This is a genomic window from Pseudomonas sp. Irchel 3E13 (assembly GCF_900187455.1).
Taxonomy (GTDB): Bacteria; Pseudomonadota; Gammaproteobacteria; order Pseudomonadales; family Pseudomonadaceae; genus Aquipseudomonas.
In genome coordinates, this window is record NZ_FYDX01000001.1 from 1 (window position 1) to 57,671 (window position 57,671).

49 protein-coding genes and 3 pseudogenes (1 of these 52 running past the window's edge) are annotated in these 57,671 nt (G+C 62.7%); 24 read left to right on the plus strand and 28 right to left on the minus strand.

Annotation, left to right across the window (positions count from 1 at the left end):
- Together CKW37_RS00005 and CKW37_RS00010 are read left to right on the plus strand one after the other, a co-directional pair.
- A pseudogene (locus CKW37_RS00005) lies at positions 1 to 128 on the plus strand (IS5/IS1182 family transposase); the annotation flags it as partial.
- 77 nt (positions 129 to 205) lie between these two features.
- Positions 206 to 790 (plus strand): hypothetical protein, encoded by a 585-nt coding sequence (locus tag CKW37_RS00010; RefSeq protein WP_256587651.1) that lies wholly within the window; start codon positions 206 to 208, stop codon positions 788 to 790.
- A gap of 832 nt (positions 791 to 1,622) precedes the next feature.
- On the opposite strand, the pseudogene CKW37_RS33460 reads toward CKW37_RS00010, so the two are convergent.
- The 5 genes and pseudogenes from CKW37_RS33460 to CKW37_RS00030 form a co-directional block, all read right to left on the minus strand.
- A pseudogene (locus tag CKW37_RS33460) lies at positions 1,623 to 2,138 on the minus strand (methyl-accepting chemotaxis protein); the annotation flags it as partial.
- Positions 2,139 to 2,483: 345 nt separating this feature from the next.
- Positions 2,484 to 3,566: pseudogene (locus tag CKW37_RS33465) on the minus strand (cache domain-containing protein); the annotation flags it as partial.
- Positions 3,567 to 3,753: 187 nt separating this feature from the next.
- Positions 3,754 to 6,153 (minus strand): TonB-dependent siderophore receptor, encoded by a 2,400-nt coding sequence (locus CKW37_RS00020; RefSeq protein WP_095153824.1) that lies wholly within the window; start codon positions 6,151 to 6,153, stop codon positions 3,754 to 3,756.
- A gap of 78 nt (positions 6,154 to 6,231) precedes the next feature.
- Positions 6,232 to 7,170, minus strand: coding sequence for a FecR domain-containing protein (locus CKW37_RS00025; RefSeq protein WP_095153385.1), 939 nt, complete (start codon positions 7,168 to 7,170; stop codon positions 6,232 to 6,234).
- Positions 7,171 to 7,172: 2 nt separating this feature from the next.
- Positions 7,173 to 7,697: a sigma-70 family RNA polymerase sigma factor gene (locus tag CKW37_RS00030; protein WP_095153386.1), complete on the minus strand. Its 525-nt coding sequence runs from the start codon at positions 7,695 to 7,697 to the stop codon at positions 7,173 to 7,175.
- Positions 7,698 to 7,979: 282 nt separating this feature from the next.
- Between CKW37_RS00030 and CKW37_RS00035 the strand changes: the two genes are divergently transcribed.
- The 3 genes from CKW37_RS00035 to CKW37_RS00045 all read left to right on the plus strand — a co-directional run bounded on the left by CKW37_RS00035 (position 7,980) and on the right by CKW37_RS00045 (position 9,785).
- Positions 7,980 to 8,915 (plus strand): hypothetical protein, encoded by a 936-nt coding sequence (locus CKW37_RS00035; protein WP_095153387.1) that lies wholly within the window; start codon positions 7,980 to 7,982, stop codon positions 8,913 to 8,915.
- Positions 8,916 to 8,937: 22 nt separating this feature from the next.
- Complete coding sequence (locus CKW37_RS00040; protein WP_095153388.1) at positions 8,938 to 9,249, plus strand: hypothetical protein; 312 nt, start codon at positions 8,938 to 8,940, stop codon at positions 9,247 to 9,249.
- A 92-nt stretch (positions 9,250 to 9,341) separates the two neighbouring features.
- Entirely contained in the window at positions 9,342 to 9,785 is a 444-nt protein-coding gene (locus CKW37_RS00045; protein ID WP_095153389.1) for a hypothetical protein, read from the plus strand.
- A 114-nt stretch (positions 9,786 to 9,899) separates the two neighbouring features.
- Here the strand turns inward: CKW37_RS00045 and CKW37_RS00050 are convergent, their stop codons facing one another.
- Entirely contained in the window at positions 9,900 to 11,270 is a 1,371-nt protein-coding gene (locus CKW37_RS00050) for a heavy metal sensor histidine kinase (protein WP_095153390.1), read from the minus strand.
- The gene (locus CKW37_RS00055) at positions 11,267 to 11,938 is read right to left on the minus strand and encodes a heavy metal response regulator transcription factor (RefSeq protein ID WP_095153391.1); all 672 of its coding nucleotides are present in this window, start codon (positions 11,936 to 11,938) and stop codon (positions 11,267 to 11,269) included. Before CKW37_RS00055 ends, CKW37_RS00050 begins: the two co-directional genes overlap by 4 nt.
- A gap of 146 nt (positions 11,939 to 12,084) precedes the next feature.
- Here CKW37_RS00055 and CKW37_RS00060 point away from each other — a divergent pair, with 146 nt between their 5' ends.
- Together CKW37_RS00060 and uraH are read left to right on the plus strand one after the other, a co-directional pair.
- The gene (locus tag CKW37_RS00060; protein ID WP_095153392.1) at positions 12,085 to 12,588 is read left to right on the plus strand and encodes a heme-binding protein; all 504 of its coding nucleotides are present in this window, start codon (positions 12,085 to 12,087) and stop codon (positions 12,586 to 12,588) included.
- A 10-nt stretch (positions 12,589 to 12,598) separates the two neighbouring features.
- Positions 12,599 to 13,009, plus strand: coding sequence for a hydroxyisourate hydrolase (uraH, locus tag CKW37_RS00065; RefSeq protein ID WP_095153393.1), 411 nt, complete (start codon positions 12,599 to 12,601; stop codon positions 13,007 to 13,009).
- Between the two features lie 24 nt (positions 13,010 to 13,033).
- Here uraH and CKW37_RS00070 read toward each other — a convergent pair whose 3' ends face one another.
- Entirely contained in the window at positions 13,034 to 13,915 is an 882-nt protein-coding gene (locus CKW37_RS00070) for a LysR substrate-binding domain-containing protein (protein ID WP_095153394.1), read from the minus strand.
- 111 nt (positions 13,916 to 14,026) lie between these two features.
- On the opposite strand from CKW37_RS00070, the gene phnD reads away from it, so the two are divergent.
- The 6 genes from phnD to CKW37_RS00100 all read left to right on the plus strand — a co-directional run bounded on the left by phnD (position 14,027) and on the right by CKW37_RS00100 (position 20,328).
- Positions 14,027 to 14,896, plus strand: coding sequence for a phosphonate ABC transporter substrate-binding protein (phnD, locus tag CKW37_RS00075; RefSeq protein WP_095153395.1), 870 nt, complete (start codon positions 14,027 to 14,029; stop codon positions 14,894 to 14,896).
- Positions 14,893 to 15,687 (plus strand): phosphonate ABC transporter ATP-binding protein, encoded by a 795-nt coding sequence (phnC, locus tag CKW37_RS00080; RefSeq protein WP_095153396.1) that lies wholly within the window; start codon positions 14,893 to 14,895, stop codon positions 15,685 to 15,687. Before phnD ends, phnC begins: the two co-directional genes overlap by 4 nt.
- A 2-nt stretch (positions 15,688 to 15,689) precedes the next feature.
- Positions 15,690 to 16,508, plus strand: coding sequence for a phosphonate ABC transporter, permease protein PhnE (phnE, locus tag CKW37_RS00085; protein ID WP_095153397.1), 819 nt, complete (start codon positions 15,690 to 15,692; stop codon positions 16,506 to 16,508).
- A gap of 79 nt (positions 16,509 to 16,587) precedes the next feature.
- Positions 16,588 to 17,676, plus strand: a complete 1,089-nt coding sequence (gene psrA, locus CKW37_RS00090; protein ID WP_095153398.1) for an iron-containing alcohol dehydrogenase PsrA — start codon at positions 16,588 to 16,590, stop codon at positions 17,674 to 17,676.
- 35 nt (positions 17,677 to 17,711) lie between these two features.
- Positions 17,712 to 18,539: a phosphonoacetaldehyde hydrolase gene (gene phnX, locus CKW37_RS00095; RefSeq protein ID WP_095153399.1), complete on the plus strand. Its 828-nt coding sequence runs from the start codon at positions 17,712 to 17,714 to the stop codon at positions 18,537 to 18,539.
- A gap of 304 nt (positions 18,540 to 18,843) precedes the next feature.
- Complete coding sequence (locus tag CKW37_RS00100; RefSeq protein WP_256587652.1) at positions 18,844 to 20,328, plus strand: EAL domain-containing protein; 1,485 nt, start codon at positions 18,844 to 18,846, stop codon at positions 20,326 to 20,328.
- Here the strand turns inward: CKW37_RS00100 and CKW37_RS00105 are convergent.
- The 5 genes from CKW37_RS00105 to CKW37_RS00125 form a co-directional block, all read right to left on the minus strand.
- Positions 20,312 to 20,935 (minus strand): dTMP kinase, encoded by a 624-nt coding sequence (locus tag CKW37_RS00105; protein WP_095153401.1) that lies wholly within the window; start codon positions 20,933 to 20,935, stop codon positions 20,312 to 20,314. The genes CKW37_RS00100 and CKW37_RS00105 overlap by 17 nt on opposite strands.
- A gap of 102 nt (positions 20,936 to 21,037) precedes the next feature.
- A complete protein-coding gene (locus tag CKW37_RS00110) occupies positions 21,038 to 22,240 on the minus strand; it encodes an acyl-CoA dehydrogenase family protein (RefSeq protein ID WP_095153402.1) in 1,203 nt (400 codons plus the stop codon).
- 46 nt (positions 22,241 to 22,286) lie between these two features.
- On the minus strand, positions 22,287 to 23,339 hold the full coding sequence (locus CKW37_RS00115) for an NADP(H)-dependent aldo-keto reductase (RefSeq protein ID WP_095153403.1): 1,053 nt from the start codon (positions 23,337 to 23,339) through the stop codon (positions 22,287 to 22,289).
- Positions 23,340 to 23,361: 22 nt separating this feature from the next.
- Complete coding sequence (locus CKW37_RS00120; RefSeq protein WP_095153404.1) at positions 23,362 to 24,714, minus strand: LLM class flavin-dependent oxidoreductase; 1,353 nt, start codon at positions 24,712 to 24,714, stop codon at positions 23,362 to 23,364.
- Entirely contained in the window at positions 24,711 to 25,973 is a 1,263-nt protein-coding gene (locus CKW37_RS00125) for an acyl-CoA dehydrogenase (protein ID WP_095153405.1), read from the minus strand. The genes CKW37_RS00120 and CKW37_RS00125 overlap by 4 nt, the downstream gene beginning before the upstream one ends.
- Positions 25,974 to 26,512: 539 nt before the next feature.
- Between CKW37_RS00125 and CKW37_RS00130 the strand changes: the two genes are divergently transcribed.
- From CKW37_RS00130 to CKW37_RS00145, 4 genes are all read left to right on the plus strand, one after another.
- Positions 26,513 to 28,078 (plus strand): sugar ABC transporter ATP-binding protein, encoded by a 1,566-nt coding sequence (locus CKW37_RS00130; protein WP_095153406.1) that lies wholly within the window; start codon positions 26,513 to 26,515, stop codon positions 28,076 to 28,078.
- Positions 28,071 to 29,096: an ABC transporter permease gene (locus CKW37_RS00135; RefSeq protein ID WP_095153407.1), complete on the plus strand. Its 1,026-nt coding sequence runs from the start codon at positions 28,071 to 28,073 to the stop codon at positions 29,094 to 29,096. Before CKW37_RS00130 ends, CKW37_RS00135 begins: the two co-directional genes overlap by 8 nt.
- 32 nt (positions 29,097 to 29,128) lie before the next feature.
- The gene (locus CKW37_RS00140; protein ID WP_095153408.1) at positions 29,129 to 30,178 is read left to right on the plus strand and encodes a substrate-binding domain-containing protein; all 1,050 of its coding nucleotides are present in this window, start codon (positions 29,129 to 29,131) and stop codon (positions 30,176 to 30,178) included.
- 375 nt (positions 30,179 to 30,553) lie between these two features.
- Positions 30,554 to 32,938 carry a TonB-dependent siderophore receptor gene (locus CKW37_RS00145; RefSeq protein ID WP_095153409.1) on the plus strand — a complete coding sequence of 795 codons (2,385 nt, stop codon included), beginning with the start codon at positions 30,554 to 30,556 and terminating at the stop codon, positions 32,936 to 32,938.
- Between the two features lie 148 nt (positions 32,939 to 33,086).
- Here the strand turns inward: CKW37_RS00145 and CKW37_RS00150 are convergent, their stop codons facing one another.
- From CKW37_RS00150 to CKW37_RS00220, 15 genes are all read right to left on the minus strand, one after another.
- Entirely contained in the window at positions 33,087 to 33,551 is a 465-nt protein-coding gene (locus CKW37_RS00150) for a DUF3574 domain-containing protein (RefSeq protein ID WP_095153410.1), read from the minus strand.
- Between the two features lie 263 nt (positions 33,552 to 33,814).
- Positions 33,815 to 35,242 (minus strand): aldehyde dehydrogenase family protein, encoded by a 1,428-nt coding sequence (locus tag CKW37_RS00155; protein ID WP_095153411.1) that lies wholly within the window; start codon positions 35,240 to 35,242, stop codon positions 33,815 to 33,817.
- 69 nt (positions 35,243 to 35,311) lie between these two features.
- The gene (locus CKW37_RS00160) at positions 35,312 to 36,811 is read right to left on the minus strand and encodes a CoA-acylating methylmalonate-semialdehyde dehydrogenase (RefSeq protein WP_095153412.1); all 1,500 of its coding nucleotides are present in this window, start codon (positions 36,809 to 36,811) and stop codon (positions 35,312 to 35,314) included.
- A 56-nt stretch (positions 36,812 to 36,867) separates the two neighbouring features.
- Positions 36,868 to 37,227: a RidA family protein gene (locus CKW37_RS00165; protein WP_095153413.1), complete on the minus strand. Its 360-nt coding sequence runs from the start codon at positions 37,225 to 37,227 to the stop codon at positions 36,868 to 36,870.
- A 34-nt stretch (positions 37,228 to 37,261) separates the two neighbouring features.
- Positions 37,262 to 38,296: a zinc-dependent alcohol dehydrogenase gene (locus tag CKW37_RS00170; RefSeq protein WP_095153414.1), complete on the minus strand. Its 1,035-nt coding sequence runs from the start codon at positions 38,294 to 38,296 to the stop codon at positions 37,262 to 37,264.
- 106 nt (positions 38,297 to 38,402) lie between these two features.
- The gene (locus CKW37_RS00175; protein WP_095153415.1) at positions 38,403 to 39,194 is read right to left on the minus strand and encodes an IclR family transcriptional regulator; all 792 of its coding nucleotides are present in this window, start codon (positions 39,192 to 39,194) and stop codon (positions 38,403 to 38,405) included.
- Between the two features lie 61 nt (positions 39,195 to 39,255).
- Positions 39,256 to 40,425, minus strand: a complete 1,170-nt coding sequence (locus CKW37_RS00180; RefSeq protein ID WP_095153416.1) for an FAD-binding oxidoreductase — start codon at positions 40,423 to 40,425, stop codon at positions 39,256 to 39,258.
- Positions 40,422 to 41,906 (minus strand): 2Fe-2S iron-sulfur cluster-binding protein, encoded by a 1,485-nt coding sequence (locus tag CKW37_RS00185; RefSeq protein ID WP_095153417.1) that lies wholly within the window; start codon positions 41,904 to 41,906, stop codon positions 40,422 to 40,424. Before CKW37_RS00185 ends, CKW37_RS00180 begins: the two co-directional genes overlap by 4 nt.
- A complete protein-coding gene (locus tag CKW37_RS00190) occupies positions 41,903 to 42,718 on the minus strand; it encodes an ABC transporter permease (protein WP_095153825.1) in 816 nt (271 codons plus the stop codon). Before CKW37_RS00190 ends, CKW37_RS00185 begins: the two co-directional genes overlap by 4 nt.
- Positions 42,719 to 42,722: 4 nt before the next feature.
- Positions 42,723 to 43,604, minus strand: a complete 882-nt coding sequence (locus tag CKW37_RS00195; protein ID WP_095153418.1) for an ABC transporter permease — start codon at positions 43,602 to 43,604, stop codon at positions 42,723 to 42,725.
- Entirely contained in the window at positions 43,601 to 44,683 is a 1,083-nt protein-coding gene (locus tag CKW37_RS00200; RefSeq protein ID WP_177454381.1) for an ABC transporter ATP-binding protein, read from the minus strand. Before CKW37_RS00200 ends, CKW37_RS00195 begins: the two co-directional genes overlap by 4 nt.
- 97 nt (positions 44,684 to 44,780) lie before the next feature.
- The gene (locus CKW37_RS00205) at positions 44,781 to 45,815 is read right to left on the minus strand and encodes an ABC transporter substrate-binding protein (RefSeq protein ID WP_095153419.1); all 1,035 of its coding nucleotides are present in this window, start codon (positions 45,813 to 45,815) and stop codon (positions 44,781 to 44,783) included.
- A 13-nt stretch (positions 45,816 to 45,828) separates the two neighbouring features.
- A complete protein-coding gene (locus CKW37_RS00210) occupies positions 45,829 to 46,860 on the minus strand; it encodes an ABC transporter substrate-binding protein (RefSeq protein WP_095153420.1) in 1,032 nt (343 codons plus the stop codon).
- Positions 46,861 to 46,990: 130 nt separating this feature from the next.
- A complete protein-coding gene (locus tag CKW37_RS00215) occupies positions 46,991 to 48,328 on the minus strand; it encodes an FAD-binding oxidoreductase (protein WP_256587653.1) in 1,338 nt (445 codons plus the stop codon).
- A 188-nt stretch (positions 48,329 to 48,516) separates the two neighbouring features.
- A complete protein-coding gene (locus tag CKW37_RS00220; RefSeq protein ID WP_095153421.1) occupies positions 48,517 to 49,419 on the minus strand; it encodes a LysR family transcriptional regulator in 903 nt (300 codons plus the stop codon).
- A gap of 206 nt (positions 49,420 to 49,625) precedes the next feature.
- Here CKW37_RS00220 and CKW37_RS00225 point away from each other — a divergent pair, with 206 nt between their 5' ends.
- The 7 genes from CKW37_RS00225 to cprA form a co-directional block, all read left to right on the plus strand.
- A complete protein-coding gene (locus CKW37_RS00225; RefSeq protein WP_095153422.1) occupies positions 49,626 to 50,873 on the plus strand; it encodes an MFS transporter in 1,248 nt (415 codons plus the stop codon).
- Between the two features lie 31 nt (positions 50,874 to 50,904).
- Positions 50,905 to 52,128 (plus strand): MFS transporter, encoded by a 1,224-nt coding sequence (locus CKW37_RS00230; protein ID WP_095153423.1) that lies wholly within the window; start codon positions 50,905 to 50,907, stop codon positions 52,126 to 52,128.
- 69 nt (positions 52,129 to 52,197) lie between these two features.
- Complete coding sequence (locus CKW37_RS00235; RefSeq protein ID WP_095153424.1) at positions 52,198 to 54,006, plus strand: ABC transporter ATP-binding protein/permease; 1,809 nt, start codon at positions 52,198 to 52,200, stop codon at positions 54,004 to 54,006.
- Between the two features lie 189 nt (positions 54,007 to 54,195).
- Positions 54,196 to 55,446, plus strand: coding sequence for a capsule biosynthesis protein (locus tag CKW37_RS00240; RefSeq protein ID WP_095153425.1), 1,251 nt, complete (start codon positions 54,196 to 54,198; stop codon positions 55,444 to 55,446).
- The gene (locus CKW37_RS00245; protein WP_095153426.1) at positions 55,443 to 56,180 is read left to right on the plus strand and encodes a glycosyltransferase family 32 protein; all 738 of its coding nucleotides are present in this window, start codon (positions 55,443 to 55,445) and stop codon (positions 56,178 to 56,180) included. Before CKW37_RS00240 ends, CKW37_RS00245 begins: the two co-directional genes overlap by 4 nt.
- A gap of 4 nt (positions 56,181 to 56,184) precedes the next feature.
- Positions 56,185 to 57,150, plus strand: coding sequence for a polysaccharide pyruvyl transferase family protein (locus CKW37_RS00250; RefSeq protein WP_095153427.1), 966 nt, complete (start codon positions 56,185 to 56,187; stop codon positions 57,148 to 57,150).
- A gap of 390 nt (positions 57,151 to 57,540) precedes the next feature.
- Positions 57,541 to 57,671 carry the beginning of a cationic peptide resistance protein CprA gene (gene cprA, locus CKW37_RS00255; RefSeq protein ID WP_095153428.1) on the plus strand. It continues 1,000 nt past the right edge of the window, so 131 of the gene's 1,131 nt are visible here — the first part of the coding sequence; its start codon is at positions 57,541 to 57,543; its stop codon lies beyond the right edge, outside the window.

The following is a 57,671-nucleotide window of genomic DNA, read 5'->3' on the forward strand; positions in this document are numbered from 1 at the left end:
TTGGCTGGCTGAAAGAGAACCGCCGCATCGTGACACGCTTCGACAAGCTCGCAAAAAGTTATGCCGCCATGGTCTCACTGGCTTGTTCTATGCGGTGTTTGCGACATCTCTTTTCGTACAGAGCCTAGGCTATCGAAAAGGCGGGAGGCCATCACTATGATGGGCATTAGGCTTTTGAGCTCAACAGCACGTATGGGGGCATGGTATGGAAGACTTCATCAAGCAACACCAGGACGTTTGGGGTGACGATCCCAGCGTGCTCTTGGATCAGTATGATTACCAGCCTGAGCTCACCAAAAAGCTCGATGGCCTTGACGCGAGGCAGTTGACCGAGCAGACACTGCTGGAAATCGTGTTATGGAAACTGGATCGCTATCCGCAACTCGATACTTCACTGCTGAAAGAGCTCAAGGCTGTAGGCCACCTTAAAGCGAAGCAGCACAGAGAAGCCAAGGATGTGCTCGGCAAGCTACTCGTATCCTCAGGGGTCCGCCTGCCCATGGCTTCCACTATCCTTCGATTCGTGAACCCAGATGTGTTCCAGATCATTGACGAGCGAGCCTTTCGGATGCTCCGTCCTACTCACAAAAGCTACCCAGATAAGCCCGTCGTAAAGACAAGGCTCAGCGCCTACGTTGAAAAATCGTCAGCGATCTATTTCGACTACTTGGACGCCATGCATGAGGTCGTTTCCGAAAAGCTGCCATTTCGCCTGGCTGACCGAATCTTGTACCAACTGGATATTGAGCGCGACAACAAGATCCGTCAGAAGAAGTCGCCTGTGAAGTGACAGGATTGCCACTTCGCACATTGGTCGCACTAGAAGCTGAATCCGTGACCGGTCAGCTGCCCATGTAGGTGGCTACCCTTCAAGACCTTCAGGAAACACACCACCAATCATGTGTTATGTCAGATATCTTCTTGAGCAGCTTAAAGGGGGGATTCGACTGCGACGTTTTTTTCGATGTTTCCTCGCATAAACTCTTGCCGATTAACCCGTCTAATCCCCTCTCTTGCGTTCGCTTACTGTCCTCCCAACGCCAAACAACGGGAGATCAGAATGCATGAGCGAACACTCGGAAACAGCTCGCTCACAGTGTCGGTCCAACAATCATGAACACACATCGATGAACACATCTTTCTACTCATCGACCGCTTAGCTAGCTCTGACAGCCTTTTGTGGACTCAGGAACATCTGACATCGCCCATAAGTGAAATGATATGCCATGTTAAATTTGTTCCTGAGTATCTGTCTGTTTCCACTAACCTACGCAGCCGATTCCACAAACCCCCGTACTCTTTGCAAATCAGCATCCATGTCACCCAAAGCAAGCATTTTGTCATCTCCGGTTTCTCAAACCTGCGAAGCCCTATCAGTATTCACCGCCCGCCCAATTCATTCCTAAACCTAAACATCTTCACCAAAACAGTGACCATCACTAACTTAGCTACTACTACACGTCCCTAATCAGGTCACGCACTGCCGAACTAAATAAATGGGGCGTGAAAACCTTTCGAGAAATTTCAAACCAAGAACCCGCGGCGTCACTTGCAACGCCGCAGCAACTGGTCTGCCCGAATAAAAGCGGTTATCGCCCAACACTTTCACCCGGCCAGAAACACTAATATTTGAACCGCCCCACCAACCCCTTGAGCTGACCAGAAATCTCTATCAATCGACCCGACCCCATCTGCGAGGACTGGGCAAAGCCTTCGACCAGTTGCGCATCGGCATGGATCTGCGCGATGTGCCGATTGATCTCTTCGGCCACCTGGTGCTGCTCCTCGGCAGCTGTGGCGATCTGGGTGTTCTGGTCGCGGATCGAGTCCACCGAGCCACGGATCTTGTCGAAGCTGTCACGTGCCTGCTGAATGCGTTCCACACTGGCGTGGGACACCTGCAGGCTGCCTTGCATCTGCTGCGTGACTTCCTGGGTGCGGCGAGCAAGATTGCCCAGCAAGCTGTCGATCTCGCCGGTGGAGTCGGCTGTGCGACGGGCCAGGGCGCGGACTTCGTCGGCGACCACGGCGAAGCCACGGCCTTGATCACCGGCACGCGCCGCTTCAATCGCCGCGTTGAGCGCCAGCAGGTTGGTCTGCTCGGCAATCGAGCGGATGGTGTCGAGAATGGTGTTGATGTTCTGGCTGTCCTGCTCCAGCAACTGCATGGTCTGAGTCGATTTTTGCAGGTCTTCGCTGAGCTTGAGCACGCTGCCGGTGGCTTCGCCGATGTGCTGCTGGCCGTCATTTACGTCGCGGTAGCCTTCATCGGCACTCGACGCGGCGGCACTGCACGAACGCGCAACTTCGTTGGCGGTAGCAACCATTTCGTTGAACGCGGTGCTCACCAGTTCCACGGCTTCACGCTGGCGACCAGCGGCCTGGTTCATGTTGTTGGCCACTTCGCGGGTATCGACGGCGGCGGTCTGCAGGTCCGATGAGGCGTTGCCGATGCGCTGCACCAGTTGTGCAATCATGCCCAGGAACTGGTTGAACCAGCCCGCCAGACTGGCGGTTTCGTCCTTGCCCTGCACCTTGAGTTGGCGCGTCAGGTCGCCCTCCCCCTCGGCCATTTCTTGCAGGCCGTCGGCCACGCCGCGAATCGGGCGCACGATGACACTGGCAAAGCTTGCGCCTACGACCGCGAACACCAACGCCAACGCCGCTGCTATGGCCGCAATCAACCAGGTCAGGCGGGTGGCTTCGGCCATCACTTCATCACGCTTGATCAGGCCGATAAAGCGCCAGCCCAGACCGTTGGAACTGACCACGTTGGCCATGTAGGGCACACCATCAATCTCGATCTGGGTCACTCCGTCGCCTCGCTTGGCGAGTTCGGCGTAGTTGGGGCCCAGGTCGGCCAGGGGTTTGAAGTTGTGCTTGGCGTCGCTGGGGTCGACCAGTACGTTGCCGTTGGCTTCCACCAGCATCAGGTAGCCGCTGTCACCCAGCTTGATGTTGCGCACCAGTTCGGTGAGCTGTTTGAGCGACACGTCCAGGCCAACCACGCCGAGGATATTTCCCGCAGCGTCGGCGACAGTGTGCACCGTGCCGATCAACGTCACATCGTCCGGCGCCCAATAGTAGGCACCGGTGCGCACGGTGGTGCCTGGCGCGGCGATGGCCGCTTTGTACCAGGGACGTACCCGCGGGTCGTAGTTGCTCAGCTTGGTGTCGTCCGGCCAACTGGCGTAGCCGCCGTCTTTCAGCCCCAGGGACAGGTAAGCGGTACTCGGATGGCTTTTGGCGAACTGCTCGAATATCGCCAGCAGCTCTTTGTTGGTCTGGGTGAGGGGAATTTGCGCTGCATCGGCGCCAGCGTAGCTCTTGAGGTCTTTGGCGGCGACAACGCGCGGGTCCTTCGCTACGTAGTCGACGTTTTGGCTGATACCGTCGAAAAACTGCTTCATGCCATTGTCGATCTGGCGGATCTCGCGACCGCTGCTGTCGAGGAAATTGACCAGGGCCCCCTCTCGCAGATTCAGCACCACCAAAACGGCGACCAGGATGACCGGGACGCACGCGATAGCCGCGAACGCCCAGGTCAGCTTCTGCTTGATATTCATGACTTCACCTGCGGGTATTTATAGTTTTGGCAAGGAAAACGTAGTACTGAACGTCGCATGTGTTGTTATGAGGAAATAGCGCCCATGCGTACCCTGATTTATCGACCGCGATGGTGCGCACTTTAGAACGATGCGGGGTGCCTTTGCGTGGAAGCCAGGTAACAGCCACGGACGACCGGCAACACCGCTACCAGTTGTAACTGACCGCCCCTACCACACTGCGCTCGTCGCCATAGCGGCACGAGTTTGCGCAATACAGATAGCGCTCATTGGCCAGGTTCTGGGCGCGAGCACTCACCTGCCATTGGTCATTCAACCGGTAGGTGACGCGTGCATCGAACAAGGTATAGGCCGGGATCTTGCGGTCGCTCACGCTCGGCACGGTGTGGGTAGTGCCGTTGTATCGGGCACCGGCGCCAACAGTGACGTCGGGCAATCCTAACAAGCCCAACCCGTAGTCCAGCCACAAGGCGGCACTGTGATACGGCGTGCCTTCGATCCGCGATCCTTCGAGCGTCTTGTCGTTGTCGGACAGGATGTGCGCATCGGTGTAGGCGTAGGTGGCGTTCATCGCCAGGTTGGTCGTCAGTTGTGCCTTGGCCTCAAGTTCGACGCCGGTGCTGCGTTCCTTGCCGGTCTGCTCGTCGAAGTCGGAGCCGGCGATCGAGGTCAACACATTGCGCTGGGTCAGCTGGTACACCGCGGCGCTGATCAGCAGCTCGCGATCGGCTGGCTGGTAGCGCACACCGACCTCGTACTGTTCGCCTTCGGTAGGCTCGAAGGTGTCGCCATTGCTGTCGGTGCCGGCAGACGGCAGGAACGACTGGCTGTAGCTGACATAGGGCGCCCAGTCGTTCTCGGCGAGGTACACCAGCCCCACCCGGCCGGTGGTCTTGCGGTCAGTGACGGTGCTGCGCGAGCCGTCGCGGTAGTTGCGGGTGTTGTTTTCGGCCCAGTCCTGGCGCATTCCCAGCACCACCACCCAGCGCTTGTCGAATGTGGCCTGCTCTTGCAGGTAGATCCCCATCTGCGTGCTGTGCAGGTCCGACCCGCTGTCGACGGCGGTATTCACCTTCGGCAGGTTGCCATGGACCGGATTGGCCAGGTCCAGGGTCGGCGCGCTGCCACTGTGCCGATGGCTGTCGTAGGTCTTGCGGTAGTAGTCGATGCCGCCGAGCAGGGTGTGGCGCCAGTTGCCATGCGCGAGGTCGAGGGTCAGGTTGCTGTCGCTGGTCCAGCCGGTGGAAACGTCCTCGCGGGCATTGTAGCTGCGGGTCAGGTTGTTCAGGTTCGCCCCGGTGACGCGGCTGCTGTTGAGGGTGATGTAGTCGTAGTCGCTGCGCGATTCGAAGTAACGGACAGCATGGCGCACTTGCAACTGATCGCTCAGGCGGCTTTCCAGCAGGTAACCGAAGGTCTCCAGGGTGCCGTCGTAGTCGTCGAAGTCCGGTTCGCCGGGGAACAGGTCATACGGCACCTTGTAGCCTGGCGTCTTGCTGAAGGTGGTCAGGTCGTAGCGGATCGGTGGGGTCAGTGTGGTCTGGGTGCGCTGGTGGCTGGCCAACAGCGTCAGGCGGGTGTCGTCGTCCATTTGCCAGGTCAGGGCCGGCGCGATGTACTGCTTGTCGTCATCGATCTCGTCGTATTGCGTGCCACTGTCGCGAACCAGGGCAGTCAGGCGGTAGCTGAAGCGCCCCTGGTCATCCAGCGCGCCACTATGGTCGGTGGAAATCTGCCGGCGCTGATGATTTCCGTATTCCAGGTTGAGCTCGTGCAGCGGGGCCAGGGTCGGCCGCTTGCTAGTGGTGTTGATCAAGCCACCCGGTGCCAGTTGTCCATAAAGCACCGAGGACGCGCCCTTGAGCACCTCGACACGCTCCAGGCCATAGGGCTCCTGCCCTCCTTCGAACTGAGTGCTCTGCATCTTCATGCCATCGCGCAGCACGCTCCCAGTACGTGGGCCGATGTCGAAACCGCGCAAGCGGTAGTCATCGGCCACCCGGCTGTAGCCGTTGGGCTGCGTGACCACGCCGGCGGTATAACCAAGCACGTCGGCCAGGCTGTCGTGCTGGCGCGAAACCATCTCCTCGCGGGTGATGACCGACACTGACTGGGGTGTCTCCAACAGCGGCGTGTCGGTCTTGCTCATCGTTGCGCTGCGCCGGGCGACCTTGCTGTACGCCGGCCCCCAGGCATCCTGCTCGAACGCCAGCCCGGACACGTCGATGTCGGAGAGGTGCAACACATCGTCCGCACGCGGCCCGATACTCAGGGCTCCGCCGGGTGTGACGGCCAGTTGCAGCGAGGTGCCTTGCAGCGCCTGATTCAACGCCTGCTCGGTGCTGAACCGGCCACGCAGCGCTGGCGCCGTCAGGCCACGGGTCAGCGACGCGTCATAGGAAATGCCGCGCCCGCTTTGCCGGGCGATGGCGGTCAGGGTTGCATCCAGCGCGCCGGCCGGCAGGTCGAAACCATGCACTTGCTGCTGAGCGTCGGGTTCGATCGCCGCAACGACAGGCGCGTGCAGTGCGCTCAAGGTCAGGGCAAGGGCCAGTGGTGTCAGGCTGAAACGGTATGTCCGGTACATGGGCAGCGGTCCCGATAGGTAGTCGATGCCACCCATGTGACGCGAGGGGCTCCGTTATTAAGGGGACGATGAAAAAATTCAGCGCCGGCTCACCTGGGTCCACCAGGCGAAACGCTGGTCGACCCGAACCGGCAAGGTTTCTTGCAGCGTATGCAGGACCTGCGTGCTGTCGTCCAGCGCAAATACTCCCGAGACCCGCAACGCGGCGGCGTCGGGGCTGATACGCAGCACGCCGCGTCGATAGGGCCGCAGGGCATCGATCACCGCGCCCAGGGGCTGATCGTGAACTTCCAGATAACCGTCTTCCCAACGGCCCTCGCCGGCACGGTTGGGATCGAGCGCATGGATCCCGCTGCCGGACAGCACTGCGCCCTCACCGCTGCCCAACTCCAGGCGGGCACCGTTGGGTGCTTGCGCTTGCACCCGTGACTCCTGCACCCAGAGGTTGGCAGCCCGCTCCTGCAGGGTGACGGTAAAGCGCGTGCCCAGGGCGCGCACCTCGCCAAAGGCAGTGACAACGATCAGCGGCCGTTGCGGGTCAGCGGCTACCTGAATGCTCAGCGCCCCTTCACGCAGGATGAGCGTGCGCGACCGGCCGGCGAAGGCAAGGTCCACACGGCTCTGGGCGTTGAGCACCACACGGCTGCCGTCCTCCAGGGTGAATGCCCGGCGCTCGGCGAAGCCGGTGTGCAGGTCGCCCCCCGCAAAGGGCAGCAGACCCAGGCGCTGCAACCACCAGCCACCGGCACCAATGCCGGCGACCGCCAGCGCTCCGCGCAACAACCGCCGACGGCTAGCGGCCTCGGTGCTGAGCACCTGACGGGCCATCGGTGGCATATCGGCGAAGACCTGGCCAAGGCGTTGCTCGAGGCGCTGCCAGGCCTGCGGGTGATCAGGGCTGAGGCTCAACCAGTGCTGAAAACGCTGGCGATCGGCGTCGCTCATGCTTCCTGAGCGGTGAAGCGCCAGCCATTCGATCGCTTCGGCCACCGCTGTTGGCAGTCGTGTCTGCGGCATGCTCACTCCAGCGCCAGGTAGCACAGGGCCAAGGCCTTGGCCACGTACTGATGCACGCGGGGCGCGGAAATACCCAGGCGTGAGCCGATTTCGGCGTAAGTGAGGTTTTCCAGCTGGCTGTAAAGAAAGGCACTGCGTCCCAGCGGCGACAAGCCATCGAGCATGCGGTCGAGGTTGCTCAAGGTTTCCAGCGCCTGCACTTGCTCTTCCGCCGACGGTTCGTAACCCGGAACTTGCTGAGCCAGCGCTTCCAGGTAGGCACGCTCCAGATCGCGTCGCCGCCAGGTGGCGAACACCAGGCGCTTGGCGATGGTGGTGAGCAGGGCTCGCGGTTCATGTATGCCTTGCGGGTCGGGCAACTTCACCACCTGGGCGAAAGTCTCGGAAGCCATGTCGGCAGCGTCATGACTGCAGCCCAGGCGTGCGCGCAGGCGCTGCAACAGCCAGTCATGGTGATCGCCGAACATCTGCTGCAGAACGCGGTTACGTAAGGCGAGACGCTGATTATCGAGAGGGACGGAGGACATGGAATATTTTGCTAATGGGAATTATTAGCAAATGATGCCTTTAGATTGGTGTTACCGCAACTGAACGGCTGGGTGCCAAGGGTCTTGGATAGCGTCCCCCGACCCTGCAGGTCATTGCGGAAATGCTGACCCAAGCCACAGATGGTTAGCTGCAAGCGGCGGCCGGCTTCTTTAGCGTTCATGGCGAACCACGAACTAGCCTTGGAGATCCATTCCGGTGATTCAAGCATGATGGTAGATTGCCATCCTCGCCGTTGTGGTCAATGACCAAAGGAGTGCACCTTGAGGAAGGATTCACTAGTCGCCTGCCTGGCTCTCTCACTTGCGGGGTGTGGAGATGGCGGCGAGGTGTACAAGAAGCAGGCCGAAAACCTTCGCTCGGACGTCAAATCCCTCCAGGCGCAAATTGCCGCTGCCAAAGACAGGATTGCGCAGCTTGAGCAGGAAAATACGACGCTCAAAGAGACCCCACCCGTATTACTGGCTCAGGTAAGAAAGGGGTTCGACAGTGGAGACGAAGCGGCCGCTAGAGCAGCCTTGGCATCGCTGGCATCCCGCTACCCTGACTCCGCTGAGGCCGCAACCGGAAACAGCTTTCTGCAGAAAATGATCAAAGATCGTGAGGCCAAGGAACAAGAGACTCGCCGGCTGGCAGCGCTTGGGATGAAAGCGATTCCGGTCAAAGGCTCATTCTCAGCGGACGATAGCTCTTTATCACTCCAATCTGCCCAGATAACCGGCCAATGGAGCTTCAACGATTACGGGGATCAGTATGAGTACCGATCTGCCGAGCGTGGTTCAAAGTACATCACGGCGAAAGTCACATACTCATCCAAGAGCAAAGACCCTCGGCTGGCGCCTCTCGTTGTCTACGCATCAAACGGCGGCGAGCTCAAACGACTGGGGGTCATGGGTTTCGAATTCGTCAGCTGGAGTAGCTATGCGACGTTCCTTGGTAATTACCACGACGACGCGAACGATTTTGCTCACAAGGCAAGTATCAGGTTCTCCATGGGCCTCCAAGTCCCCAATGAGGCCATAACCAAGCCGCTGTACATCGTTGCCTCTTCGTCAGGTTGCGCGGAGCGTAGCTCGGATCGATTTGGTAATCCCCCTGTGAGCTACTCGACCTACAGCTGCGACCAAGCTGCCCCCGATATACTCCGTGCCAGCGACTTTAAGGAAGGCCGGTTCGGAATCGTTAAGCGGATAGACTGAACCCGAGACAGGACTCTCACTCATGAAGAAGGCTCTAATCGCAGCAGGCATCGCCCTGCTCTGTTTGATCGTATACACCCAGATTACGATATTCGCTGTACCGCCAATCGGAGCGGTACCCGAGGGCAGGACAGTCATCATGCTCCGCCTCAACAAGACGAACTTTATTGATAGCGCTGATGCCATGTGCGTTCGAATCCAAGGCTATGTCAGCCTGCTGTGCAGAGGGATGACCATGGCGGCAGTAGTGAACGCTACTACCATCATTGCGCGCTTGCCTTATTCGGAAACCCTATACAAGATCAGCACGGGTGGTGAGACCTACGATCGATAATTCAGGGAGACCAGGTGTTCAGGCAACGCCAGCCACGATTCCGGCGCAGCTGAAGCGAGCGCCATGGGGGCGACCCACGATCGAGAGAATCTATGGACGACAGAATTAAGAAAATCGACTCACCTGAGAAATGCGAGATTTTTGCAAAGAACGCGATTCAAAAGGGACGCCAGGATTTGGCTAATGAGGCGCTCCTTCGTGCAACTGAGCTACGGGCAGAATCATATGGGGCCTCTACTCAAGCGGAGAAGGAGGCGCTGCAAGCGATTTACGCATATGAGGAAACTCTACGTGTCAAGAATGGGAAGAAAACTCGCGCTTCTCGCACATGGCAAATGATTGAGAGACACGGGATTATAGAGTCTGTAAATCGGGCTGTGTGTCGTCCAACAGAAACCCCGGGGTACAGAGCGCTGCTAAATATGGGCCTCGGAGAGTTCGCGTTTGAAGCGGTCATTCTCAGATACCCGGAGGTATTTTCTACAGAGGCGGTTGAGGTTTCCAAAGAGCGACTTTCAAGTTGGGAAGGCATATAACAATCGACTCAAATCGTTTGCTGCGCTGGCAAATCGGTTTCTGACGTCCACTCTCTCAACGGGCCATGCCGTTGCCCATATTCGTTCCTTTCATTTCTATTTAAGCCACACAACTCAAGCCTTCCGTACAGCAAACTCCAAGCAAAAGCTCGTCCCTGATTGACCGCTATCCACAGTCACCCTGCCGCCATGCAACTGCATGATCGAACGCACGATTGCCAACCCCAAACCGCCAGAATCATCCGGCTGATTGCGTGAAGGATCACACCTATAAAAACGCTCAAACAGTCGAGGCAGATGCTCTGCTGAAATCGGCTGGCCGAGGTTGTGCACCGTAACTACAACCCTGCCCTCCCACACCACGCTGCTGATAGTCACTGCCGCAGCGGGAGCCCCATAACGCAGTGCGTTGGCGAGCAGGTTAGCCAATGCTCGACGTATCAACGCCGGATCAGCCCGTAACTGACCATGGGCGTGATTAACCAGCGTGACATCACGCTCTTGCGCCACGCCTTCGAAGTACTCACACAGTTGCTCAGCCAGATCGTGCAGGTCGATAAGTTCTTCATTTACCGATGCCTGCGACTGCTCGGTACGCGCGAGAAACAGCATGCTGTCGATCATCCGCGCCAGGCGCTCATATTCTTCCTGATTGGAAACCAGCAGGTTCTGGTAGTCCTCGATGGAGCGGCAGTGCCTCAAGGTTTGTTGGGTATGCCCCATCAGGTTGCTGAGTGGAGTTCGCATCTCATGGGCGAGGTCTTCCGAGAACCGTGAGAGCTGGGCGAACCCTTCTTCAAGGCGAGCAAGCATTTGATTGAGTGAACGACTGAGCGCCTGTAGTTCACTCAGTTCGTTGAACTCGTCCAGCCGCAGATGCAGATGCTGTACATCAATGCCGGCCGCATGCTGCGCCAGCACGCGTACGGGTTGTAAGCCTCGTCGACTGACCCACCCGCCGAGCACAAACGCCAAAAGGGCGCCGACTGACATGGCGAGCCAGAGTTTGAGTCGGTAAGCCGCCAGCATCTGCTCACGCTCACCTAATAACTTGCCCGCAATCAGGGTCAAGCCGCGTTGTCCCTGCATGACATTCTTCCATGCAAGCCGCACGCCCTGCGCAGCATGGCCGTCACCGAGCCGGGCCTGGGCTGCGGCAGGTAACCTGGGCAAGCTCATGTTTACCGGGTTTATCTGGATCAACACCTGGCCAGTGTCATCGACAATCCACAGCAGGTTGTCGCGATTGCCCAGCATATTTTCGTAGAGCTTGGGCCGATCTCTTAGTTGCTCGACGCTGACACTGTCGTTGATCAACGCCTGCATGCGCTCCAGCCGCCCGAGCAGGGCCTGGTCGTCGCGCCACGCGATTTCTCGCTGTAACGACTGATAAAGATAAAAGCCAATGGCGCCCAGCAGCAGCGCACTGACCAACGCGAACATCACCGCCAGGCGCAAGCTCAGGGAGCGCGGAAAGAGTTTCAGGATTGCACCTCAAGCATGTAGCCGATGCCACGCACGGTGTGGATCAACTTGAGCGGGTAAGGATCGTCAACCTTGGCCCGTAGTCGACGGATGGCGACATCGACCACATTGGTATCGCTATCAAAGTTCATCTGCCAGATCTGCGAAGCAATCAACGAGCGCGACAGCACCTCCCCCTCACGACTGACGAGCAGGTGCAACAGAGCAAACTCCTTGTTGGTCAAGGTCAGGCGCTCCCCGCTGCGCGTAACTTTGCGCCGCAACAGATCAAGGCTCAGGTCTGCAACCAGGAATTGCTCGACCTCGCGGGGCGGTCCCCGGCGTAGCAGGGTGCGGACGCGTGCCAACAACTCGGCATAGGAAAATGGTTTGACCAGGTAATCATCGGCCCCTGACTCAAGCCCTTTGACCCGATCCTCCACAGAGTCTCTGGCGGTCAGAAAAAGCACCGGGGTTTGCCACTTGCGCCGAATGATCTGAAGCAATTGCCAACCGTCCAGCCCCGGCAGCATGACGTCCAGAATGATCAAGTCGAACTCGCTTTCCTGCGCCAGATACTGGCCCTCCACGCCATCCAGGGCGACCTCGACCATATAGCCCGATTCAGTCAGGGCTTTATGGAGGTAATCAGCTGTTTTCGCTTCATCTTCAACAATCAGGATACGCATCTTTTTCTCCGGGACCGGACCATAGGCTAACGCGCCCGCCCGTGTTGGCACATTACATCTTGGTAATCATTGGGCAATCATTCTGACGGAGCGCACGGGTCATCCTCTCTGGCTCTGAATCAGCCAGAAATAACAAAGGAAAAAACATGCGTATACGCCTATCGAGCTCATTGCTGATATCACTCGCAATGAGCTCTGCGCTCGCCGTTGCAGCCCCGAATCAAGTTGTGCAGCGCAGCGACGTATCACTGGCAATGGCCAATGACTTGCTTGATGCCGCACTGGCAGCGTGTCATGCCGACGGCCGCACAGGTGTTGCTGCAATTGTCGACCGCGGCGGAAATCTGGTAGCCCTGCAGCGCGACGATAACGTTGGCCCGCACAACACATTAGCCGCCCAACGCAAGGCCTATACCGCCCTGTCGACCAAGACGCCAACACGGCTATTGGCAGAGCGTGCACGCAGTACACCCGATGCTGAAAACCTCAACACTCTGGATGAACTATTGCTGCTGGGCGGCGGCGTACCGTTGTTGTTTGAGGGGCAAGTCATTGGCGCTATCGGAGTGGCCGGTGCTGGTGGAGCAGCATTCGATGAGGGTTGCGCATTAACCGCTATCAACAAAATTTTACCTGCCGTTAAAAACTAAGGACTTCATCATGACTTTATTGAAAGCGTTCTTCGCGGGCCTTGTATTGAGTGTCGTATCGACACTGGCATTAGCGGCAGGAAACCCGCTCAGCGTGCATGTACTCAACTTGCAGGATGGTTTGCCGTCTCCGAGGGTAAATGTCACGTTGGAAAAACAGGACGGCAAGAACTGGAACATGCTCAACAGCGCAGCGACCAACGAGCAAGGTCGTATTCCCGGGCTCTATCCCGAGGGTCAGGCTCTGGAGAAAGGCACCTACCGTGTCACCTTCAAAACCGGTGAATGGTTCAAGGCTCACAACGTCTCAAGTTTCTTTCCAGAGGTACCGGTCATTTTCGAGGTAGACGGTACCCTTGCGCACTATCACATCCCATTACTGCTCAGCCCGTACGGTTTCTCTACCTACCGAGGGAATTGAGCGTCCACCCCGCTGAGAGGCTCGCTAGCCCGCGCCTCTCTTGCCCCCCGCAGCCTTCAAGCACTGCTGAAACGAAGCAATAACCTGGCTACTGCGCCGCTCCGCCAGGTAATACAGAAACGTCTCCGTATACACCGGATCGCCGATAATCCTGATCGCTTTCAACTGCGGGTCGGCGATGTACTCCGCCTCCGACACGGCCCCAATCCCGATCCCGCGAATAACCGCCTCGCGCAACGCCTCACGGCTGCCAATCTCCATGGCGATCCGCGGGGTTACTTCCGCTGCATCCAATCCTCGCTCCAATGCAAGCCGCGTCGTGGAGCCCTGTTCGCGCCGTAATAGCGGCTGTCCCTGCAGGGCCTGCAAAGGCACTTCGTCATGCCGCGCCAGGGGGTGATCGACATGGGCGAACAGGATCACCGAATGCCGCGCATAGCGCTCGACGACAAAGGCTGGATCATCCTGCAACCCCGCCAGCACACCGATATCGGTCACGTAGTTTTCCAGGTCTGCCAGCACCGACGCCGAGTTGCCGACCCGAATCGATACATCGATCTGCGGATACTCCTGCCGGTAACGGTCGACCATTTCGATCACATGAAACGGCCCCACCGCGCCGATCTTCAACTGACCCCGGTTGAGCTTGCCGGAATCACGCAGAAGGTTGAATGCCTCGGATTCGAGCATCGACATCTGCTGGGCGATGGGCAGCAAGGCACGGCCCACCGCCGTCACTTCGATACGCCGTCCTCGGCGATGAAACAGTTCGACGTTGAATTCCCGCTCCAAACCCTGGATCTGGTTGGTGGCGGTCGGCTGGCTCAGGCCGAGGGCTCTGGCGCCGGCGCTGAAGCTGGCATGGCGGGCGACGGCAAGGAAGGTGCGCAGGCGGGCGGTGGACATCCATAGATCCTTTGAATGGTTTGGCGTTAAAACCCATATTGAATTGATGGGGTGACTGTCACATGACAGCCCTACTTTGGCGTTACCGACAACAACCACTCCGGTACTGCCATGATCACCCTCACCCGCCTGTTCCGCTCTGCCCGCCTCGCCCTGCTGCCGCTGCTGCTGGCGCCCGCCGTGCAAGCCCAGCAAACCCTCACCATCGGCCTGATTCCGTCCGAGGACTCGCAGGCCATGATCAAGAGCAGCCAGTTGGTCATCGACCAGCTTCAGGAGCGCCTGGGCATTCCGGTCAAGCCGTTCGTGGCCACCGACTACAACGGCGTGATCGAAGCACTGCGCGCCGGCAAGCTCGATGTCGCCTACCTCGGGCCCTTCTCTTATGTCCTGGCTAACAAGGTGGCCGGCGCCGAGGCGTTCGCCGTGGCGGTGACCAAGAAGACCGGTACCAGCGCCTACCACAGCCTGATCGTCGCCCGGCAGGACAGCGGCATTCGCAGCCTCGACGACCTCAAGGGCCGCACCTTCGCCTTTGTCGATCCAAGCTCGGCCTCCGGCCACCTGTTCCCCAAGGCGGGCCTGGAACAATCCGGCCACGACCCGAAAGCGCTGTTCTCCCGGGTGATTTTCTCCGGCTCCCATGACGCCAGCATCCTCGCCGTGGAAAACCGCAAGGTGGATGCCGCTGCCGTCGCCGACCGCATCCTCGCGGGCGCAGTGAACAGCGGCCAGGTGAAAAAGGAAGACTTCCAGGTGGTCTGGACTTCCCAGGACATCCCCGAGTCGCCGATGGTCTGGCGCAAGAACCTCGACCCCGAGCTGCAAGGCAAGCTGCGCACCGCCTTTGCCGCCATCAAGGATGTGCCATGGGGTGATCAGGGCATGCTCAACGGCTTCCAGCCCACCTCCGACGCCGCCTATGACGTGGTGCGCGACACCGCCAAGGTGCTCGACCTCGACCTGAAGGGCCTGAAATGATTCGCGTCGAACACCTGACCAAGGACTACGCCGACAACCCGGTACTGCGGGGCATCGACCTGGAGGTTCGGGCCGGCGAGTTCGTGGTGATCCTCGGTCAGTCCGGCGCCGGCAAGTCGACCTTGCTGCGCTGCATGAACCGTCTGGCCAAGGCCGACAGCGGCCAGTTGGAAGTGGCCGGGGTGAACGCCATGCGTGCCCGCGACCAGCGCGAGCTGCGTCGGCGGGTAGCGATGATCTTTCAGCATCACAACGTGGTGCCGCGCCTCTCGGTGCTGAAAAACGTGCTCACCGGCCGCCTCGGCTACACCGGCACCCTCACCTCGCTGCTGCAACTGTTTCGCCGCGAGGATGTAGAGCTGGCCCGGGACTGCCTGCGCCGGGTGGAACTGGAGCACAAGGCCGGCGCCCGCACCGACTCGCTGTCCGGCGGGCAGATGCAGCGGGTCGGTATTGCCCGGGCGCTGGCCCAACGGCCCAAGGTGATACTCGCCGATGAGCCGGTGGCCAGCCTCGATCCGAAAACCGCCCACCTGGTGATGCATTACCTGCGTGATGCGACCCGCAGCCTCGGCATCACCGTGGTGTGCAACCTGCATCAGGTGGACCTGGCCCGTGAGTTCGGCGACCGCATCGTCGGCCTGGCCAGCGGCCGGATGGTGTTCGACGGACGCCCCGACGAACTGGACGATGCCGCCCTCCAGCGCATCTACCACAACCCCGCGGCCAGCGAGCCGCATGCGCCGCTGGCCACCGCCCGCACCGCGTTTTCCAGCGGCACAGGAGCCTGAGCATGAACCCGCAAAGTCACCAATGGCTGGTCAATACCCCCACCAGCACCCGTGGCTGGCTGAGCAGCGGCGCCCTGTTGCTGGCGGCGCTCTGCGTGCTGCACTGGAGCGCCGAGGGCGCGCAACTGAGCTGGAGCGAACTGGCCAACGGTCTGCCGCAGATCGGTGATTTCATCGGTCGTTCGGTTCCGCCTGATATGAGCATCCTGCCCAGCCTCTGGCGTCCGGCGATGGAAACCCTGCAGATCGCCTTGTGGGGCACCCTGCTGGGCATCATCGGCGCCGTGCCGCTGGGCTTTCTTGCCGCGCGCAATCTGCACAGCAACCGCTGGCTGTACCAAGGCACCCGGCAACTGCTCAACGTGATCCGCAGCATCAACGAACTGATCCTGGCGTTGGTGTTCGTCTCGGCGGTCGGCCTGGGGCCCTTCCCTGGCGTGCTGGCCCTGGCGCTGCATGGCGTGGGCATGCTCGGCAAATTCTTCGCCGAGAGCATCGAGGAAATCGACCAAGGCCCGATCGAAGCCTTGCAGGCCACCGGAGCGCGGCCGTTGCAGGTGATCGCCTTCGGCGTGTTGCCGCAAGTGATCACCGCCTGGATCGCCGTCGTGCTTTACCGCTTCGAGGTCAACCTGCGTGCGGCCACGGTGCTGGGCATGGTCGGCGCCGGTGGCCTGGGCTTCGAACTGGTGAGCAGCCTGAAGCTGTTCAAGTACCAGGAAACCGCCACCTGCATCCTCGTCATCACGCTGATGGTGGTGCTCGCCGACCTGGTGTCCACCCGCCTGCGCAAAGCCATTCAGGGCAACGGCCGCCACTGATTCCACCCTGTTCATCATTCCCTGCCACGTGCGTCCCCTCGGGCGCGCGACGGGCAGACTCATGCCTGGAGCCACTGCAATGCCCGCCTGTTACTACAACCCTGTCACCACCGTCTTCGGCGCTGGCAGCCTCGAGCGGATCGCCGATCTGTGCCAGGGCAAGGTCGCCCTGGTGACCTTCCCTGAAGCTGCGCAACTGGGGCTGGTGGAGCGGGTCCGCGATCTGCTCGGCGAGCGCCTGGCCTGCGTGATCGACAACGTACAACCCAATCCCGACGTGGCCTGGCTGCGCGACGTGCATGAAGGCTTCTGGGCCGAACACGCCGACTGCGACACGGTGCTGGCCCTGGGTGGCGGCAGCGCCATCGATACCGCCAAGGCGCTGATCGTCGGCACCGCTTCCGGCCGTTTCGACGAACTGCTGGACCTGCTGGCCAGCGGCAAACCGTTTGTCCCGGCCCGGCACATGACCCTAGTCGCCGCCCCGACCACGGCCGGCACCGGCAGTGAAGTCACGCCTTGGGCGACGCTATGGGACACCGGTCAGCAGAAGAAATACTCCCTGCACCTGGACTGCACCTGGCCCAAGGCCGCGATCATCGACCCCGACTTGATGCTCACCGTGCCTGCCGGCGTGACGGTCTCCACCGGCCTGGATGCGTTGTCCCACGCGCTGGAATCGATCTGGAACGTCAACGCCAACCCGCTCTCGGACAGCTTCGCGGTGTCGGCCATCGAAGACATCCTCGACTGCCTGCCGCGCCTGCACCACGACCTCGGCAACCGCGAACTGCGCGCCCGCATGGCCTTGGCCGCACTCAAGGCCGGGATGGCCTTCTCCAACACCAAGACCGCCCTGGCCCACTCCATTTCCTATGAAATGACCCTGCGCCACGGCCTGCCCCACGGCATCGCCTGCTCCTTCACCCTGCCGCGCGTGCTGGGCCTGGCCTGGGGCCGCGACGCCGGGCGCGACCGGACCCTGCAAAAAGTCTTCGGCTGCGACCTGCCCGACGCCCAGCGCCGCTTGCGCGATTTCCTCCAGCGCCTCGGCGTCAAGACCGAATTCGAAGACTACGGCTTATCTGCCACCGAAGCCGACGCGATCATCGACTTCGCCATGCAGGGTGCCCGCGGCCGCAATTTCATTGGTTCACCCAGCGCCTGACACGCCATTCCCCTTTCACTCTCTGGAACAACGCCATGAACTACCAACCGCCAAAGCAACTGCAAGCCGCCATCCTCGACTGGGCAGGCACCGTCGTGGATTTCGGCTCCTTCGCGCCGACCCAGATCTTCGTCGAAGCCTTCGCCGAATTCGGCATCCAGGTCAGCCTGGAAGAAGCCCGCGGCCCGATGGGCATGGGCAAGTGGGACCATATCCGCACCTTGTGCGATAACCCGGCCATCGCTGAGCGCTACGAGGCCGCTTTCGGCCATCGGCCGACCGACGAGGACGTAACCGCCATTTACGAGCGCTTCATGCCGTTGCAGATTGAGAAAATCGCCGACCACTCGGCACTGATTCCGGGCGCGCTGGAAGCCATCGACCAGCTGCGCCGGCAAGGGCTGAAAATCGGCTCCTGCTCGGGTTACCCGGCGGTGGTGATGGAAAAAGTGGTGGCCCTGGCGCTGGGCAACGGCTATGTCGCCGACCATGTAGTGGCCACCGATGAAGTCCCCAACGGCCGCCCCTGGCCCGGGCAGGCTTTGGCCAACGTCATCGCCCTGGGCATCAGCGACGTGGCGGCCTGCGTCAAGGTGGACGACACCTGGCCCGGTATCCTCGAAGGTCGCAGCGCCGGGATGTGGACCGTCGCCCTGAGTTGCTCGGGCAATGCCCTTGGCCTCACCTATGAGCAGTACAAGGCGCTGCCCGAAGCGCAACTGCAACAGGAGCGCCAGCGCATCGCCCAGTTGTTCGAAGGTTCACGGCCCCATTACCTGATCGACACCCTCGTTGAACTGCCCGCGGTGATCGCCGACATCAACGTACGCCTGGCACGCGGCGAGATGCCGCAGAATGGCTGACCCGCGTGGCCCGCTCCTTATTGTTCTGAATCAAGCCCGCCGCTGATTTTTAACCTGTGACCCGGCAATAGTCGCGTTCAGTACCATAATGCCATTAGCTTGTAGCCATCGCGCCGACACGGACGGTCGACACCCGTGTCGGCGCGATGGTCAATCGAATGCAAAAGGTATTGGGCCTGGGTGTCCAGGTCAGCTCCCCAAGGCGGGTGAAATGAAACGCTCCACAATCATGCGACGTGGTCTGTTCCTGAGTTTTCTGGCAGTCGTTGTTCCCTTTGCGCTCAGCGGAGCCGTCGGTTGGTTCTTGACCATTCATTCGGCCCAGACCCGGCTCACCACCCTCGCCCAGATCGCCTCGGAACGGGCGAACACCACCTTCGAGCAGGCCTCGCAAGCCCTCAAGAGCATCGCCCTCACCGACCTGCCGCCGTGCTCCCCCGAGGGCATCGACCAGATGCGCATGGTGGCGATGAACACCTTTTCCGTGGAGTCCGTGGGCTACGAGGAAGATGTCTTCGCGTGTACGTCATGGGGCGCGACACGGCCCAAATCGAAAGCCTGGCCCGAAGATTTCACCACCGATGACGGGGTGAAGGTTTCCATCGATGTGCAGTCCGACAGCGACCTGGTCAAGCCGATGCTGGCCTTGCAGTACGCCGCGTTCAATGTGCTGGTCGACCCCGAGCAATTCCGCGAAGTGGCGCTCGACGAAGGGATCCGGGTGGCCGTAGGCACCAAACAAGGCCGCGTGCTGGGGCCGACCCATCCCAATACCGCGCATTTTCTGGCGCTGGTCCACGCGGGGCCGACCCACGGGCTCAAGGATGGTTTTCTCTACACCCTCGTGCCCCAGCGCAACTTTACCGTTGTCGCCGCGATTCCCCGCCAGCACCTGCTGGCCAGCCTGTGGGAACACCAGTTGTATCTTCTGCCGCTCGGGGCCATCGTTGCGGCCTGGCTGCTGACGCTGGTCCTGCGCGCCTGGCGGCGCACGCTGTCTCCCCTTGCTGCGCTGGAGCGCGCGGTGCGCCGGCGTGAATTCATCGTTTACTACCAACCCATCATCGAACTCGACAGCCAACGCTGTATCGGCGCCGAAGCGTTGATCCGGTGGCGCAAGCCCAACGGCGATATGGTCCCGCCGGACCTGTTCATTCCCCTTGCCGAAAGCAGCGGGCTCATCCTGCCCATCACCGACCAGGTCATTGAAAGCATCCTCAACGACCTCGGCGCGCTGCTGGTTGCCGACCGCTCGCTGCATATCGCGATAAACCTCGCGGCGGCGGATGTGTGTTCCGGGCGCTTCCTGCCGCTCCTCCAGCGGGAAATCGCCCGCGCCAATGTGCTTCCCGGGCAGATCTGGCTGGAAGTGACAGAGCGCAGCTTTATCGACCCCGACTCCGCCAAGAAGACCATCGAGCATGCCCGGCAGGCGGGCTTCGTGGTGGCGCTGGATGACTTCGGGACGGGCTACTCAAGCTTGCAGTACCTGCAACGGCTGTCCCTGGATGTGCTGAAGATCGACCGGTCATTCGTCGACAAGATCGGCAAGCAGGACGTCAAGGCCAACCTGGTTTCCCATGTCATCGACATGGGGCTGGCGTTGCAACTGACATTGGTCGCCGAAGGCGTGGAAACGCTGGAGCAACTCGATTACCTGCGGGCGAACCATGTCAAATACGCCCAAGGCTGGCTGTTCGCCAAAGCAATGGAATGTGGCCAGTTCACGCAGTTGTACCAACAGTCAGCGTTCGCCCAGCTTCCAACGCCGGTCAACGTAGTTGATTGATCAGTACACCCTGGATCTCGGCAACCACCTGCATCGTTGCCTCTTCGACGGTGCCTTCATTACGGCACAGCACCCAACCGTGATCCGCAACTGCGCGTTCGAAGGCCTGGGTACAGGCGATATGTTCTTCCAGCTTGTGGATCAACGTACTGCCCAGCCCGCGCGATCGTGCCGCGGCCCTGGCCCATGAAACGTCCGGGGCGGTGACAACCCCGACATGCAGGTCTGGCACCTGCACATTTCGATCGAGGTTCAACTGGAGGATGTCCGCAAACGGGACCAGCCGGCGAAACGCCGCATCAGACGGATACCAGCGATCCATCAGGATGATGCTGTCCCGCGGTTGCTCAGGCAGGACATGTCGGGAAATCCAGGCCCGGCTATCGGCAAAGCGCTCGCAAACTTTTAACTCCAGATCGCGATCGGGATTTCTGACGAGCTGGTTAACGAGTGCCATTGTCTCGCCCCGGTAGGGGTCGCTTTTCTTCTCGCACAGCCGGATCACCTTCTTGTTGTCGGCCCTCAATACTTTCGTGACGGCCTCCAGCAGTGTGGTTTTTCCGGTGCCCTTGGGGCCATCGAGAGAGACAAACAGCGGACGATTCATGCTTTAAACAACGATTGGTGAGGGTGGGACTTCCTACCAGTAAAACGGGCGGTCCGCCAGCAATAAGATCCCCTGCCGGCGGCGCCCTGGGTCGATGGCCCTTCAGAACAGCCCGGACGTCGGCGGTGGCGTCCCGCTCAATTGCCAGGCGCCCACCACGGCCGCTTTCCATTGCCGTGGGTTGTGGTTGGCGACGGTACGGGCGTTGCGCCAATGCCGGTCGAGGTTGTGCGTCCGTCCTGTGGTGGACGCGCCGCCCACATCAAAGATCAACTCCGCGGCTTTCAATGCCGACTCGGCAGCAATGTATTGTGCCTGGGCAACATCCACGGCAGCCTGATCCACCACCCGCGTATCCAGCCCGCTGGCCCACGCCCGGTCGATCGTTTCAGCCGCCCGCAGGACCACCGCCTCGGCAGTAAATGCGCGGGCCGACACTTCTCCCACACTGAACTGCACATACGGATCGTCCACCGAGCGGCTGGCCGTGCTGTGTTTGATCGGCCGCGCGTGCTGGTTGGTGAAACTCACCGCGTCATTCAGCGCATTGCGCGCAATACCCGCCTGGACCGCGGCCAGGAACAATTGCAGGAACGGCGTGACGATCGTTCGCTTGCCTTCTTCGACGATCCGCGTGCAGATCTCGTCGCGATGGACCACCACCTCGTGCAGGTGCGTGGTGCCGCTTGCCGTCAGGCGCTGCCCCATCGCATCGAAGTCGTCGAGCAGTTCCAGGCCCTGGCGGTCGCTGGGAATGATGAAGGTCACCGGCTGTTCATTGTCATCCAGTGCCATCGCACTGACCCAGTCGGCATACAGCGCGCCGGTGCTGTAGAACTTGCTGCCGGTCGCTCGGTAGTGGTCGCCTTCGGCAACGATCCTGGCGCTGATCGTGCCGCTGGCGCCGCCCACTTCCCAGCCAGCATTACCGATCACGGCGCCTTGCAGATAGCGGGCGAACCAGCGCTCGCGCTCGGCCTCGGCGCCGTCGGCGTTTGACGCCAGCAGGCCTTCGAGGAAGCCGAAGCCGGGCCGCAGCGCCTGCGCCACGTTGGAGTCGACCGAGGCGATGCGGATCAGCAAGGCGATCACGTCCTTCACCGATGCGCCGGCACCACCGTGGCTGGCCGGAATACGTGCGGTAAACAGACCGGCCTTGGCGAGCTGGGCCACGGCCTCGTAAGGCAGTTGCCGGTCGCGTTCACGCTGCGAAGCACCGGCGCCGATCACGGGCAGCAGTTGATCGATACGGGCGTTGAGCTGCTCCAGGGTGACGGTCTGAGGTACGGCGGACACGCTGTTCATGACAGTTCCTTGTTCAAGGTCTCGCGTAAAAAGTGGGGGCGCGCGTTCACGGCGCGGGATTGGGAATTCGCTGATGAATCGCCTGGACCTGCGCCTTTATCTCGTCACTCAGGCTGACATCCAGCGCGCCGAGGTTCTCCCGGAGCTGGGCCAGGCTGGTTTGCCCGGTCAGCGCGCTGGCGACGAAGGGCTTGTCGATGACAAAGGCCAGCGCCAGTTGCGCCGGCGTCAGCCCGTGCTGCCGGGCGATGTCCACATACGCGGCAATGGCCTCCTGCGCGGAGGGGCTGTCATAACGGTTGAACGCCCGATACACCGACGAAAGCCGCGAGCCTTCGGGGCGAGCGCCATTGAGGTATTTGCCGGTCAACGCACCGAAGGCCAGCGGCGAATACGCCAGCAGGCTTACGCCTTCACGGTCACTGAACTCCGACAAACCACCCTCGAACAGTCGGTTGAGCAGGCTGTAGGGGTTCTGCACGCTGACGATACGCGGCAGCCCCAGCCGCTCGCTCTGCTTGAGGAACTCGGCGACGCCCCACGGTGTTTCGTTGGAGACACCGATGTGCCGAACCTTGCCGGCGCGGACCTGCTCTGCCAGCACACTGAGGGTTTCTTCGATGGCAATACTCTCGGCATCGCCCTGGTACACGTACTCGCGCTGGCCGAAGGTGGTGGTTTTACGGTCGGGCCAATGCAACTGGTACACATCCAGATAATCCGTGCGCAAGCGCTCAAGGCTGCCGTCCAGGGCTTCGACGATGTTGCGCCGGTCATGCCGGCTCAAGCCGCCGCGGATATGTTGCTGGGTCTGAAGCCCACCGGACGGGCCGCTGACTTTGCTGGCCAACACCACCTCGGCGCGACGTCCGCTGGCGGCCAGCCAGTTGCCAATGTAACGCTCGGTGGTGCGCCAGGTCTCGGCGCTGGTCGGCGTCGGGTACATCTCGGCGGTGTCGATCAGGTTGATGCCTTCGGCGAGCGCCAGGTCGATTTGCTGGTGCGCGTCGTGTTCGCTGTTCTGATGCCCCCAGGTCAAGGTGCCCAGCCCGAGAACACTCACGTCGATGCCGCTGCGGCCCAATTGGCGATAACGCATGCTGAATCCTTGTCGCCGGTGCTCAGGAGCGCGGGCGGTACTGGTTGACGGGGAACGGCAGGCCAAGGTGCTCGCGCAACGTGCTGCCGGTGTATTCATGACGGAACAGCCCGCGCTTGCGCAGCAGCGGCACGACCTCATCGACAAACGCCTCGACACCGGACGGGAACATGTCCGGCATGATGTTGAAGCCATCGGCGGCATGGGCCAGGAACCACTCGGCGAGCGTATCGGCCACCTGCTCGGGCGTGCCGACCACCAGGCGATGGCCCACCAGGATGCGCCGGGAAAGCTGGCGAACGCTGAGGTTCTCCCGGCGGGCCAGGTTCAGTTGCGCTTCGAGGAAGCCTTGCGAGCCGCGCTCGAAGTCCGCCACCGCACCGATGCGGTCCCACGGCAGCGGCGCATCCGGGTCGAGTTCGCTGGCCGGGATGCCGAACCGACCCGCCACCAGATCGAGCAAGCCGTGCTCGCCATGCCAGGCATTAAGGTCGTCGAAACGTGCCTGGGCCTCGGCTTCGGTGCTGCCGATCACGGTGGACAGCCCCGGCATGATCTTCAGGTGCTCGGGGTTGCGCCCCCAACGCACCGCCCGCTCCTTCATTTCCCGGTAAAACTGCTGGCCGGCGTCGAGTGTCGTCTGGGTGGTGAAGATCGCATCGGCATAGCGTGAACCGAGGGCCTTGCCGCCCTCCGACGAGCCCGCCTGCACCAGCACCGGACGGCCCTGGGCCGAGCGCGGCACGTTCAGCGGCCCTTTGACCGAGAAATGCTGACCGACGAAATCAATGGCACGGACCTTTCGCGGGTCGGCGAATTGCCCGGTGCGGGCATCGCCGATGATCGCGTCGTCTTCCCAGCTATCCCACAGCTTCAGGGTGACGTCGATGAATTCGTCGGCCCGCGCATAACGGTCGACGTGCAGCGGCGCGCCGCCCAGGCCGAAGTTCTGCGCGGCATCGTCGCTGGCGTTGGTCACCGCGTTCCATGCTGCCCGGCCGCGGCTGACATGATCCAGCGACGCAAAACGCCGCGCGATGTTGTACGGCTCGTTGTAGGTGGTCGAGGCCGTGGCGATCACGCCAATACGCTGGGTGGCCGCGGCGACCGCGGTCAGCACGATGGCCGGGTCCAGGTGGCCGACCGGCTGGTTGGACACGTCGCCCGCCAGGGCTGACCAGTCGGCGAGAAACACCGCGTCGAGACAGCCACGCTCGGACAGCCGCGCGATGTGCTGGTAATGCTCGATATCCAGGTGAGCCGTGGCGGCGAGTTCGGCTTTACGCCAGGCGCCCAGGTGCGCGCCGAAACCCAGCATGTTCATGCCCAGGCTCATCTGGCCACTACGTTGGTTGCCCCGGTTTGCGCTACTCATACCGCGCTCGCCTCGTCGCGGGCGCCGGTAGTATCGGCGGCTTGCTGGGCAAGCCAGGCGGCATCCGGGGTGACGCCATTCAGGTAGTAGTTGCCCAGCACCCGCTCGCGGTAGATCGCCGGGTTATGCGAGGCCAGCGTGCGGGCATTGCGCCAGTGACGGTCGAAACGCCGGGTTTCACTGGTGGCGGAAGCACCGCCGACTTCGAACAGCAAGGTCGTGGCTTCCAGCACCTGCCCCAGAATGATCTGCTGAACCTGGAAGGTGCGAACTTCCGCTTCGGTGTAATGGTGTTCCTCGGCGTAACCGCCCTGCTCCGCCTCGTACACCTCCTGGACAATCCCGGCGACTGCCAGCACCTGGGTTTCGGCCGAATAGGCCAGGCTTGAAAGACGCCCGATAACCCGCTGCACCAGCGGATCGTCCTTGGGGCTGGCATGTCCCGGGAAGCCGAACGCTCGGGTGCGGCCCTTGACGAACTCGGTGGCATCGCGCAGCACCGCATTGGCGATCCCGGCCAGGGCTGCAAGGTGGAACAACTGATAGAACGCGGTGAGGTACGACTCGGCGCGAACCTCGTCTTTCTTGAAGCGGCGGATGATGTGCTGTTCCGGCACCGCTACCGCGGCAAACCGCGTGGTGCCGCTGCCGGTGAGGCGCTGGCCGAAACCGTCCCAGTCATCCACTACCGATACACCTTGGGCATCGGTCGGCACCGCGACGCTGACAAAGTCCTCGCCCTCCAGCGCGACGGCGGCGATCCAGTCCGCGTACAGGGTTCCCGTGCAGTAATACTTCTCGCCATCCAGTTGCCAGCCGGCCGTTGCCGATCCCGCACTGACAGGGCTGAGCGCAACCGAATTGCCGGTGGTGCTGCTGCGCTCAGCCATGGCAGCGCCCCAGAGCTGACCATCGGCCACCTTGGACAACCAATAGTCCTGCGATGCCGGGTCACGGCTGGACAACCGCCCCTCCACGAAACCGAAATGCGCCCGGAAGATCTGCGGCAGGTTGGAGTCCGCTTCTGCGAGTTGAATCAACAGGCGAAAAAGCTGCGGCAGGGTCGCACCCAGTCCGCCTTGTGCGACCGGTACCCGCAGGGCGCCGAAACGGGCTTCACGCAACCACTTGACCGGCTCAAAGGCGAGTTCACGCTGCTGCTCGCGGGCAACGGCGGTGTCGGCAATGCGGGCGAACACGTCGGCAAAGCGCTGATGCAAATCTGCGTAGGTCGGGTCGGGAGAAAGTGTCGAACTCATTGTTTTTTCCTGGTGGGTTCATGTGCCAAGCCGCCCTCACTGGCGACTCAATGCAATACAGCGAATGATGCTGCGCAACCACAAAGTTCAGCGGTTACTACTGGGAGAGGGACAGTTCGATGATGTATTTGAAAAAATCGGAATCACGATCAACTTTATTTTGAAATCACCGTTATCGCTTCACAAAGCAGATTGCAATCAACATGCCACGCCGGAAAAACATGTGCCCACTAGTAGACCAGCGCTTACGCTATAAACAAGGAAAGCTATTTCTTTAAAAACACTCCCGGACAATAAATCATTACGCCCGGATTGAGGCACTAGCGCACTGCTCGACCCTACAGGCCTGTCGTTGCACCAACACTTTGTTGCTCAAGTGTTGGCCCCTGAACAGTGAAATTTAAGTTGCGGATGGCTTATAACTAAAAAACTTTTTCTATGCGATCAGGTTAGTTGATTTTGTTTGCGTTAGTGAATTTAATCCCGGAGTCAACTTTTGTAGTCGCGAACTAACCCACCCGTTACCCCGGAATTCCAGCATGACACTTCCAATGGCCGCGCTACCCGAACCGCTTGTCCGGGTACGTGGCCTGAGTAAAACCTTTGCGGCAAACCACGCGCTTGATCAGGTTGATCTACAGATTCTTCCTGGCGAAGTTGTCGCGTTACTGGGCGCCAATGGCGCCGGCAAATCCACCCTGGTCAAGATTCTCGCCGGCAGCCAGCCCCATGACGCCGGCGAACTCTGGGTGCAGGGCCGCTTGCAGCGCTTTGCCTCGCCGCTCGCTGCCCGCAGGGTGGGGATCGTTGCGGTGCACCAGCACGTCAATGACGGTATTGCCCCGGGCTTGAGCGTCGCGGAAAACCTGGTGCTGGACGAACTGTGCCTGCCGCAGGCGCGCTGGTGGGTCAGCCGCAAGCGCCTGGCCGCGCGGGCCGCTGTTATCGCCGCCGGGCTGGAGCTGGACCTGCCGTTGCACGCGCCCATCGAGCATCTCGGCCAGGCCGAACGCCAGCTTGTGATCCTGGCCAGGGCCCTCGCCTTGCAGCCACGATTATTGATTCTCGACGAACCCACCGCGGCGCTCTCCGACACCGAAGCGCAGCGCCTGTTTGCCCTGATCGACCGGCTGCGCGAACGCGGCGTGGCGATTCTGTACATCTCCCATCGGCTGTCCGACTTGCAGCGTGTTGCGCAACGGCTGGTGGTCCTGCGCGACGGCCGGCTCGCCGGCGAGTTCGCCGCAGCGCAACTACCTGACGCGATTCAGGCCATGCTAGGCGAAGCAATCGAAACCCGCCCCTTCGTTCCAAGGGCACCGGGCCGCGAGGTGCTGAGCCTGCGCGGCGCCCGCGTTGCGGCGCACACCGCGCCCTTTGATCTGACCCTGCATGAACATCAGGTGGTTGCCATCACCGGGCTGCTCGGCGCGGGCAAAAGCGAAATCGCCGAGCTGCTGTTCGGCCTGCGCCGCCCGGCGAGCGGCACGCTGCATCTGGACGGTGTCGCCTGGAACCCGGAGTCGCCACGCCAAGCGGTTCGTTGCGGGGTGTTCTACGCCGCAGAAGACCGGGCGAACGGCTCGCTGGTCCCCGGGTTTTCAGTGCGCAAGACCCTCACCCTGCCATTCCTGGAGCGCTTCACCCGCGCCGGATTTATCAACGCCCGCGCCGAAGCCGCATCGGTCGAGGAGCACGTGACGGCGCTGGGAATCAAGACCGCTGGCATCGACCTGCCGATGGAGGCGCTGTCCGGCGGCAATCAGCAGAAGGTCATCCTCGGTCGCTGGCTGCTGGGCGGCGCCCGCGTGCTGATCCTCGACGAGCCCTTCCAGGGCGTCGATGTCCGCGCCCGCCGCGATATCGGCCAACTGTTGCGTGAAAGCGCCGAAGGCCGCGCGACGCTGGTGATCTGCGCCGATATCGACGAAGCCCTGGACATCGCCGACCACATTCTGGTGGTGCGCAACTTTGCCGTGGTCGCGCAGTACCCCCGCGCCGAGCTGTCGCGCGCGGCGCTGGTGGCGCAGTTGGCCCGCAACGACGTTGAAGCACCGCCGGTTGTTGCATCCCCTACATCGCCAAGGAGTACCGCGAGTGTCTGATTCGCTTTCCCCGTCGCCCACCGTGTCGGCACCCTTCCAACGCTGGCTGGACATACTGATCCGCTACGGCCTGCTGCTGGTGCTGGCGGTGATCGTCATCGTGTTCAGCGTCGCCGAGCCCGCGTTCATGCGGGTGAACAACCTGTTCCTGATCCTGCAGTCGGTGTCGATCGTCGCCTTGCTGGCCCTCGGCGTGACCTTGACCATGGCCGTCGGCGGCCTGGACTTGTCCATCGGAGCCGTTGCCGCCATGAGCCTGATGATCGCCAGCTATGTGATGGTGGTGCTGGAGTGGGACGCGCTGTCTGCCATCGTCATCAGCCTCGCGGGCGGCGCCTTGGTCGGTCTGCTGAACGGCTGGTTGATCGTCAAACTGCGCATCCCCGACATCCTGGCGACCTTGGGCAGCATGTTCCTGATTATCGGCGTGCAGTTGATCCCTACCGGCGGACGCTCGATCGCCGTGGGCATGACCCTGCCCAATGGCCGCGAAACCGAGGGTGAATTCAGCGCGCTGTTTCTCGCCATCGGCCGCGGCCGGCTGTGGGACACCGTGCCGATTCCGGTACTGATCACCGCGCTGGTGGCGCTTGCCGTCTGGCTGTTTCTGGAGCGCACGCGGATCGGGCGGCTGTTCTACGCCATCGGCGGCAACGAACAGGCCGCGCGCCTGGCCGGCGCGCCGGTGCAGCGCTACAAACTGCTGGCCTACGTGCTGTCGGCACTGCTGGCGTCCGCAGGCGGACTGTTGCTGGCCGCCCGCCTCGGACGCGGTGATGTCAGTTCCGGCAACGGCCTGGTGCTCGACGCCCTGGGCGCCGCGCTGATCGGCTTTGCCGTGCTCGGCGCGAAAAAGCCCAACGCCTTCGGCACCCTGGCCGGCGCCTTGCTGGTGGCCACCCTGCTCAATGGCCTGAGCATGCTCAACGCGCCTTATTACGCACAGGACTTCGTCAAGGGCCTGGTCCTGGTACTGGCCCTGATCTTCACCTTCGGTCTGGCCCATCGGGCGCGCTGAAACCGGATTTCATCTACCCGCAAGGACCCTCTATGCACCCTTTGTTCAAAGACGCTGTTCGTTACCTGACCGTGGGCTTGCTCGGTCTGGCCTGGCAGGCCCAGGCTGCGGCGCTGCCGGGCGCCCCCGCGCCGTTCAATGAGGGCAAGGTGCAGATCGCGCTGGTCGGCTACCTGTTTTCCGGGGATTTCCCTGAAGCCTACCTGCAAGGCGTCGAGAAACAGGCGGCGTCGCTGGGCGTGACGCTGCGGGTGTTTGATGCCCGGCAACAAGCCTCGCGGCAACGGGAACTGATCGAGCAGGCGATCGATCTCGGAGTCGATGGGATCATCGTCCAGCTGGGGCTACCCGAAACCCTCGGCGACGCGGTCGACAAGGCGATTGCCAAGGGCATCAAGGTCGTGGCGTTCGACGTTGACCTGAACAATCCCAAGGTCACCCAGATCGAGCAGGACCACCATGCGCTGGCCCGCCTGGCGCTGGACAAAGCCATCGCGGACAACGGCTCGACCTTCAATGCCGGCTACGTCTATATCAGCGGTTTCACCCCGATGGAGCGTCGCGACGAGGTCTGGCGCCAGGTCAAACAGGACAACCCCGGCGTGGTGGAAAAAGCCCGCTTCGGCACGCTCAACCCACCGATTGCCAACTCGGTGGCCGACCAGGCCAGCGCCGTGCTGCGGGCCAACCCGGACATCAGCGTGATTTTTGCCCCCTTCGACGAGTTCGCCAAAGGCGCGAAGATCGCCGTGGACGAAGCAGGACTGGGGTCGCAGGTGAAAATCTACAGCGCCGATATTTCCACGGCCGACATCCAGATCATGAAAGAGCCCGGCAGTGCCTGGGTCGCGACCGCCGCCGTCAATCCGCAGGTGGCCGGCGCAGTCAGCGTGCGCAGCCTGGCCATGCTGATTGCCGGTGAAAATCCCGGACCACGCCTGCTGGTGCCGCCAACATTGATTACCCGTCAGCAGCTATTGGACCTGGATGTAAAGAACGTGCGCGACCTGGCAAAGAAACTGCCGGCGTTTGGCGATGCCGCGGATATTGCCCGTCCGGCGTGGATACCCAAGGACAACTAATAAGCGCGTTATCGAACAAACCAAACCCCGCAAACTTGCAACGTTCAACTTGAAAGTCCTGTTGCACCACCGACACTACTGTTGCCTGCGCGACAGTATGTGTTGAAGGCCGGTCATTATTAGTTGCGGGTTCTAATTAGTGCGGAAAACGTTCTTTGGCATATACCCCGTATTTAGGTAACGTTTTAATCCTCAACTTTACGCGACACCTGATTGCCTTTGCGTGTGCCTGCGCAGGTGTTGCGTAACTGTTGTAAAGCCCCGCCGAATCATAAGTTCAAATCAATAATACAAAGTGCAACACCGTGTCCGGCTATCGACAGCGTTAACGTTGCGCGCCATGACGGCCCTCGCACTAATACAAGGAGCTGTTTCATGCATCACCGCCTTTCAATGCTCGCTGTCGCTGTCGTGTCGGCATTGACTCAAATGAACGTTCAGGCCGATGAATCCACGGGGGCCGTGGATGATACGAAACGGCTGGATACCGTGCTGGTGACCGGTACGCGTGGCACTGCGCGTACCGTGCTCGATTCCCCGGTGCCGGTGGATGTGCTGACCGCACAAGACCTCAAGGCCACCGGTGCCAGCAACGGCGAGCTGGGCCAGGCCCTGCAGACCTTGCTGCCGTCGTTCAGCATGCCGCGCCAGTCGAACTCCGGCGGTGCCGACCACATCCGTGCCGCGCAACTGCGTGGCATGAGCCCCGACCAGGTGCTGGTGCTGGTCAACGGCAAGCGCCGTCACACCTCGGCGCTGGTCAGCGATTCATCGAAAACCGGTCGCGGCACCGCGCCGGTCGACTTCAACTCCATTCCCATCAGCGCGATCAAGCGCATCGAAGTGCTGCGCGACGGCGCCGGCGCGCAATATGGCTCCGACGCCATCGCCGGGGTGATCAACATCATTCTCGATGACGCGCCAGAAGGCGGTGAAGTCTCCAGCACCTTCGGCGCCTACCACACCCACCAGGACGCCATCGACAAAACCACCACCGATGGCCAGAACACCATCACCACGGCCAAGATCGGCACCCGCCTGGGCGAGGATGGCGGCTTCATTCGCGGCGGCGCCGAATACAAGGACCGCAACCCGACCGAGCGCGCCGGCTTCGACGGCTTCGCCGACACGCCGGGCCAGATCAACTACGCCAAGGGCGACGGGTCGGCGCGGGACGTCAACCTGTGGTTCAACGGTGCGTTGCCGATCGGCGAGGCCAAGGCGTATTCCTTCGGTACGTTCAACGAACGCCACACCACCGGCGCGCAGTTCTACCGCTACCCCTACGAGCAACCGCAGTTCTACCCCAACGGCTACCTTCCCCAGTCCCTCGGCACCAACAAGGACCTCTCCGCCACCGCGGGGATCAAAGGCCTGATCGGTGAAGACTGGGACTTCGACAGCAGCATCACCCACGGCCGCAACCACTTTGATTCAGCCGCGCGGCGCACCCTAAACGTCAGCCTCGGCGCGGACTCGCCCACCCGCTTCGACACCGGCCAATACGAGCTGCGCCAGACCACGGCCAACTTCGACTTCAGCCGTGAACTGCGCATCGCCAACCGCCCCTTCGTTTTCGCCGCGGGCGCCGAGTACCGCTACGAGAACTACCTGACCACCGCGGGCGACGCGGCGTCCTACACCGGCAGCGGCGCGGACGGCGCCAACGGCCTGCGTCCTGATGAAGAGGCCGACCTGGACCGCAATGTGTTCGGCACCTATGCCGAGCTTTCCGCCGACCTGACCGACCGCCTGTTCGTCGATGCCGCCACGCGCTGGGAACGCTACGACGATGCCGGCAGCAAACTGACCGGCAAGCTCAGCGGGCGCTATCGCCTCACTGAAAACTGGGCATTGCGCGGCGCGGTGTCGAACAACTTCCGCGCACCGTCGCTGGCGCAGGTCGGTTTCCAGCACACCACCAGCAACTTCGGCGACGGTGGCACGCTCACCGATGTGCAGGTGCTCTCGGTCAATGATCCGATCGCCCAGGCATTGGGCGCTCAAGCGCTGGTCCCGGAAACCTCGAAGAACTTCAGCCTGGGCCTGACCGCGCAGTTGAGCGAGCGTTTCGATGCGTCGCTGGACATCTTCCATATCGCCGTGAAAGACCGCATCACCTTGTCCCAGCGCATCGGCAGCGACGCCCTCGAACAGTTCATCAACAACCAGTTTGGCGTGGCGGGCGTGCACGACGTCAACTTCTTCACCAACGCCGCCGACACCCGCACCAACGGCGCGGAACTGGTGCTCAACTATCACCAGCCGCTGTTCGAGGGGGAACTGGGCATCACCAGTGCCTACACCTACAACGACACCAAGGTCGTCAAAACCAAGGGCACCCCGTCGCAACTCACCGCGCTGGGCATTGGCAACGATGCGCTGGTAGGTGTCGAGGAGCGCAACACGCTGACCGACGCCGCGCCCAAGGACCGCTTCATCCTCTCGGCCAACTGGGCCAGCCAGCACTGGGGATTGCTCGGCCGCCTGACCCGCCATGGCAAGACCACCCGAGTGTTCGACTTCGGCGACTCGCAGCCCCAGCAGACTTACGGCACCGACTGGCAACTGGATGCGGAAGTGCAATACAAATTCACCCCGACCTTTGATGTGACCGTGGGTGCCAACAACCTTACCGACCAATATCCGGAGCGTTCCAACAACGACATCAACTACGGCGGAAACTTGCCCCATGACGTACTGTCGCCGCTGGGTAGCAACGGCGCGTATTACTACGCAAAGGTGACATACGGTTTCTAGAATGGGTATCCGCGCAGCTCGCCCCTACATTTTTGCCATGGTGCATTACACCCCCTTGTAGGAGCGAGCTTGCTCGCGAAGCGCCGCATAAGCGGCGCTCGCTCTTGAGAACCCAGAAAAACTATTGACTAATATCCGGCAACTTCAATCAGAATGAAATCTGCGCAGGCTGCGACACCTTCAGCACAGAAAGATCGCCAGTAACGCGCTTCCATGCAAGGCGAATAGCCTCGATGCGTTCGGCATTCTGCGCATTGTCTTCATGCAACTTCACAATCACCTTGGTCAACAGCCGCTCAGGTTCCTTCGCGCCATGGTCACGCCATTGCCCATAGGCATCCAGAACACTGAAACCCGCTGGAAAGCGCGGCGTCACTTCAGTATCGAGAAACGCCTGCCACTGCGCGGGACTGATGACCTCCTGGGCTCCGCCCCCGACTCGCCCCAGCGAGAAATACAACTCCGTGCGCAACCACTTCGCCTCTGCCGGCCGGGTCGGGTCACCTTGCAGGGTCGAACTGGCCGGATCCTTGGTGTGGACGGAAGGGAGTGGCGCGCTGGTACAACCCGTCAATGCAATTAAAACCGAGGCCAGCACAATGCGTTGAAACATGAAACTTCCTTATTGAAATTTAATGGCAACACACTATAGAGGCGGCACTTGGCGGTTCAAAATAACTAATTCAAAGGTAACTAGACTGCCTTGTTCGCTACAAACTTTGGCGCAACTTGCAAATATTCAAATTCAGTTAATGGGCCTGTTTCGCAAATGGTCACCAGGCGGCTTGAGAGCGAGCGCCGCTTGCGCGGCGCATCGCCGGCAAGCCGGCTCCCACGAGGGTTGCAGCGCGCCTGTGGGAGTTGGCTTGCCAACGATCAGTTGCCCCAGCCAACCACGCCCTTGATTTCAAGGAAGTCGTGGATGCCCCAGCCCGCGTATTCACGGCCGTTGCCGGACTGTTTGTAACCACCGAACGGCGCAAAAGTGTCCCAGTTCGGGTAATTCAGGTACACCGACCCGGCGCGCATGCGCCCCGCCACGCGGCGAGCATGTTCGCTATCGGTCGACTGCACGTAGGCCGCCAGGCCGTAGACGGTGTCGTTGGCGATTTCGATGGCCTGCTCTTCGTTTTCGTAGGGAATGATCGACAGCACGGGGCCGAAGATTTCTTCGCGAGCGATGGTCATCTGCGGCGTTACGTTGCCGAACACGGTGGGCCGTACGTAGTAACCCTTTTCCAGGCCCTCGGGACGGCCCAGGCCACCCGCCACCAGGGTTGCGCCCTCGTCGATACCGGTGGCGATCAGGCCCTGAATCTTCGCGAACTGCGCTTCACTGATGACCGGGCCGAGGTTGGTACTGGCCTCCAGCGGGCTGCCGGTCACCAGTTGCTCGGCGGTCTGCCGGGCAATTTCCAGGGCGCGGGCATGTTGCGAGGCCGGCACCAGCATGCGGGTCGGCGCATCGCACGATTGCCCGGAGTTGGAGAAGCAGCCCTGAACGCCCTTCGCTACCGCCACGTCGAAATCGGCATCTTCGAGCAGGATGTTCGCCGACTTGCCGCCCAGTTCCTGGGCCACGCGCTTGACCGTGTCGGCCGCCGCCTTGGCGACGCTGATGCCGGCGCGGGTCGAGCCGGTGAACGACACCATGTCGACCTTCGGGTGGCTCGCCAGGTGCTGGCCGACGTCAGGCCCGGTGCCGTTGAGCAGGTTGAACACCCCGGCCGGAACGCCCGCCTCGTGCAGGATCTCGGCGAAGATGATCCCGGTCAGCGGCGCGATTTCGCTGGGCTTGAGCACCACGGTGCAACCGGCGGCGATGGCCGGCGCGACCTTGCAGACGATCTGGTTCAGCGGCCAGTTCCAGGGGGTGATCAGGGCGCACACGCCAATCGCTTCGCGGACCACGCGGGTGCTGCCATGGGACTCGCTGAACGTGAAGTTTTCCAGGGCGCTGATGGTCGATTCCAGGTGCGCGCGGCCGCTCCAGATCTGCGCGTCACGGGCGAAATGCAGCGGCGCGCCCATCTCCTGGCTCACGGCCTTGACCAGGTCTTCGTAGCGCAGGTTGTAAACCCGCAGGATCTCCTTGAGCAGTGCCAGACGTTCGCCGACGCTGGTCACCGAAAACGCCGGAAAGGCCTTGGCCGCGGCGCTGACCGCGTCGTCGACGTCCGCCGCATTGCCCACGGCAATGGTGGTGAAGGCCTGTTCGGTGGACGGGTCGATGACCTCCAGGGTGTTGCCGGAGCGGGCATCGGTCCATTGGCCGTCGATGTAGAACTTGAGCGCATTGTTCATGGTTTTTCTCGTTTGGCTGGGACGCCGGGTGAGGACAGCGCCCTCACCCGGGTGAATGGGTCGGCTAACTCAACCGTTGCTGGGGAACGCGAACTGCGCCGCCTCATGGCTGGCGCGGCGTGGCCAGCGCTGGGTGATGGCTTTCTTGCGGGTGTAGAAACGCACGCCGTCCGGGCCGTAGGCGTGCAGGTCGCCGAACAGCGAACGCTTCCAGCCGCCGAAGCTGTGGTAGCTCACCGGCACCGGCAACGGCACGTTGACGCCGACCATGCCGACTTCGATTTCATCGCAGAACAGCCGCGCCGCTTCACCGTCGCGGGTGAAGATGCAGGTGCCGTTGCCGTACTCGTGATCGTTGATCAGTTGCATGGCTTCTTCCAGGCTGCCGACACGGACGATGCACAGCACCGGGCCGAAGATTTCGTCGGTGTAGATGCTCATGTCCGCACTGACCCGGTCAAACAGCGTGCCGCCGACGAAGAAGCCGTTTTCATTGCCTTCCACCACCAGGTCGCGACCGTCCACCAGCAGGCTCGCACCCTGGGCGACGCCAGCGTCGATGTAGCCCTTGACCTTGTCCCGCGCCGCGCCGGTCACCAGCGGGCCCATGTCCAGGCCCGTGGAGGTGCCGGCGCCGATTTTCAGGGCGCGCACTTCGGGCACCAGGCGGGTCACCAGGGCGTCGGCGATGGCGTCGCCGACGCACACCGCCACCGACAGCGCCATGCAGCGTTCGCCGCACGAGCCATAGGCCGCGCCCATCAAAGCACCAACGGCATTGTCCAGGTCGGCATCGGGCATCAGCACCGCATGGTTCTTCGCCCCGCCCAGCGCCTGCACGCGTTTGCCGCGCTTTGTGCCTTCGCTGTAGATGTACTCGGCAATTGGCGTCGAGCCGACAAAGCTCAAGGCTTTGACGTGCGGCGACTGGATCAGGCCGTCCACCGCTTCCTTGTCGCCATGCACCACGCTCATCACGCCTTTGGGCAGGCCGGCCTCGATCAGCAGTTCGGCGATATACAGGGTGGAACTCGGGTCGCGCTCGGAGGGTTTGAGGATGAAGCAGTTCCCGCAGACGATCGCCAGCGGGTACATCCACAGCGGCACCATGGCCGGGAAGTTGAACGGCGTGATGCCCGCCACCACGCCCACCGGCTGCAGGTCGGTCCAGGCATCGATATGCGGCCCGACGTTGCGGCTGTAGTCGCCCTTGAGCAGTTCCGGCGCGCCACAGGCGAACTCGACGTTTTCGATCCCGCGCTTGAGTTCGCCGGCAGCGTCTTCCAGGGTCTTGCCGTGTTCCTCGCTGATCAGTTGCGAGATCTTCGCTTCGTTCTGCTCCAGCAGTTGCTTGAAGCGGAACATCACTTGCGCGCGTTTCGCCGGCGGCGTGTTGCGCCAGGCCGGGAAGGCGGCGCGGGCGACGTCGATCGCCTGCTGCAGGGTGGCGCTGTCGGCCAGCGCCACTTGCCGGACCACGGCGCCGGTGGACGGGTTGTAGACATCCGCGGTGCGACCCGTGCCCTGCACGCGTGCGCCGTTGATCAGATGGGGAACGATACTGCTCATTGAAAACTCTCCAGTGCCGGACGAGACCTCTCGCCGGCAGGTAGTGAATGGCTGACTCAGGCCTTGACCGCCGCCTGCAGGGCGATTTCCACCAGGATGTTGTCCGCCGCCATATTGGCCTCGACGGTCGCCCGCGCCGGCAGCGCGTCCTGCGGCACCCACTCGCGCCAGACCGCGTTCATCGCGGCGAAGTCCTGCACGGCATGCTTGAGCCAGATCTGCGCGAACAGAATGTGCGACTTGTCGGAGCCGGCCTCGGCCAGCAGCGCGTCGATACGCGCCAGCACCTGGGCGGTCTGGCCGGAAACGTCCTGGGTGCGGTCGGCCGGCACCTGGCCGGTGATGTAGACGATGCCGTTGTGCACCAGCGCGTGGCTGAGCAGGCCGGGATTGGGTTGCAGGCGGGTGATGGTCATGAAGGTGACTCCTGTTGCGGATAAAGGGGTTGGATCAGGCGATTTTCAGCACGGTGCGGCCGACCAGTTGGCCTTTGCGCATGCGGGCGAAGATGTCGTTGATATCGTCCAGGCGCTCGAGGCTGATCTGCGCTTTCACCTGGCCGCGGGCGGCAAAGGCCACTGCTTCGTTGAGGTCCTGGCGGGTGCCGATATTGGAACCGGTGATCGACAGCTCCCAGCCGCTGATGGCCGAGATAGAGGCGCGCACGGTGTCGGCGTCGCCGCCTGGCAGGCCGATGAACACCGCCGTGCCGCCGGGGCGCAGCATCTTCACCGACTGCTCGAACGCGGCATTCGCGGTGGCGGTCACCAACACGGCGTGGACACCGCCGGGAATCTGTTGCTTGAGGGTTTCGACCGGGTTGTCGAGGGCATCGATCAGGCATTCGGCGCCATAGCTGCGGGCCAGCTCGAGCTTGTCCGCGGACACGTCGATGGCCGCCACGCGCAGGCCCATGGCAATGGCGTACTGCACCGCCACATGGCCGAGGCCGCCAATACCCATGACCGCGACCCACTGCCCTGGCCGGGCCCGCGAGCGCATCAGGCCACGGTAGGTGGTCACGCCCGCGCAGAGGATCGGCGCCAAGGCATAGAGATCGACATTGGGCGGGATGCTGGCAACGAATGCCGCCGGGGCGACCATGTACTCGGCATAACCGCCCTGCTTGCTGTAGCCGGTGGATTCGCGGCGCTCGCAGATGGTTTCCATGCCGCCGAGGCAGAATTCGCAGGTGCCACAGGCGCTGTACATCCACGGCATGCCGACCGCGGTGCCGATCGCCGGCTCGCTGACGCCGTCGCCATGGGCAACGACATGGCCGGTGATTTCATGGCCGGGAATCAGCGGCAAGGTCGGCAGGTCCGACCAGTCACCGTCCATGGCATGCAGGTCGCTGTGGCAGACGCCACAGGCGACGATCTGGATCAACAGTTCGCCGGGACCGGGTTGCGGAATCGGGACCTGTTCGATACGCAGGGGTTCGCCGACGCCGTGCAGAACGGCAGCCTTCATGGTTTGACTCATCGCTCTCTCCTGATACATCCACCCGGTTTTCGGGCAATTGGGCACCTATACCGCCAGCCTGGGCTGGCGGCGGTGTGTGCGGGTCGAAAGGTGTTGCCCGGGGGCGCTAGCCCACGGGACGTAAACTGCGTGTCGCGCTGGCGATGGTGCGCGCGGTATTGATCACTTTAGGTGCCAATTGCTTGCGCGCGTCTTCCAGGTTCCAGCGACTGAAGGGAACGGAGATGTTGACCGCTCCCAGAGGATAGCCATCAGCGTTGACCACCGCAGCGGCGACGCTGATATCGCCGGCGAAATACTCTTCCTGGGCGTAGGCATAGCCTTCGCGGCGGGCCTCGGCGACCATCGTGCGCAAGGCGTCCAGGTCGGTGACCGTGCTCGCGGTGTAGCCCTGGCGCTCGGAGGCGATCAGGATCGCGTCCGCTTCCGCCTCCGGCAGTGCCGCGAGGTAGGCGCGCCCCGCCGAGGTGCAGTACATCGGCAGGTGGCGGCCCAGCGGCATATGAATGGCGATCTGCTTGTGGCTCGGGAAACGGGCGACGTAGAGCATGTCCAGGCCGCACGGTTCGAGCAGGTTGCAGCTTTCCTCGACGTTGCGGTTGAGTTCGTGCAGGTACGGGTTGGCACGCTCGATCAACTCGCTGGTCTGCAGGTAGCCGGTGCCCAGGTCGAGTGACTTGGGCGCCAGGCGCAAGCGCTTGGTCACGGGCTCCTTGTACAGGTAACCCAGCGCTTCGAGGGTGAAGGCCGAACGTTGCACGGTGCTTTTGTTCAGCCCCGTCGCCTCGGCCAATTCGATCAGACTCATGCTCGGGCGTCCGGCACGGAACGCCGTCAGGATCGCCAGCCCCTTGGACAAAGCAGTAATGAACAGTGGCGAGTCTTCTGCAGTACTCATGGGGTTTTCCTTGTTTTTGCCGCGAAAAACGCGGTTATCACGGTGCTTTCAACGCTGTGTTTCATTCGAAATGACTCAAGACAATGCCAGGTTCCACGACCGGCGCGTTGCGTTCAAACCTGTCCACGGCGAAGGGGCGCATGCGCTCATCCACCTCGCCGCTGACGATGGCCTTGGCCAGTAATTCCCCGGCGGCCGGTGCACCGGCATGGCCGTAACACCAGCCCGCGCTGACAAACAGCCCCGGCAGTTGCTGATGGGCCCCCAACAGCGGCCCGAAATCCTTGGAGATATGCACCAGGCCGGCCCATTGACGCAAGATCCGCGCATGGCCCAACTGCGGAAACATCTCCAGATACGCCCGTGCCGTCGCCGCCATTACTGGCACATCGGCATTCAAGGTGTGCTGTGGTCGTTCGGCGACTTCCGCGCCGCCCACCACTTCGCCGCGCGCAGTCTGGTGCATGTAGCAGAGTCGATCCAGCAGCGCGACGGCAGGACCAATCAAAGGCCGGGTCGGCTCCAGCGCCATGGCTTCCAGGCGCATCGGGTAACCGTCCAGCGCCACCCCCGCCAATTGCGCCAGACGATTGCTTTCGGCGCCCCCGGCGAGGACCACGGTATCGCTGGCAATCCACTGCTGCCCGACCCGCACCCCGGAAATACGCCCGGCGCTCTGGTCGATGGCGGTGACCTCGGTGCGGTAATGAATCGCCACCCCGCGTGCCTCGCACGCCTGCCGATAGGCATGCATGGCGGCATGGTGCGGCGCCACGCCACTGTCGGGCAGGTGCAAGGCCGCGCTCACCCGTTCGTGGGCCAGGGCCGGCAGCACTTCGCGCAGTTGCGCCGGGTTCAGCAGGCCGGAGGTGATGCCGCAATCCTTGTGCACTTGCCGCGTGCGTTCCAGCAGCGCGGCCGTGCTGTCTCGCTCGCCGACCATGGTGTAGCCGCGGCGCGAATACATGACGTTCTCGCCCAGGCGTTTCGACAGCCCCTGCCACAGGTGGCAGGAATGGGCGAAGAAACGCGTCCACTCCGGCGAACTGAACGCGCCGCGAATCAGCGTGCCGTTACGCCCCGAGGCGCCACCCTGCCAGTAACCGGCGTCGAGCACGAGAATATCGCGCACGCCCAGTTCGGTCAGGTTGAACGCCAGCGACAGGCCCTGGATGCCCGCGCCGACGATAATGATCGATGCCGTGCCCGGCAATGGCTTGACGGCGTTCATTGCAACGGCTCGACGACAGCGGCCAGGCCGGCGGCCTGGGCAACGGTCAAGGCACGGCGTGGCGGGCGCAGCGTCGGCCGGGCCAGCGCCGCCAGGGCGATGCCGCTGCGGGCACTGACCAGCGCGCGCAGCGCATCCCAGCAGGGTTGCCCCTGACAAGGGCCCATGCCGCAGGACGTCAGGCGCTTGATCACTTCCAGGTCGGTAATGCCCTGGGCGATCAGGGCCTCGACTTCATGACAGGACACGTCGAAGCACGGGCACAACAACGCCGCGTGCCGCGATCGCGCGGCCACCGGCAACGGCTGATCGGTTTCGCTCGCTGAACCCACGGTACGCAGACGGCTCTGGCGTTGCTCGCGCAATTGCAGCAAACCTTCGGCGCGGCTCTGGAAGGTCAGACTGGCTTCGGTCAACCACGGACCGGCATGAACCAGCGCATCGCACGGAATCGCTTCGTCGAACAGCGCCGCCGTGACCTGGTGGTGCCCCACTACCCGGCGCAACTCGGCAACCGGCAGCGCGGCCACCACGTTCACGCCCAGTTCGCCCAAACGGCTGGCCACCACCTGCTGGTCGCCATTACCGACCACCACCACCCGTGCGCCCGGCGCCACCGCCTGTTGATGGGCCATGATCAGCGCCGTGCGTACCTCCATCACTCCGGGCAGCCACATGCCCGGAACCACGGGCGGGCAAGCGCGGCGGCCGCTGGCCAGAATCACTTCATCCGCCTCAAGGGCCAGCGCGCCTTGCGCTGGGTCTTCAGGCGCGGCAAGCAGCAGCTCGCCTTCACGGTAGGCACCGAACACTTCGACGCCCGTCACCAGGCGCACCCGTGGGTCCAGCACCGGCCGGGCCACGCCCGCGGCGCAGGCAAAACGGGCCAGCGACTGGCCGCGGGTCACCAGCAACACATCACGTCCGCCGGCCGCCGCCTGATTGGCCGCAGCACAACCCGCCGGCCCGCCACCGATTACCAGCACGTCGGCACTCAGGTGCTGCGCCGCAGGCACGGCCACCTCGCCGGTGCGCTCAGCCGGTTTGGCTGAGCCCGCGAGAAACGCCAGCAGCGCTTCCCAGCGCTGGAACAACGCTGTGCCGCTGGGCACCAGATTGGTGTGTTCGAAACCGCCCTGAATCCAGCCTGCGGGAATCAGCCGCGACAGCCGCAACAGGTCGAACGCCGGGGTGGGCCAGCAATTCTGCATCTCCACCCGTGCGCCGGCGCTGACCGGCAGCAGGTCCAGGCGCACGTTCGGCACGCCGTTGACCCGCGCCAGCACCCCGGCGACGTAGTTGCCGGAATAGCCCAGCGGCCGGTGTGATTTGCGGCTCCAGGCCAAGGTGCGAATACCGTTGGCCAGCAGCGCCACCGCGACGCTCTCACCCTGACGGCCCTGCAGCGCACGGCCGTTCCAGAAGAACTCGACGCTGGCGGTTGCGGCGTGCCCGAGGCGCAGGTTGACGCGGCGGCTCATGCGGCGTTCCTCCGGGCCTTGCGCTGCGCCATGATGCTGATGCACAGCATGATGATCGACAGCAGGGTCATCAGCGTCGCGACCACAGCGATCAGCGGGTCGATCTCCGAGCGCAGCGAGCTGAACATGCGCTTGGTCAGGGTAGAGCTGTCGCCGCCACTGATGAACAGCGAGATCACCGCTTCATCGAGGGAAATGGCGAAGGCGAACATCGCCGCGGCGATCACCGAAAAGCGGATCTGCGGCAAGGTCACGTCGAAAAACGCCCGCAACCGGGTGGCGCCGAGGATGCAGGCCGCCTGTTCCTGGGTCATGTCGTAGCTGCGCAGTCCGGCACTGACGTTGATCACCACGTAGGGCAAGGCCAGCAGCGTATGCGCCAGCACCAGGCCGGGGATGGTGTTGTTCAGGTCGAGCCGCGCATAGACGAAGAACAGGCCAATGGCGATGAAGATGGTCGGGACGATCATCGGCGCCATCAACAGGCCGCGCAGCACCCCCGAAAGCCGCGACTGGGTAACGTGCAGCGAATACGCCGCGGCGGTGCCCAAGGTTGTCGCCAGCAGCATGGTCAGGGTCGCGGTGATGAGCGAGACCGTGGTTGCCGCGCGCCATTCCAGCGAGGCGAAATAGCTGAAGAACGGCTCGATGCTGAAGGACTTCGGCGGGAAGTTCAGGTAGCGCGCATCGGACAGCGACATCGGGATCACGATCAGCGTCGGCAGCACCAGGAACAGCATCGTCACCAGCACCAGCAGGTACAGCCAGGAGGCGCGCAGCGCGTCCGTCAGGGTTTGTTTCAGTCGGGCCATGATCTCACTCGCTGCGCCGGCCAAGGCCCGCGCTCCTCTTGACGATAAACAGCATGAGCAGGGTGGCCACCAGCAGCACCACACCCAGCGACGAGGCCGCGCCCCAGTTGGCGTACATCGACACATCGCTCTCGATCCGCATCGAGATCATCTGCACCTTGCCGCCGCCCAGCAGTGCCGGAGTGACGTAGAAACCGAGGGTGATGACGAACACCAGGGTCGCGCCCGCGGCGAGGCCCGGCAGCGACAGCGGCAGGAACACATCGCGGAAGGCCCGCGACGGCGACGCGCCGAAGGCTGCGGCCGCCTGGTTGTAGATCGGGTCGATGCTCTTCATCGCGGCGAACAGCGGCAGGATCATGAACGGCAGCATGATGTGCACCATGCCGATCACCGTGCCGGTCAGGTTGTGCACCAGCGGCAGCGGCGCGTCGGTGAGGCCCAGGCTCATCAGCAAGTCATTGGCCATGCCGCGACGCTGCAGGATGATCAGCCAGGCGTACGTGCGCACCAGCAGCGAGGTCCACAGCGACACCAGCAACAGGCCCATCGCCAGGTTGGCCAGCCAGCGCGGGCCCTTGATCATGAAGTAGGCGTAGGGGTAACCGATCAGCACACAGGCAATGGTGACGATGATGCTGATCTTGAAGGTCTGGACGAAGGTCAGCACATAGATCGGCTCCAGCAGCCGGGTGTAGTTCTCCACCGTCAACTGGCCATTGGCATCGAACAGCGACAGCCAGAACAGCCAGCCGATCGGCAGCACGAAGGTCAGCAGTACCAGCAACAGCGCCGGCAGCCCGGAACCGAACAGGAACCAGCGTTGCCGCCGTTCCGCGCTGCGCAGCTCGCGCGCATTGCGCGCAACCGATCCGCCGCCGCTCATTGCTCGTCTCCCACCACCAGGGTGTCTTGCAGGTGCAGGCCGAGCACCACGCTCTCGCCACGGGCCGGCAGGCGGCCGCTTTCGGAACTGCGGGTTGGCTGGCGGATCGCCACAGCCATGCCCTGCCCCAGGTCAATCTGCACCAACTGGCTTTCGCCCTGGAAAATCACATCGGTAACGTTGCCGTGCAGCAGGTTGTAGTCGGCGGCGTTGGCGGTCACGAACTGCAGTTTTTCCGGGCGCACCACCAGGCTCGGGTTCTTCAGTCCCGCGGCGATGCCGGCGGCACGCAACGGGCGGCCCTGGAACTGCACCTTGCCGTCCTGCAGGGTGACCGGCAGGCAGGACGACTCGCCGACGAACTCGGCAATGAAGCGGTTCGCCGGGCGCTCGTAGAGGTTGATCGGCGTGTCGATCTGGCGAATCCGGCCCTTGCTCATCACCGCGATGCGGTCCGACATGGTCAGGGCTTCGCGCTGGTCGTGGGTGACGTAGACCACAGTCATGCCCAGGCGCTCGTGCAGGCGGCGCAATTCCAGTTGCATGGTTTCGCGCAGGCGTTTGTCGAGGGCCGAGAGCGGCTCGTCCATCAACAGGATCTTCGGCTCGAAGACGATGGCGCGGGCCAGGGCGATGCGCTGGCGCTGACCACCGGACATTTCGGTGATACCGCGCTCGATCAGGTGATCCAGCTCCACCGTGGCCAGCGCCTGCTCGACCCGCTGGCGAATGTCGGCGCGGCTGTAGCCGCGCAGCTTCAGCGGGTAGGCGACGTTCTGGAACACGTTCATGTGCGGGAACAGCGCGTAGCTCTGGAACATCATGCCGACGTCGCGCTTGTGCGGCGGCTCGAAGATCATCTCGCGACCGCCGAAGCGAATACTCCCGGCGTCGGGCCGGACGAACCCGGCCAGGGCCATCAGCAAGGTGGTCTTGCCGGAACCGGAAGAACCGAGCAAGGAGAGGAATTCGCCGCTCTTGATCGACAGCGAGACATCATCCAACGCAGCAAAGCTGTCGTAGGTCTTGGTCAGGTTTTCAATGTCGATGGACATCGAAAGTTTAGCGTCTTCGGACATGCTCACACTCGGCACAATTCGGACGTCCAGCGTCCTTTTTATCGAAGGTGGGGCGCCTTGGGCGCCCCGCCCCACTTCTCACATCACCCGCGGCGGATCAGTTGGCGAGGAACAAGGCGAACCGCTGGCGCACCGCTTCCTGATTCGCCACCCACCACTCGGGCGACACCGTGACCACCTTGTCGATGTTCTGCGGCGAGGTCGGCAGGCGCGCGGCCAGTTCCTCGGTAATCACCGGCAGCTCGTAGGCCTTGGCATTCACCGGCGAATACGGGATCAGCGTGGCCAGGGCCGCCTGGCTTTCAGGCTTGATGATCTCGGCGATCAGCTTCATCGCCAGCGCCTTGTTGGGCGAGCCCTTGGGTACGATCAGGCAGTCATGGCTCAACAGCGCGCCGTCGAAGCTGTAATTGACCTTGTCGCCGCTGGCCTTGACCTCGGCAACGCGACCGTTCCAGATCGCCAGGAAGTCCACCTCGCGGCTGCGCAGCAACTGCGCCGAGTCGGCGCCCGCGCTCCACCAGTTGGCGACCTGCGGCTTGATCCGGGTGAGCACCTTGATCGCTCGCTCGACATCCAGCGGGTACAGGTCTTTTGGCGCCACGCCATCGCCGAGCAACGCCGCTTCCATGGTCAGCCAGGGCTGACGGTAGAGGGCACGGGCGCCCTTGACCTGCGGATCGAAGAATTGCTGCCAGTTTTTCGCTACCGGCGCGCCGCTGTCTTCGGCCCAGGCAACCACGGTTGCGTAGGCGTGACTGGCGATCCAGTGGCTGGCGACCACCGATTTGTCGACATGGGTGGCATCGATCACCGAATAGTCCAACGGCTCGGCCAGCCCTTCCTGCTGGGCCTGGGCGCACTCGGTGCTGCCCAGTTCCACCACATCCCACTTCGGCTTGCCCGACATGACCTGGGCACGAACGGCGGCGAGGCCGTCCATGTTGTCTTCCTTGATGGTGATGCCCAGCGCCTTCGCGGCGGGCTCGAGGTAGGCCTTGCGCTCGGCGTCCTGCAACGCGCCGCCCCAACCGGAGAAGGTCAGGCTGTCGGCCAGCACCGCGGAACTCGCGGCCATCGTCAACGCGGCGACGACGGCCCCCTGAAACAGGCTTTTCTTGAGAGTCTTCATAGTGGCCGCCTTGTCAATTCTGGATGAACAGGTCGAAACGACGTTGTACTTCAGCCTGATGCGCCTGCCACCAGACCGGGTCGAAGAACACCACTTTGTCGAGGTTGGCGGGGGCCGTCGGCAGGGTGGCGGCCATGGCGGCGGGGATGATCCCGGTGTCATAGGCCTTGACGTTGATCGGCGGGTTGGGGATCAGGGTCACCAGGGTCGCCTGGCTGTGCGGCTTCATGATTTCGGCGATCAGTTTCATCGCCAGCGCTTTGTTCGGCGCGCCTTTGGGCACGACCACGCAATCGTAGTCGAGCAAGGCATGGTCGTAGGTGTAGTCGACGTCATCGCCGGACTGCTTCAGCTCATCGACCCGCGAGGCCCAGATTGCCAGCGCGTCCACTTCACGGCTACGCAGCAGTTGCGCGGAGTCGGTGCCGCTGCGCCACCAGTTGATGACTTGCGGCTTGATGCGTTCGAGCACTTTGAAGGCCCGGTCGACATCCAGCGGGTACAGCGCCTTGGGCGACACGCCGTCGGCAATCAGCGCCAGTTCGAGCGTGGTATAGGGCTGCCGGTACATCGAACGCGAGGCTTTCACCTCGGGGTCGAAGAAGGCTTTCCAGGTTTTCGGCGTGGTGGCGCCGGCATCGTTGGCCCAGGCCAGCACCGTGGAATAGGCGTTGCTGGCGATCCAGTTCTTGCCGTAGAAATTCGCCGCCACGCCTTCGGTGCTGATTACCGAGTAGTCCAGCGGCTCGGTCAGCCCCTGTTCTTGCGCCAGCACGCAATCGTTGGACGCCAGCTCGACCACGTCCCACTTGGGCTTGCCCGACATCACCTGGGCGCGCACGGCGGCCAGGCCATCCATGTTGTCTTCCTGGATCTTGATGCCCAGCGCTTCTTCCGCGGGCTTGAGGTACGCCTTGCGCTCGGCGTCCTGCAACGCGCCGCCCCAGCCGGCAAAGGTCACGCTCCCCGCGGCCTGCACCTGGGCCACGGCACACAAGGACAGGGTCAATGCCAGCCCCGCCATTCGCTTGTTGGTTGATCGCATTTTCAACTCCTGAGGTTATTGTAATTAGACAGTTGAATCGAACGCCGGGCGTTGCTGCCCCTGTTGCTGTTGTTATACCGGGAGACGTTGCTCGTCTGCCTCGCTGGCCACTCCGGGCCTGTCTCGCTGCTTATTGCGCATCCTTGAAACGGTACCAGGCGTAGGCCATTCGCTGACCGATCCGCAGGAACGGCTGAAACGGAAAACGCCTCGGGCTCTGGTGGAGAAAATCGATGCCGGTGGGCTGCTCATCGCCGGCCACCATCTGCGCCAGGCGCTTGCCGGTCTGCACCGAGAACGACACGCCGCTGCCGGCATAACCGCCACCGGAGAACACATTGTCCAGGCCTGGCACGCGGCAAATGAACGGCAGGGAGTTTTCGCTGACAGCGACCCAGCCGCCCCAGTTGTAATCCACCTCTATGCCCTGCAACGCCGGGAACTTGCGGCACAGCGCGTCGTGCAGGTTTTGCCGATGGCGCGGGTTTTCCGCGTCGCGGCCGGTGATGGCGCTGCGGCCGCCGAACAGAATGCGGTCGTCCGGCAAGCGGCGGTAATACGAGAGCAGGTTGCGGGTGTCGAACATGCATTCGCTGCCGGCCAGGCTCTGGCGTTTCTCGTCGGCGGTCAGCGGGCGCGTCACGATGATCTGCGAATGGACCGGCAACACCCGGCCGGCCGTGGCCTTGTTCAGCGCGCCGGAGGTGTAGCCGTTGGTGGCCACCACCACGCGACGGGCCGTCACTACGCCGCCCGGCGTCACCAGCCGGTGCCGGCCGTTGTCGCTGTGCCAGTCAGTCACCGGCGAGGCCACATGGACCTTGGCCCCGGCTTCGCGGGCCAGGCGCTGGATGCCCCAAGCCAGCTTCAACGGGTGCATGGAAAAACCGTCCGGCATGTACAGCGCCCCGAACGCCTCCGCACCGCTGTGCACCCCGTGCACCTGGGCCTCGTCGACAAAGCGGGCGCCGTAGCTCAAGACGTCGTTGTAGAGACTGACTTCACGCTTGAGCGCCGCCACATGCCCGGCATGACTGGCGACCTTGAACACGCCGTCCGGCTGCGCGTCGCACTCGATCTGCCCTTCACGGATCAGCCCGCGCACCGTGTTCAAGCCTGCCGACATTTCCTCGAAATAGGCTTTGGCCGTGCTGGCGCCATAGCGCTCGATCAGCTCGGACAGTGGTACCCGGCCGCCAGAAATACGGGCGAAGCTGCCATTGCGACCGCTGCACCCCCAGGCCACCTGGTTCGCCTCCAGGACCACGGCGTGAATGCCGTGCTCACGGGCCAGGTGCAGCGCGCAACTCAAGCCCGTGTAACCGGCGCCAATGATCGCGACCTCAACGTCCATGGCCCCGGAAACCGGCCCATCATCCTGCGGTGCGGTGCCCGCCGTATCTACCCAGTAGGACGCGGAATGTGGCAATCCGACGCCTGGGTGCGCATTGACCAGTGGATCGTACAATTTATTCTCCGTATCGCTGTGCGATATACATAAATCACTTGAGCGAAATATTCGATCAGATAGTGATTCATGTCAATCGAAAATCTTGAGAGGCGTGCAAAACAAAAACGCCGCCCCGGATTCCCGAGGCGGCGTAAGGCAGGACAGCGAACAGGCGATATCAGGCGCCAGAGCGCCCGGACGGGGGTTTAGCGGCCCGTATCGTGTGCAGGAAACACCCGGGCGCACAGGTAATCGACGAACACCCGGACTTTCGGCGACGCGTGCTTGCTCGCCGGCCACAGCACATTGAACACACCCGTGCGCCCCACATGGTCATCCAGCACCGGCACGAGTTGGCGATCGGCAAGCAGCTCGCGGATGGAAAAGTCCGGCAGGCAGGCGATGCCCAGCCCCTTCAGCACGAAGTGCACCCGTGTCTCGATGTTGTTGCAGATCATCGAGGTGGGTAGTTGCAACTCGGCCGCGCCTGGCGCCAGTTGCAGCGTCCAGGGTTCGAGCTTGCCGCTGTAGGGAAAACGGAAGTGTAGGCAGGTGTGTTGCAGCAGGTCCTCAGGGACCCGGGGCGTACCGCGGCGCGCCAGGTACGCGGGGGCGGCGACCAGGATTGAGCGGAAGGCGCCCAGGCGGCGGGCGGTCAGGCGCGAGTCGCTGGGCTCTCCTGTGCGCACCACGGCGTCGAAGCCCTCCTCGATCACATCGACCAGCCGGTCGGTGAAATCCAGGTCCAGCTCGATGTCGGGATACTCGCGCATAAAGTCGGCGAGCACCGGCAACACCAGCGGACTCACCAGCGGCAGGCTCACGCGCAACCGCCCGCGTGGCGCGGCGCTGGCCTCGGACAACTCCAGCTCCGCCGCCTCGATTTCGGACAGGATGCGCCGACTGCGCTCCAGAAACAGCGAGCCTTCCGCCGTCAGCGTGACGCTGCGCGTACTGCGGTGGAACAGGCGAACGCCCAGGCGTTCTTCCAGACGCGCCACGCTCTTGCCGACGGCGGACGCTGAAACGCCCAACAGCCTGCCGGCCGCGACGAAGCTTCGGGTTTCCGCGACCTGGACGAAGACGGCGAATCCATTCAAACGGTCCATACAACACCTCGATTGCGGACACCTGTGTCCGTAGAGCAAGGAACTCTACTCGGGTTTTTCTTTAATCGCCGGGTTTCTATCGTGTGCAGCAGGTGCATTTCGGGGGTTCCCCCATCGCTGGCAAGCCAGCGATGCGCCGCACAAGCGGCGCTAGATCTTGAGAGCACTGAACCCCTTCCACACAACCACGAGACGCATAGATCCCCATGCCACAACCAAGCAATCCCACACACCACCCCTTGCCGATTGCCGCACTCCTGGCCCTGGCGCTGGCAGGTTTCGTCACGGTCCTGACCGAAGCGCTGCCGGCCGGCTTGCTGCCGCAGATCAGCGCCGGCCTGGAGATTTCCGAGGCGCTGGCCGGGCAGCTTGTCACGGTCTATGCGGTCGGCTCGCTGCTGGCGGCGATCCCGCTCATCACCCTGACCCAGGGCCTCCGTCGGCGCCCGCTGCTGATGGTGGCGATTGCCGGTTTCGTCGTCGCCAATACCCTCACCGCCTTCTCCGGCAACTATGTCCTGACGCTGTTGGCGCGCTTTCTCGCCGGCATGTCCGCCGGCCTGCTGTGGGCGCTGATCGCGGGCTACGCCGCGCGCATGGTGCCCGAGCACCAGAAAGGCCGGGCCATCGCCATCGCGATGGTCGGTACGCCGGTGGCGCTGGCGCTTGGCGTGCCGGCCGGCACCGCGCTCGGCACACTGCTGGGCTGGCGCCTGTGTTTCGGCATCATGAGCGTTCTGGCGCTGGGTCTGATGCTCTGGGTGCGGATCAAGGTGCCGGATTTCGCCGGACAGACGGCGAGCCAGCAGCGCTCGCTGGGGCAGGTGTTCCGCCTGGCGGGCGTGCGTTCGGTGCTGTTCGTGGTGCTGGCATTCGTGTTGGCGCATAACATCCTCTACACCTACATCGCGCCATTCCTCGCGGCGGCGGATATGGCCGCGAGCACCGGCCTGGTGCTGCTGGTGTTCGGCGTGACCTCGCTGCTGGGCATCTGGATCATCGGCGTGCTGATCGACCGTTATCTGCGTGCACTCACCCTGGCCAGCACGGTGCTGTTCGGCCTGGCAGTGCTGGCGCTGGCCGTGGCGAGCGATGTTCCGGCGCTGGTGTACGTGGCGGTGGCCGTCTGGGGCCTGGCCTTCGGCGGCGTGGCCACGCTGTTGCAGACCAGCCTGGCGCATACCGCCGGGGACGCCGCCGATGTCGCGCAGTCGATGCTGGTCACGGCCTGGAACCTGGCGATCGCCGGTGGCGGCATTTTCGGTGGCGTGTTGCTGGACCGCTTCGGTGTCGGCGCCTTCCCGCCGGCGTTGCTGGTGCTGCTGACCGCGACGCTGGTGGTGGTGTGGGCGGCCCGGTACCACGGCTTCGCGGCGGCAACGGCGGATACATCGGGCGGGCAGCATCTTCACTCCAGCGATCTCACACCTGTCCTGCGAGAAAGCCGTGATTAGATGACGCGCCTTGTCACTCACGGAGAACACGATGTCCTCGGTATCCGATACAGGCGCGGTGCCCGCGCCTGGGTTGTTCGGCACGTTTTGCCTGAGCAGCTACCTGCTTTCACTGTCCTACGGCACCACCTTCCTGCTGGCAAAGATGCTCAGTGCCCATGGCGGCAGCGAGTCCGACGCCGGCTCGGTCATTTCCGTGGCGATGCTCAGCACCTTCCTTGCGGTGATCTTTTCCGGGCACCTGACCGACAGGATGGGCGCGCCGAAAGCCATCGCAACCGGCGCGGTCTTCCTCGCCGCCGCCTGCCTTGGCTTTGCCCTGGTGCCCGGCGGCGGCACCGCGCTCTTGCTGTTCGGCCTGTTGCTCGGTTTTGGCTGGGGCGTTTTTTACACCCTGGGGCCGATCATCGTCGCGATGATCATAGAGCCGGCGCGTCGGGTTAAGTACTTCGCCCTGCTGTCGGGCAGCATGATGACCGGCATCGGCACCGGCCCCCTGGTCGGGCGACTGTCGGAAGCGCTGGGGTATCCAGTGGCAGCGGCCTTTGTTGTCGCGGCGGTGGCAAGCCTGCTGGGCGGCGCCCTGTTCCTGCTGATGGGCCCGCGGATTCGGCAACAGCAAGCGAATCTCGGGCCGGTGGTGGTGTGCCGGATCACCCCCGCCGCGGCACGCTCGGTGCTGGGCTCCAAAGCGGCCTTCGCCATTCTCATGGTGGGCCTGGGCGGTGCGATCTTCGGTGGGCTTTCCAGTTTCCAGACTTCATACGCCACGCTAAAACATCTCGATTACTCGTTGTTTTTCCTTGGTTTTATGTCCGCCGCAATTTCCTGCCGGCTGCTGATCGCCGGGTTTATCGTCAAGCGCGATCCTTACCGCACCGCCTGCGTGCTGACCGCATTGATGGTGGTCTCGGTGCTGATGTTCATGTTCCTGGTCGACAGTGCCGCCACCTATTTGCTTGCCGCCGTCGTCCTCGGCGTCGGCTACGGCCTGACCTATTCGGTGATCAACGGCCTGGCCGCCAATGAAGCACCGGTCGGTCATACCGCACAGTCGCTGCTGCTGTTCAGCCTTGCCTATTTCGTCGGGGTTTTCGGTTTTCCGTTGCTGGCCGGCTCGATCATCGTCCACGCGGGCATGCCGGCGTTGTTGCAACTGGTTCTGCTGATTGCTCTGATCAATTGGGCGATTACCCTTGGGCGACTGGTGTGGCGAAGCCAGCGTGGCCAGATCGGCCCGCCTTTGCGTCATTAAAGATTCCTTCACCCATCCCACGCCGCGACTCATCTACGCTCAGCTCAAACTTTGCGTGGAACTCCGCCGATGGAAATGGACTGGCATCAAGCATTGCAGGAGAGCCTGCGCTGGCTCGCGATCGCGTCACTCATCACCTTCATCTCGCTCGCGGTCTGCGCCACGCTGGTGGTGCGCTTTACCCGTTGGGGCCAGCAGTTCTGGCAGATCGCCGGGCCGTACCTGCGCCCGCGACACAGTTGGCGGCCGATGCTGGTGTTCAGTCTGCTGCTGTTGCTGACGCTGTTTGCAGTGCGCCTGAACGTGCTTTTTTCCTTCTGGTACAACGGCTTCTACAGCGCTTTGCAAGGACTGGATGAAGTGGCGTTCTGGTATTTGCTCGGGGTGTTCGCGGTGCTGGCGACCATTCATGTGCTGCGCGAACTGTTCACCTATTACGTGACCCAGGCCTTCAGCATCCGCTGGCGCACCTGGCTCACCGAACGCCTGACCCGTGACTGGATGGACGGCGATGCCTATTACCGCGGCCAGTTTCTGGAGCACCCGGTCGACAACCCGGACCAACGTATCGAACTGGACGTGAATACCTTCGTGACCGGTTCGGTGACGCTCACCCTGGGCGCGGTCAGCGCGCTGGTGTCGTTGGTGGCCTTCACCGCGATTCTCTGGGGCCTGTCGGCGCCCTTGACGGTCGCCGGCGTGGAGGTGCCGCGCGCCATGGTGTTCGCGGTGTACGTCTATGTGCTGGTCGCCACCTGGATTGCGTTCAAGCTCGGCAAACCGCTTATCCGCCTCAACTTCCTCAACGAAAAGCTCACCGCCAACTTCCGCTATGCGCTGATGCGGCTGCGCGAATACGCGGAAAACGTGGCGTTCTATCAGGGTTCGACGATCGAGCGGGACACCTTGCTCGGCCGCTTCATGGCCTTGATTGGCAATGTCTGGGCGCTGGTGTTCCGAAGCCTGAAGTTCGATGGTTTCAACCTGTCGGTCAGCCAGGTGGCGGTGGTGTTTCCGTTCATTCTCCAGGCTCCACGCTTTTTCAGCGGGGCGATCAAGCTGGGGGACGTGATGCAGACGTCCCAGGCCTTCGGCCAGGTGCAGGATTCGCTGTCGTTCTTCCGCTCGTCCTACGATGCCTTTGCCCAGTACCGGGCGACGCTGGACCGGCTTACCGGATTTCTCGATGCCAACGAACAGGCCCGGGAATTGCCGCAGGTATTGCGCGTGAACCAAGCCGAGGCTCTGGAGATCCGCGCTCTGCAGGTGCTGCGCCCCGATGGCCATCACCTGCTGGACAACCTCAACCTGCGCCTCGCCCCCGGCCAGTCATTGCTGATCAAAGGCCCTTCCGGTTGCGGCAAGACCACCCTGCTCCGCGCCGTCGCCGGACTCTGGCCGTATGCCGAAGGTGAAGTGCGTTGCCCGGGCGGCACGGCGGCGCTGTTTCTGTCGCAGCGGCCTTACCTGCCACTGGGCGAACTGCGCACCGCCGTCGCCTATCCGGCCACCGGTTCGCCGACCGACGACGAGCGCCTGCGGCAGGCCTTGCGCCAGGTCAATCTTGCGCATCTCGCGGACAAGCTGGGTATCAGCGATGACTGGGCGCGCATTCTGTCCATCGGCGAGCAGCAGCGCCTGGCGTTTGCCCGGGTGCTGTTCAATCAGCCACGGATCGTGTTCCTCGACGAATCGACGTCCGCCATGGACGAAGGCCTGGAGCACGCGCTCTATTCGCTGCTGCGCGAGCGCATGGGCGACAGCGTGCTGGTGAGCGTCGGCCACCGCGCGACGCTCGCGGGGTTCCATAGCCATCATCTGGAGCTGGATGGCAACGGGGCGTGGAAGGTCCACGAAATGGCGGAAAAAGTGGACTAACACAACCGCCCGCCGGGCAAAGACCGAAGCTTAACAATGGATTGCGCGATGCTTGGCATTTTGAAAAGCGGAAGTCCGCAATGTCTTATCGGCAGCGCTGTAATTTACTTAAACCTTACTTAGCACTGACAAAATTGGATCCCGGACGCTGTTAGCATTTTTTGGTCAATAGCAAGCTAAGCAACTTCGATGACCAATCAAACCACAGACCTCTGGCAAATCCGCGCCCGCCAGCTCGACGCCTATCGCTGGGCACTCTGGCGTGAACGTTATGGGCTGATCGGCGCAGCCGTGCGGGTCGTGCGTGATGCGATCCTCGATTTCAAGTACGGCATCGGCGCGCGACTACGCGCGAGCACCGCCCCGGACAGCGCTGCCAAGCGAATACTGGTGCTTCACGGCTCGCCGAAACTGCTGGCGCAGCGGCGCAAGAACGGGCTGATCAAAGCGCTGCGCGAGCGCGGTCACGAAGTGGTCGAAGCCGCCATCGAGCCGCTCGACGTGGCCATCCGACAGAAACTGCTGTATCGCCCATCGGCCAAGGTGCCACTGCGTTACTACGCCCATGCCGCCTACGCCGAATGGCTGGCGCGGCATCACCAGCCGGGGCTGGTGCTGAGCGAGCGGCATGGCAGCCTGGTCACCCCGTTTCTGCGCTTGTCCCTCAATGCCCAGGACAAACACCTGGCGCAACTGGCCCACGCCACCACCGTCGAGCGTTCGCGCCGGTTGAGCATGACCGACTACGACTACTACCTGCTGTTCGGGCAGAGCTCGCTGGCGGCGCTGCAACGCCGGACGCTGCGCTTCGGCACCACCCAGGCCATTCTCACCGGGTCCTACCTGATCGATCAGCGCTACGACATGCCGCCGGCCACCAAGGACCCGCACGTGCTGGTGCTGGGCGTGGGCCCCGACAAGGAAAAGCGCCCCGGCTATCAGCGCACCTACGCGCTGATCCGCGACTGGGCGGCCCGCCATCCGGACGTTCCCGTCAGTTTCAAACCGCACCCGCGAAGCCCGATGACGTTCTGGAAAGACGCCTCGGCAGCGCCGTCGAACCTGCGCCTGCTGTCGCCGGACATGCCCCTGGCTGAGGCGCTCGAACAGAGTTCCGTGGTGCTCAGCATCATGTCCAACGCCGCGCTGGAGGCCAGCCTGGCGAGCCGTCCGGTCATCTACATCAACACCAGCGAGGACGAAGACGACCTCGAACAGACCCGCTTCTTTGGCGAGTGCGTGACCAGCCTGGAAATGCTCGACGACCGTCTCGCCTGGCTGTGCGGGCACTACCAACAGGCGCTGCGCAGCGCCCGGGCATTCGCCGACTACCACCTCGCCCACGGCGTCCACGGCCAGCGCAAGACCGCCGAGGCCATTGACCGCCTGATCCACGGGCAGCCACTGCCTACCACTCGACTGGAAGGAACCCTGGGGTGATCGCCAAGAAAATCCACTACTGCTGGTTTGGCGGCAAACCGATGCCCGTGCTGGTACGCCGTTGCCTCGCGTCCTGGGCCTACCACCTGCCGGACTACGAACTGGTGCGCTGGGACGAAAGCAACTTCGACGTCTACAGCCATACCTTCACCGCGGCGGCCTATACCGCCAAACGCTATGCCTTCGTCGCCGACTACGTGCGCATGCAGGTGCTGCACCGTGAAGGCGGCATCTACCTGGACACCGACGTCGAGGTGCTGGGTGCGTTCGACGACCTGCTCGACAACGATTTCTTCATCGGCCTGGAATGGGACGACCGCTTCGGCACCTCGGTGATAGGCGCCGCGCCCGGCCACTGGCTACCCAACGCGATGCTTGGCTACTACGACCGGCAGCGCTTCGACGAAACCCGGCTTTCCAGCCTGGTCAACGTCAACGAGGTCAGTCGCCTGCTGCTTGCCAAGGGTTTTGCCGGCGTCGAGCACGAGCAAGTGATCGGCTGGGATCGGGTATTCCCGGTCGGGGTCTTTGCCGACCCACGCCATCAGGCGCCAGTTGGCATCCAGCCCGTCGCCCGGCACCTGTACGCCGGAAGCTGGCGCAATCGAGAGCGCAAAAGCGCGCTCAGCCGCACATGGCGCGCACTGCGCAAAGCGCCGGGCAACCTTGGCCATGGCCTGCAACTGTGTCGCTACACGGTAGCCGCCCGGCTTGCCCAAGCCTTTGGAGAGTGAACCCGTGAAAGCCGTTTTTGCCACAGGCAGCGCCAATGTGGGCGACGAATTGAACGAATGGATCTGGCCCGCCCTGCTCGGTGACGTCCAGCAGAAAGGCGCTGCGGTACTGGGCGTCGGCACCTTACTGAACGAGCACTTCTGCCGTCGTGTGGCGGATGCGCGAAAGATTCTGGTCATGGGTTCCGGCGCCGGATACGGCCCGGTCCCCGCCCTCGACGAACGCTGGAGTTTCCATGCGGTGCGCGGCCAGCGTACCGCGCGGGCGCTGGGGCTCGACCCGGACCGGGCGGTGGCGGATTCCGCCTACCTGCTCGCCAGCCTGGACTGGGCGTCCCTGCGCCAGTTGCACGGCGAGGTAGTGGTCGTGCCCCACCATCGTTCGCTGCGTTATGTGGATTGGCAGCAGGTTTGCGAACGCGCCGGGGCCCGTTTCGTATCGCCGCTGCTACCGGCGGCGCAGTTCATGACAGCAGTGGCCGGCGCGCGGTTGGTGCTGACCGAAGCCATGCACGGGGCGATCCTCGCGGACATTGTTCGAGTGCCCTGGCAAGGCTTCGCCTTTGGCGGCCAGTTCAACACCGAAAAGTGGCTGGACTGGGCGGAGATGTTCGACCTGGATCCCCAGGTACGCGCCCTGCCCGGCTTCTACGATCCGGACCGCTTCAGCGAGGATCGCCCGCTGCGCTACCACGTCGGCAAAGTGCTCAAGGTGCACCTGAGCCGGATCGGCCTCGGCCGCGAGAAGTGGAAACGCATAACGCTGCCGTCATTCCGGGCGCACGCCGCAGGCAGACGGCTCGCCCAGCAATTGCGCGCGTTGGCGCAGACGCCAGGGATGCTCAGCACGGATGCTGTGCTGGCCCAGCGGGTGGATCAGCTTTATGAGCGGGTTGACCAATTGCGTGCCGAATTGAATGCGCAGCCCGTGGGTCGATTGACGGGTGACCCGCTGCTCTTTTTGCGCTGAAACAAGGGTGGAGTACATTTGTGCTCCAGTCAGATCCCACTGGGATGAATAAGTCCGCAACAAAGACACCCCACAGCAATTAACCCCCGCCCCTGTCATCAAACCGTTATTAAAATTCTTTCATCGGTTTGACACTTTCGTTAATTGAAACGGCCCGAAGTTACCGCAACAATAACTCGCCGCCCCTTCCCGGGTGAAAACGCCACAGGCCACACGGCCAGCGCCGCTCCGTCAATCAAGACCCTGCCGACCTCGACTCAAAGTTCTCGAGGCGAACGGTTTCGCGCGGCCGAAAGTTTCAACCAACCTCAATCCAGGTTAATCCAGAAGTTCCCGGCGCAATGTGTTCGCCATGAAACATGGGTAACCCGCTTATCAACTGGTGAACATATGACTTCGAATACGACCCTGGAACGCATTCTGCTGACCGGCGCCACCGGTTTCCTCGGTGGTTCGGTAAGCGCCCAACTGATCGCCGAGGGCCAAGGCGCCAACCTGTCGTTTCTGGTGCGCGCCGAAAG

Coding starts and splice junctions, on each gene's coding strand:
- phnD (WP_095153395.1), top strand. CDS start 14,027: ATGATCACCCTCACCCGCCTGTTCCGCTCTGCCCGCCTCGCCCTGCTG.
- CKW37_RS00170 (WP_095153414.1), bottom strand. CDS start 38,296: ATGAGTCAAACCATGAAGGCTGCCGTTCTGCACGGCGTCGGCGAACCC.
- CKW37_RS00115 (WP_095153403.1), bottom strand. CDS start 23,339: ATGCGTTATCGCCAATTGGGCCGCAGCGGCATCGACGTGAGTGTTCTC.
- CKW37_RS00165 (WP_095153413.1), bottom strand. CDS start 37,227: ATGACCATCACCCGCCTGCAACCCAATCCCGGCCTGCTCAGCCACGCG.
- CKW37_RS00175 (WP_095153415.1), bottom strand. CDS start 39,194: ATGAGTACTGCAGAAGACTCGCCACTGTTCATTACTGCTTTGTCCAAG.
- CKW37_RS00150 (WP_095153410.1), bottom strand. CDS start 33,551: ATGTTTCAACGCATTGTGCTGGCCTCGGTTTTAATTGCATTGACGGGT.
- CKW37_RS00045 (WP_095153389.1), top strand. CDS start 9,342: ATGGACGACAGAATTAAGAAAATCGACTCACCTGAGAAATGCGAGATT.
- CKW37_RS00025 (WP_095153385.1), bottom strand. CDS start 7,170: ATGCCGCAGACACGACTGCCAACAGCGGTGGCCGAAGCGATCGAATGG.
- CKW37_RS00105 (WP_095153401.1), bottom strand. CDS start 20,935: ATGAATCGTCCGCTGTTTGTCTCTCTCGATGGCCCCAAGGGCACCGGA.
- CKW37_RS00180 (WP_095153416.1), bottom strand. CDS start 40,425: ATGAACGCCGTCAAGCCATTGCCGGGCACGGCATCGATCATTATCGTC.
- psrA (WP_095153398.1), top strand. CDS start 16,588: ATGCCCGCCTGTTACTACAACCCTGTCACCACCGTCTTCGGCGCTGGC.
- CKW37_RS00040 (WP_095153388.1), top strand. CDS start 8,938: ATGAAGAAGGCTCTAATCGCAGCAGGCATCGCCCTGCTCTGTTTGATC.
- CKW37_RS00130 (WP_095153406.1), top strand. CDS start 26,513: ATGACACTTCCAATGGCCGCGCTACCCGAACCGCTTGTCCGGGTACGT.
- uraH (WP_095153393.1), top strand. CDS start 12,599: ATGACTTTATTGAAAGCGTTCTTCGCGGGCCTTGTATTGAGTGTCGTA.
- CKW37_RS00120 (WP_095153404.1), bottom strand. CDS start 24,714: ATGAGTAGCGCAAACCGGGGCAACCAACGTAGTGGCCAGATGAGCCTG.
- CKW37_RS00235 (WP_095153424.1), top strand. CDS start 52,198: ATGGAAATGGACTGGCATCAAGCATTGCAGGAGAGCCTGCGCTGGCTC.
- CKW37_RS00210 (WP_095153420.1), bottom strand. CDS start 46,860: ATGCGATCAACCAACAAGCGAATGGCGGGGCTGGCATTGACCCTGTCC.
- CKW37_RS00225 (WP_095153422.1), top strand. CDS start 49,626: ATGCCACAACCAAGCAATCCCACACACCACCCCTTGCCGATTGCCGCA.
- CKW37_RS00070 (WP_095153394.1), bottom strand. CDS start 13,915: ATGTCCACCGCCCGCCTGCGCACCTTCCTTGCCGTCGCCCGCCATGCC.
- CKW37_RS00125 (WP_095153405.1), bottom strand. CDS start 25,973: ATGAGTTCGACACTTTCTCCCGACCCGACCTACGCAGATTTGCATCAG.
- CKW37_RS00155 (WP_095153411.1), bottom strand. CDS start 35,242: ATGAACAATGCGCTCAAGTTCTACATCGACGGCCAATGGACCGATGCC.
- CKW37_RS00220 (WP_095153421.1), bottom strand. CDS start 49,419: ATGGACCGTTTGAATGGATTCGCCGTCTTCGTCCAGGTCGCGGAAACC.
- CKW37_RS00110 (WP_095153402.1), bottom strand. CDS start 22,240: ATGAACAGCGTGTCCGCCGTACCTCAGACCGTCACCCTGGAGCAGCTC.
- CKW37_RS00190 (WP_095153825.1), bottom strand. CDS start 42,718: ATGGCCCGACTGAAACAAACCCTGACGGACGCGCTGCGCGCCTCCTGG.
- CKW37_RS00030 (WP_095153386.1), bottom strand. CDS start 7,697: ATGTCCTCCGTCCCTCTCGATAATCAGCGTCTCGCCTTACGTAACCGC.
- CKW37_RS00240 (WP_095153425.1), top strand. CDS start 54,196: ATGACCAATCAAACCACAGACCTCTGGCAAATCCGCGCCCGCCAGCTC.
- phnC (WP_095153396.1), top strand. CDS start 14,893: ATGATTCGCGTCGAACACCTGACCAAGGACTACGCCGACAACCCGGTA.
- CKW37_RS00195 (WP_095153418.1), bottom strand. CDS start 43,604: ATGAGCGGCGGCGGATCGGTTGCGCGCAATGCGCGCGAGCTGCGCAGC.
- CKW37_RS00060 (WP_095153392.1), top strand. CDS start 12,085: ATGCGTATACGCCTATCGAGCTCATTGCTGATATCACTCGCAATGAGC.
- phnX (WP_095153399.1), top strand. CDS start 17,712: ATGAACTACCAACCGCCAAAGCAACTGCAAGCCGCCATCCTCGACTGG.
- CKW37_RS00200 (WP_177454381.1), bottom strand. CDS start 44,683: ATGTCCGAAGACGCTAAACTTTCGATGTCCATCGACATTGAAAACCTG.
- CKW37_RS00230 (WP_095153423.1), top strand. CDS start 50,905: ATGTCCTCGGTATCCGATACAGGCGCGGTGCCCGCGCCTGGGTTGTTC.
- CKW37_RS00140 (WP_095153408.1), top strand. CDS start 29,129: ATGCACCCTTTGTTCAAAGACGCTGTTCGTTACCTGACCGTGGGCTTG.
- phnE (WP_095153397.1), top strand. CDS start 15,690: ATGAACCCGCAAAGTCACCAATGGCTGGTCAATACCCCCACCAGCACC.
- CKW37_RS00205 (WP_095153419.1), bottom strand. CDS start 45,815: ATGAAGACTCTCAAGAAAAGCCTGTTTCAGGGGGCCGTCGTCGCCGCG.
- CKW37_RS00160 (WP_095153412.1), bottom strand. CDS start 36,811: ATGAGCAGTATCGTTCCCCATCTGATCAACGGCGCACGCGTGCAGGGC.
- CKW37_RS00145 (WP_095153409.1), top strand. CDS start 30,554: ATGCATCACCGCCTTTCAATGCTCGCTGTCGCTGTCGTGTCGGCATTG.
- CKW37_RS00010 (WP_256587651.1), top strand. CDS start 206: ATGGAAGACTTCATCAAGCAACACCAGGACGTTTGGGGTGACGATCCC.
- CKW37_RS00020 (WP_095153824.1), bottom strand. CDS start 6,153: ATGTACCGGACATACCGTTTCAGCCTGACACCACTGGCCCTTGCCCTG.
- CKW37_RS00055 (WP_095153391.1), bottom strand. CDS start 11,938: ATGCGTATCCTGATTGTTGAAGATGAAGCGAAAACAGCTGATTACCTC.
- CKW37_RS00185 (WP_095153417.1), bottom strand. CDS start 41,906: ATGAGCCGCCGCGTCAACCTGCGCCTCGGGCACGCCGCAACCGCCAGC.